This is a genomic window from Pseudanabaena sp. BC1403 (genome assembly GCF_002914585.1).
GTDB lineage: Bacteria > Cyanobacteriota > Cyanobacteriia > Pseudanabaenales > Pseudanabaenaceae > Pseudanabaena.
Genome location: NZ_PDDM01000011.1, coordinates 115,344 through 162,169, shown reverse-complemented (window position 1 = coordinate 162,169; position 46,826 = coordinate 115,344). Strand labels below are relative to the sequence as shown.

Sequence of the window (46,826 nt, the reverse complement as noted above, 5' to 3'; positions counted from 1 at the left end):
TCGCTGTAATAACCCAAAATTATTCCTTTTTTCTCTTTGTCTGAGCTTATCCTAATTTGCACAAGTTATTTATTTTTCATTCCTTACAACTCTCCCGACAAACACACTGGTGGCATAACCTACGGTGGATACTCCGAGAGTATTGTGGTGGACAAAGATTTTGTGCTGAAAATTCCAAAGAATTTGGATCTTGCGGCAACTGCTCCATTGCTGTGCGCTGGGATTACGACTTATTCGCCCTTACGCTATCACAATGTAACCAAGGGTCAGAAAGTAGGCATTGTGGGACTCGGTGGGCTAGGACATATCGGGGTGAAATTGGCGAAAGCTCTCGGTGCATACGTTGTGGTCTTCACTACCTCATCGAACAAAGTTGCAGATGCGCTGCGGCTCGGAGCAGATGAAGTCGTCAATTCTAAAAATGAAGACGAGATGCAGAAACACCTAAATAGTTTCCACTTCATTCTTGACACTGTTTCTGCAAAACATGATATTAACGCTTACCTCCTCCTGTTGAGACGGGACGGCAACCTCACTCAAGTCGGAGTACCACCCGATCCGCTTTTGCTTTCGGTGGGTAGCCTAATTTTCGGTCGGCGCAGTATGAGCGGCTCTCTAATTGGCGGCATTAAAGAAACGCAAGAGATGCTGGATTTTTGCGGTAAGCACAATGTTACTGCCGATATCGAACTTATTCCCATCCAAAATATCAATGAAGCCTACGATCGCCTCGTGAAAAGCGACGTGAAATATCGCTTCGTGATTGATATGGCTTCATTAAAACAGGCATGAATACTATCGTTTTGGAAATCAAAAAGCTTACTCGACGCTATGGATGTTGCAAGCTGTTTATTCAAGATAAGCAGAGAACATCATTGATAGCGCAAAACTCCCAATGAACACCAACATAGACCAGTTAGAATCTTGAGTTTGATGCGCTTCAGGAATGATTTCTTCCGCGATCGCTACCATCAAAGCGCCAGTTGTAAAAGCAAGTACAATCAATTTAGGAAGTTCTTCTTGTCCACGTAATCCCCAATAGCCAAGCGTTGTACCCAACCAAACAGGAATAATAAACGCCGCCAGTAATAAAAATCGCTCTCTTCTGGGTAAATTTTGACTCTTAAATCCTGCATTGGTTACAAATCCTTCGGGAATATGTGCCACGACTCGCGATGAGGCAACTACTACGCCCAAATGAGGTGCGATCGTTATGCCAGTGCCAATCATTAAGCCATCGCCAAACAAATCGATCGCTATGCTCAGAAAAATCACCCAACTTACAGTACTGCGATCGATGCCGCGCAGTCGATTCTTGCTTAAGTTGAGAAGCTGATTAACCCACACAAAAAAAGCGCCACCTAAAAACAACGATAAAATAGTTGTCCATACTGGTTTAGCAATAACGACTTTAGGGATTAGTTCTGTAGAGGCGATCGCCAGCAACACTCCCGCCGCCGCATGTAAGGCAAGCCCTAATGTTTGTTTGGATAATGGTAACGCTTCAGCAATCATTGCACCAATGAAGTTACTAATAACTGGCAAAGCTGACAATGTCAGAGCGAATAAAAATTCTGGCATTGTCAGACCCTACTAATTTGCTGATATCCCTTATGTTGTGGAACTGACAGCATTGCTTCAATTTGCGGATTTGCCCATGCTGCTAATATTTTCAGAAAATCAGGATCGTCATTGACACAGCCGAGTTTTGTGTAAGTCACTGTCGGGTATTGACGTTGCAAAGATTGAATCGCATCATCTACTTCAAGAATAGTTTCATAATTATCCGTCACCCAGCCGAGTGGTTTAAATAGAATTGTTTGAGCGCCTGCTGTAATCAAGCTTTTTGCCGCTTGTTTGAGATCGGGCTGTGACCATTGAATAAAAGGCATATCATGATTCACCCAACCGATGGAGATCAGTGGATATTGATGTTGTAATTGTGCTTGGACGCGATCGTACAGTTCTTGCCCATCAATCACCCCCGTTAATAGTCCCTGCGCCCTTTCAGGACCTCCATGAACCGTTAAAACAATTCCAATTCGGGACTCAAAAAAGAGACTGGGAGATTGATTTAAAGTTTCTCTAATCTGACGCACCATCAGATCGATGTAAGCAGGCTCCGTTGCAAAGGCAGGAATATAGCGAATTGCTTTAAAGATTGAATGATTTGGGTCATTCTCAGGTGCAGTTGAGGCAATAACTTCATTGACTTGCTCGATAGCGATTTTACCCGTAAAAGCAGAGTCAACCACTAATAAAGGATAGATGAGCAAGTTCTGAAAGCCTTGCTCAATTATATTTGTGACTACATCTTGCAAAAATGGCTGACAGAAATAGAAGCCTTTGAATACTTGCACAGAATCGCCCCATTGGGATGCTAACTGCTCGGCAAGTCCCAAACGTTGTTTCTCGAAAATCTTATTTTCGGGCGATATAAAATGATGATGCTTAACACCAAAACTATACAAATCTTGAAGAGCAAGAAGTTTGCCAGCAATAGGATATAGCCATTTGGGAATTGGCAAAAACTGTGATGCAATGTACTTAGTCGCAGCTTGATTATACAGACTCAGTTCGCGAAAAGATTCCACTTCGCCATATCCTGCAAGCAAAACTGCCACGCAATCGCGTGGTGTTGTCTCATTCAAATCACTATTATGGTTTTCGATGGCTTCGGCAGCTTCATAAATAATCATTGTTTTAAACTTATATAGGTCGCTAAGTAGCTGGTTTACTAGAAGTACGCCGCATCGTGCGCCACATTGAAATTCCCGTAAAAATCAATATAAGCAAACCAATGGCGGTCAAGAATGGATAAATGCTTTCTAGATTAATTACACCAAAGGCTCCTTTATGCCAACCTAAGATCCATTTAAAATTCTTTTGGTTACCTGTCAGCTCTAAGATTTGATAAGCTACGCCTGTAATGGTGGTTAGCAATAGCGGCAACAACATAATCGGAGCGAGAATGCGATGAAGATAGCGAATGTATTTAAAATATTGGCTACGTTTTTTGGTGGTTTCCATAAATAATTTCCTTAATTGTTTAAGAGTTGTGAGAGTTGCGCCCTGCGGGCGCAACTCTAGCTATATCTCATAATCCAGCAACGCAATGGAACATCTCATCGGACAACCATTCAATAGTTGCCTTAAAGTTGCGTGCAGGAGTTGGTAATAACTGAAGGTAGGCTGCCTGACGAATTAAATGACCGAGATTACCCTTCACCTCATAGCGATCGTATATTTCTGCGACACCATCGCTTAAGCCAAGTTTCATGAGAGTGCCTCGCATCCCTACCTCAAACGCAATTGGTGAGTGACCTTCAGAAAGTGCTTGCAAATTATGTGCGATCGCTGCTCCTTGTTGATAAGCTACTTGTGCGGTGGCTGGTAAAGGATGTTCCATTACAGTACAATCACCACCTGCAAATACTTCTGGAAAGTCGATAAGTTGTAAAGTATCGGTTAGTTTGAGTCGTCCCTGCTTGTCTCGACCGCCTTCAGGAAGAGATAAGGTATCTATGAGCGGATTTATGACAATTCCTGTCGTCCAAATAATTGTCGCGGCAGCAAGTTCTTCTATTTGGTCATTAATTCGGTTATTTCGTTTGAGAACGACTACATTTGGACGAATCTCAATTACCGAAGTTTCTAGCATCACATCTACAGATATTGTGCGTTTTTGCAAGGCTTCTTGAGCAGTCTGACGTAAGCGATCGCTGTCACCTTTGAGAATCTGTTTACCCCGTTGAATTACGACTATCCGAATATCGGCAATATCTCCACCTAATGGACTGTACCAATCTGGCAATAGATCAGCAAGAGTTGCCGCTAATTCCACACCTGTACATCCTGCGCCGAGGATGGCAATGGTTAATAAGCTTTTTTTCTGCTGTGGTTCTGAAGTTTGGGTAGCTTGTTGCAAACAATCGCGTAGTTTCCAAGCTAAGGCGATCGCATCCTCACTGGTACGAAATGCTAAAGCGTTTTCTCTAGCTCCTTTAACTCCGAAGTAACCCGCTACAGATCCGAGGGACAGCACTAAATTACTATAGGTGTAATGCAAGCCAGAGGCTAAGCTAACTTGACGCTTTTGTAAGTCAATCGATTGCACCTCATCGCGAATGAAGGCAATGCCACTTTTATGTAGAAGATCGTCATAGCGGTGACGGATAAATTGTATGTTCATCTCACCACTGAGAAACTCATACAATAGCGGCTTAAAGATAAAATTCCATTCGCGATCGATCAGAATTGTTGGAGTTGTGTATTGCTGATGACTCAAATGTAATGCGGTGAATAAACCTGTGAATCCGCCGCCTAAAATTAAAGTTGGCAGTGGTTCGGGAGCAATTAATCGTTGAGGGACTTCTGCTATTTTGTCTAAAGTATTCGACATATTCGTTATCTCGTATGGCGTTTTGCAAATGAGTGCTTACTCATTTGCAAAACAAAAAATCAATCCCAGTAAAGGTTTTGAGTTTTCATTTTGTCTACGGCAAAATGAAAACCGCTATATTAGCTGCGAACTAGCGGTGTATCAACTAGGTGTTCGGCTATAAACCATACCTGAGTTTCATTTGTTCGTAGAACATCACTAACTAGCAAGTCATTAGTTCCATGATCGTGATTTGCCGCAGTTTGAGCAATTCCTTCTCGGACTTCACGCAGGATTAACTCATGACCTTCTAGCAAGCGAGACAACATGACGGGAATTTCTTCCACACCATTAGGAGGACGCTCAATCCTTGTCACTTCGGCAACATGGCGCGGATCAGCGATCGCTACACCACCTAAAGTTTGCACTCGTTCGCCCAACATATCAATCAGCTTAAGTTGCTCATTTGCATGTTTATCGAGTAAAAGATGTAATTGATAAAATGTGTTGCCACGCATTAGCCAATGATGTTTTTTGTAGAGGCTATAGAGAATAATGCTATCAGCAAGAACTTGGTTGAGATGTCTACAACTCTCAAATCGAACCGTGCTAGCTAAAGCGATCGGTAAGTTGCGAATAGTTCCAAACGACTGAATTTCTTGTCCTTGCTGATGCAAAACAGGCTGACTGCAATCTATCGGAATATTTGAGAGGGAAGAATTGGTTGGCATAAAATTGTAAATTGTTTTCGAGGACTATATAGCAATCCGAAATGATTTATAGATTTTTAAGAGTTGTGAGAGTTGCGCCCTGCGGGCGCAACTCTCACAACTCTTTTGGGATTGCTATATCTCACGTGAAATAGTAATCTTCTCGCCTGAATGTAAAGTGAGCATCCAAATTCCATCAAACAAGAGATTTATTCCAATTAGAGTGCCAATGAACCAAACGGCGCGAAGCGGAGAGCTAGACCAAATAAAAATACCGAAAATGATGCCCATGAGTCCACTCGCAAGCATCCATCCCCAATTAAAAGAGATCCAACGCATTTGAAAAGCGAGCGATACCTGAATCATGCCTTGCAAGAAGATGGTAATGCCCAACACTATGGTGAAAGCAACAGCTCCTTCCAGAGGATTTAACATTACGAAAATTCCAGACAGGAGATACAATAAGCCTAAAATTATTTTCCAGACGAATTGACCTGTACCTCTGGATTGAAAGGCATAAGCTATTTGGGAAATTCCAGCAAGGATAAATAACCAACCGAATAGAACAGTTGAAGCGATGGTAGCGAAGAAGGGAAATACGATCGCAATAATACCTAACACAATCATCACGATCGCGATCGCCGTTACCCATTTAGAGCCAATAGCTTGCTCATCAGTATCGTCGTATTCAGTAACGCTCATGTTGATTCTCTCTCGACTAGGTTATTCTAAAATTTGGTAGTGCCAAAGAGGTTGGATTTTAGTGGCTATGGGTAGCGCTTTACTCTGCCCATAGCATTACTATTCAAAACTAAACCACTCCACCTTGAGCTGATTGTCCACAGAATGTACCCCTGATGCGCCCCAAGCAACTCGTTCGGCTTCGTCTAGTTCGGCATAGTTCCGAACCTTGCCATGAAGTGTCACTTTGTCCCCAGAGGTTTCAACACGGATCTTGTTCGCATCTAACAGCGCACTACGTTTGAATGCATCTCTAATATCGTTGTTAATATCGGTTGCCTTCAATCTGGGCTTGACCGTGATCAGATTAGACACTCCTTTAACGCCCAAAAGGTTATACAGGTAGTTCTCAGCAGAATTCTTTAGGTATTGCCACTCGACCTCGCCTTCAAGGGTGATCCAAGCATCACTAACCGTTACCTTAATAGTTCCTCTCGGAATTGAGGTGAACCAGTCGATGTGGTGCGCGGCAGTCGTAGCGATGTCTCCATCTGTATGGAGAGAAGAACCCGGCAGCTTGACTACGATGTCATCCGCGATCGCTTTTACGCCAGCAACTCGTCTAGTCGCTTGCACGGCTTGCCATTTCTCGTTGGAGCTATTTGCATAGCCATTGAGAGTTACCGTTCCATCTTTGACTAAAACACCAATGTCTGTGACCTTGATACTTGGCTCATATTTGAGTTCAGCAAGCACATCAGTCTTGAGATCTATGTCAGTTTTGTCTGCGATAAGAGTTGGCATATTGTTTTCCGTAACGTTTTAATCCGTTTACATTGACTAGCATCTCATTAGGCTGTTTGAGATCCTGTACGTTTAACGTATAAATTGAATGAATTGAAGGAAAAATCTAATGAATCTTTACAAGAATTACTTCCATTTGCTCAATCTGCTACTTTGACAGGCGATCGCTTGATTTCCTAAATGGATTAATTAAATAAGATACAAACCATCACCTACAGATATTAAGAAACCATTTAAGAATTACTTTCTGCGGTCAAAAGCTCTAAGAGATCCCCCTCAATCCCCCTTAAAAAGGGGGGAGAATTTAATTCTCCCCCCTTTTTAAGGGGGGCTGGGGGGGATCTAGACAATTCTTAAATGGTTTCTAAGATTGGCGGCGCAATGCACCGCCAATCTTGACTCTTAATCTAACTTCACCACCATCTTGCCAATGTTTTTACCTGCAAAAAGTCCGATGAATGCGCTTACCGCTTGCTCAATGCCTACCACTACGGTTTCTTTGTTCTTCAATTTGCCATCTCGGAAATAGCGACCCACTTCCTGCTCAAACTTGTACTGAAGATCAAGGAAGTCACTAACAATTAGTCCTTTCATCGTCAATCGCTTAGTAATCATGTTAAAGAGATTAGAAGGGCCTGCCTGTGGACTTTCTTCGTTGTAGCCAGAGATACCACCACAAGCAATGATCCTGCCATGTATGCTTAATGTGGAGAGGGCTGCTTCCAGAGTTTCACCGCCGACATTATCGAAATACACATCAATGCCATCGGGAACTGCTTCGTTTAATTGTTCGAGGATAGGAGCAGCTTTGTAATTTAAGGCGATATCAAAGCCACATTCTTCCTGTAGAAATTTAACCTTTTCCGCAGAGCCTGCTGCTCCAATTACCCGACATCCACGCAATTTTGCAAGTTGTCCAGCGACGCTGCCTACTGCACCTGCTGCTCCCGAAATAAAAATCACGTCGCCAGCTTTAACTTCTACTAAATTCAATCCAGCCCAAGCGGTCATACCCGTCATACCCAGTGCGCCAAGATAATTTGAAAGTGGTTGGATCTCGCGACTGACTAGATGCAACGTTTTTGGCGCAGCGATAAAGTATTCTCGCCAGCCAAAGCTAGAAATGACGATATCTCCCTGCTTAAATTCCTTAGCGCGAGACTCGATTACTACTCCAACTGCGCCACCATCGAGGGGTTGCCCTAACTCAAAAGGCGGAACATAGGACTTTCTATCGCTCATGCGACCACGCATATATGGATCGACTGACATATAGAGATTGCGAACCAAAACCTGTTGATCTTGAAGTGGTTCTAATTTGGTTTGCGCGATCGCAAAGTTAGCTGCGGTTGGCATCCCGTTGGGACGAGAAACTAGATGAATTTCGCGACTCATGATGTCTGTCATTATTTTCTCTTGATTATTCTAAAACGGTAATAATCGGCGGCGCGAAGCGCCGCCGATTATTTATTTAAAGGCTTTGAGTAAAGCCTCAAACTGCACTTTTAGTGACTTGTCATTGGGAGAGATTGGCGGAATCTGGCGATCAATCTTGAGGAATTCATAGACCACCATTTGTGCAACTCTTACTGAATACTCGACCGTGAAAACAGTATCATCAGGAATTTCGACAAACTGGCTGATAAAAGCGAGGTTCTTTGAGCTATGGGGAATCGGCAATGGTCGATCGCCATGCGATCGCGGCATAAACATACTCGTGATATATGGCATTCGGCAGGGAATACAGTTTGCAGATTCCATCACATCTAAATCAAATCGCAAATGACCGCACAACTCTCGCAGAATTTCTTCACCATTGCAATCGGACATTGGTTTGGGAACGAAATCACCCATGCGATCGGGAAAGAGTGCATATCCCCAGAAAACCTGTACATTTGCAGGCTGATTGTTGAAATGGGGCTGAGTTGCCAGCACAATCGACATCAGCCAATTGGAGTCTTTAAAGGTCACAAGTCCTCCAGTTCCCGCTTGATTGCCGCTAAATTCCAACATCTTATTGAAAAATGTAGGAGTTTTCAGGGTGACTGTAAAAGATTCCCAAAGAGATTCGGCAATACTACTATTAAAAACAGAAGGATTCCCAAATTCTGGGTTATTCATCGCCAGCTTTTCCCATAGGTTCCAACTAGTGCAGTCTTGTTTAATCAATTTCTGAGGCGCACTGGTCATCGAACCTAAACTGGAGGCATCGGTCATCGAGCCATTTTGGAGAAACACAAAATCGTTGCTGTTAACTTCAATAGTTTTGCGATCGCCCTGTTGCTGATAATGGATACTCGTTACCACAAATTTATTCTCTTCCGTGCGGTGTTCGAGATCTAATACTTTGGAATCTAGGACAAAGTTAACACCTTGGGATACCAGCCAACTCTGCAAAGGACAAATTAATGAATCATACTGATTGTAGATTGTCCGCTTCACTCCTGCGAGGGTTTCAATCCGCGAAAATTCGAGCATAAAGCGATGTAAATAACGCTTGAATTCAACAGCACTATGCCAAGGTTGAAAAGCAAAGGTAGTAGACCACATATACCAAAATTCAGTCTCGAAGAATTCTGGAGAGAGCCAATCTGTAATCCGACTAGCTGCCAGATCTTTTTCGTCAGCTTGGCTTAGCTTTAATAGCTCTTCACGATCTTGCATCGAAAAGCCCATTGAACTAACAGGCACTTTCCCACGACGACGATCAACGAGTCGCGCCATACAATTTGACTTGTGCTGCTCATTAAACTCCATCGTTTCGTCAAATACAGTTTTGTTTGGCGAATTTAGGGAAGGAATCGACTTATAAAGCTCCCAAGTACATTCATAATTGTCAGTCGTTAACATTCGACCTCCACGCATCGAATAGCCATCCACTGGGTTCCCAATTCCATCCATACTTCCGCCTAGAAGCGGCTTCACTTCTAAAATAGAAATATTTTCCCCTGAGAATCCGCCATCACGAATCATAAAAGCGGCGGCGGCTAATGAGCCAATTCCACCACCCAACATATATGCTTTAGATTCATTATTCATGCTAATAGAACTCCTAAAAAAGTTGGTTTATCTGGCTAAAGCCGCTTCTATCTCTCGAAAGTGTCGCCACACTTTCAAGAGATTAAAACTCAACTCCATTTACATTTTTGATAACCCAAAAATGTAAATGGAGTTGAGTTTTGAGAATTATTTGTCTCTAGGACTCTAATTTGACCAGTGTTTTTCTCCCCGTAGCATCAGCAATCCAAATTGCAACAATGTCACCATTAGCATTTTGTGCTGTTGAAATTTCCGTTGGTGAATCAACTGTGTGACCATAGTTCATCTTATCTTTGCCCACCTCGATCGACAAGTTATTACCTTTGCCAGGGCGATCGTAAATCATCGCCAACAAAGGTGCATGTTTAATCAATGATTCGTCACCAAGTTCTGAATCAATGATCTCAATCTCAATATGTCGTCCGAGATGATCACCTGAAAACTGGTCGAAAAATTTACCCCATTGCTCTTGAGGGATAGATTTGCTTAGGGCAATTGTATTAGTCATAGGATTCCTCGTAGTAAAAAATTAGTAAATCTGATGGGTTATATTGCTATACATTTTGACGGCTTATGCGGAAGAAATGTAGAGGCAATTCATGAATTACCCCTACGGTAAAATTGGGATTTCAAGAGATCTTTGCGTAAGTTCTAAATTTTGGCAGCAGCTTCAGCATCTAGTCGGGCAGCGATCGCAGCCAAAGTTGCTTCTTCAGCTTCTTCTATCGTCGCTACAGACAATGCGATCGCAGTGGCGGCATAGTCTTCAGCTTTGTCAGCCCGATGTTCAAGTTTTTTCACCTTTCGACTTGACTTCCATTCCTCAACATCCGATTTCAACTCAGACTCCTTTTCCTCAAATTGAGTTTTGAGCTTGGCTCGGTATTCGTCGAATTCATGCTTTTTGGAGTTGAGTGTTGCTTTCGCCTCGTCAAGCTTAGATTGAATCTCATGTTGAGTCTTTTTCGGCACAGCTTGAAGGCTGTCTCTTAGCGATTTCACGCGCTCTTCAACCACCTCCAAATTGTCATGAAGCTTTTTAGTGAAGTTGTCAACTGTAGTACTCATGGTCATTTCCTTATTGATTATTAATCGAGTTTTCCTAAGCTGGAAAGATGCCTAACTAGAATCAGCTATTCTCATTTTAAAAATCGGTTTCATAATCAGAATTGCTGAACTAGAATCGATAGAGCATCTTCCTTGTAGACCGATGAATAAGATGAATGGCACAAAGTAGCATTTATCTTATTCATCTCTAAGCATCGTAGCCAAACCACTGTACAGAGAGCTGATTATCTACTGTAAGTACACCCGATGCAGCCCAAACCGCTCGTTCAGCCTCTTCCAACTCGGCATAGTTGCGAACCTTACCCTTGAGAGTCACCTTGCTTCCAGTAACATCGATTTGAATCTTATTGGCATCGAGCATGGCACTACGCTTGAATGCTGATTTAATATCCGTGGCGACCTCTGTCACCGACAATCTAGGTTTGATCGAGATCTCGTTAGATACGCCCTTGACACCCGACAAGTGATGTAGGAAATGTCCAGCAGCAATCTTGAGATATTGCCACTCCACCTCACCATCAAGAGTAATCCAACCATTCCGAACAGTCACTTTTACAGAGCCTCTAGGAATAGTCGTGAACCAGTCAATGTGATGGATCGCGGCGGCAGCAATGTCCGAGTCGGTATTAATAAAGGATTCGGGAAGTTGGATTTCAATATCATCTGCGATCGCTTTCACGCCAACAACCCGTTTAGCTGCCAGAACAGCTTCCCACTTTTCAGCAGCGCTGGTCACATAACCATTGAGTGTCACGGTTCCATTTTTTACCAAGACACCAATATCAGTCGCCTTTACGCTCGGCTCATATTTGAACTCAGAAAGCACATCAGTTTTGATTTCAGTATCAGTCTTTTCTGCGATAAGAGTTGGCATATTGTTTTTCGTAACGTTTTAATCCGTTTACATTGATTAGCCTCTCATTAGACTGTTTGAGATCCTGTACATGTAACGTATAAACTGAATAGATTGTATGAAATGAATTCAATTCTTTACATACCCAAAATAGAGTAGCGGCGCTTCTCGCTGCCAATCTATTTTGATATATTTCTTTTTCCAACTTTTTTGCTATAGCAGATTTTAAAGGAGCGAAGTACGATATGTTTCCCGCCGCAAAAAACAAATAATTATCAAGCGCCCCCGCATCACATCACAAAACCCAAAATCTCAAAGCGATCGCCCCAAAATCTCACGCAACTAAATCAAGTCTCAATTTGACTCACTAATTTTGAAGGTCTTGCTGGATCAAGGCTGTGAGAGCGGCTAGAGTTTTTCACCACAGGGTTATTCTTGAGACGATCTTTCAATTCCGTCAATTGTTTATCTAAATCTTGGGTTTTTTGCTTAATTTGTTCGTTTTTATCTCTGAAAATATTGGATTCTTGTTGTGCAGGATCAAAAGTAATATGACCTAATGTGTTCTCTGCTTCGGCATAATATTTTATGAGTTATTCTTCACTCAAAGTTGGTGGATCTAAATCACGTCTCATCAATGCTACTTTCAATAATCTCCATGCTGTTCTTGAATTAGAGGCTTTTCGTTCAGGGCTAAATGCACCGATGAGAGCAGAATCAGGTGCTGCTTATTGTTGATTAGAAACTCAAGCATGGCTAAGACAAATTTGGGGGGTAATGTTTGCGTATTCTTTGAGTGAGGAGGGAGTATCTCAGTCAGATCACGCTAAAAACTCAAAAAAATTAAAACCTAAAATTATCGATTATCATCAAACTTGATATATCAATCTAGGAGCCTAACCAAATGACGGCTAGAGAGAAATTAATTCAAGAAATTTCTCAAGTTCCTGAAGAACTTGTTGAAGAAATGCTTGATTTTTTGCTGTTTGCGCGATCGCGTCGAAGTAAGATCCAAGCCCCAAAACTAACACAGCCTAGACCATATGCCCTTTGCAAAGGAGAATTTATCGTGCCTAAGAACTTTGACGATCCTTTGCCAGAAGATATTTTGCAAGACTTTGAAAATCCAAACTAGAATCCTATGAGATTACTCCTAGACACCCACATTTTTCTATGGTTTCTGAACGGCGATCCACAACTCTCGAACCAATTTCGCGATCGCATCCAAGATCCAAACAACGAGGTGTTTCTGAGTGTCGTATCAGTTTGGGAAGCAACAATTAAATATCAACTTGGGAAACTACCACTTCCTGAATCACCAGAGATCTACTTGCCAAGACAAAGAGTTATCCACCTGATTGAGAGCTTACCTATTGACGAAGCAACCATAGCGCAATTGATCGGTTTACCACCAATCCATCGTGATCCCTTTGATCGCCTTCTCATCTGTCAGGCAATCCAACACAATTTAGTGATCGTTTCAGTTGATAGCGCTATCTGCCAATATCCATCCGTCCAAATTTTGGCAGATAGCTAAAAGGCGATTGTAAATAAGCGATTGCATAATACTCATAAAAAATATTGAGGATACCTATGCCATTTTTGACAAGATGTGATAACGTATTTGCACTTTCGTGCTGTCAAAAATTGACATCCTAGAGACAGCAAGAAAATAGCTACGCTACTTTTTTGCTTAGTATGCCCCCCGATCGCTACTGCGTATATCGAATATGTACATTAAAAATGTAGAACTAACCAGATTTAAATCCTTTGGCTCGACCGTGTCAATCCCACTACTGACGGGGTTTACAGTGGTTTCGGGCCCCAATGGTTCGGGTAAGTCGAATATTCTCGATGCACTGCTATTTGCGCTGGGGTTAGCAGGCTCTAAGGGGATGCGCGCCGATCGCTTGCCAGATTTGGTTAACCAAGCCCATAGTAAAAAGGGGCGGATGGTCGAAGCGATCGTCACCGTGACCTTTGCCCTTGAAGAGGCAGAAATGGCAGCATTACAAAGTGAAGGGGTAGAGATTCCTACTGCGGAAGGGCAGACAATTGGCGAATGGACGGTGATGCGCAAGTTGCGCGTTACTACGCAGGGGACTTATACATCCACTTATTACATTAATGGAACTCCATGTAATTTAAGCGAATTGCATGAGCAATTAGCTAAGTTCCGTATTTATCCTGAAGGTTATAACGTCGTATTGCAAGGGGATGTTACGGGCATCATCTCGATGAATTCGCGAGAACGTCGGGAGATCATTGACGAATTGGCGGGCGTGGGTGAGTTCGATCGCAAAATTTCGACCGCCAAAGATAAATTAGATGACGTTAAGGCGCAAGAAGAGCGATTTCGGATTGTTGAGCAGGAACTGATTGCCAATAAAGAGAAGCTCAAGAGCGATCGCGTTAAGGCAGAGAAATATAAGGCGCTGCGGTTGGAATATGAGCGCATGGAGGCATCGGAGGCGGTGCTGCAACAGCGGGAGATTACTTATCAGCAATCACTGCGTAATGTTGAATTAGTTAATAATCGCGAACAATGCGGCAATATTGAGAAGTCATTAGCAGAACTCTCGCAGGTAATCGAGACGGGGACAGTGCAGCTTAATGAACTTAGCGATCGCGTCCATACTCTCGGTGAAGAAGAATATCTCTCGGTTTCTAGTAACTTGTCTGGACAACAGGCGGAACTGCGTGGATTGCAGCGTCAGCAGCAGTCACTAACTAGTTCCTATCAAAACAATCAAAATCATATTGTCAGTACCCAAGAGGAAATCGATCAACTCTTACGCGAGTCTGAAGAATTAGAATCACAGAAAAAATTTAAAGAAGAATCAGCGGCTACCACTGAAAAAGCTCGTGATCAACAATCATCGATTGTTTCGCAATATCGTAAGGAAGTGCAAGCGATCGCATCGGCTTCATCGGAATGGGTAAGGCAGCAAACACAATTGCGCCAAGATGTTGATAATGCTCAAGCATCGCTTGATCCACAAAAGCAAGAGCAAACAAGACTTAGAGAAGTCCTCAATCAGCGATCGCTCCAATTAGAATCGCAAGAAAAGGAACTCAAAGAAATTCTGGCAGGAGAAGGGCGTTATGCAGTTGATATGCTCTCCAATCAGTCCTTGGAAGATGCTCTGCGTTTGCAAGAGGCGGAAGTCAGTGGCGCTGAGGCTTTGGTACAAACCTTAGCCAAAAATCTTGCAGAAGCACAGTTAGAAGTACAGCTTCAGAACGAAACTATTGATCGCATTTCACAAGAGCAGCGAGTGAAAACGAGACAACTTGACAAACTGGAAGCCCAAGTCCAAGCCAATCGAGAAGTCCAAGGAACTAGAGCTTCACAAGTCGTGATCGAAGCGGACTTGTCAGGCGTGTACGGCTTGGTCGCTCAGCTAGGATTAGTTGAACCTCGTTATCAATTAGCTCTAGAAATCTGCGCAGGCGGACGCTTAGGTAATCTAGTTGTGGATAATGATGAAGTTGCATCGGAAGCGATCGCTTTGCTCAAACGCGAGAGAGCAGGACGCGCTACATTCTTACCGTTGAACAAACTAAATCCTGCTAAGTTTCCTTCGCGCACAGAAGCCCAGAGACTAGGCGCGATCGACTATGCCTTTAATCTCGTCACCTACGAAGACCGCTATCAAGATGTCTTCTCTTTTGTGTTTGGCAATACTCTTGTATTCGAGAACCTTAATCAAGCGAGGTTCCACATTGGCAAGCATCGCATGGTGACATTGGAAGGCGAAATTTTGGAAACTTCTGGTGCAATGACTGGTGGAAGCGCTCCTCTACATAGCAGTCTGCATTTTGGTAATGCTAAGCCTGCCGAATCTTCGGAAACCAAACAACTGCGCGATCGCCTCTTAGAAATCGACCAGATGTTAGCTAGCCTAAATCACCGTTTGCGTGGTGCATTAACGGGCATTGCTAAGTATGAAGAGCAACTACAATCAGCAAGAACTACTCATCGGGAATCCCAACTCAAGCGTGATCGCATCTACGAACAAATCGAACGCAATAGCCGCGATCGTACTCGTCTGCAAGATCAAATTCAACAAACTCGCGCTGCGATCGAAATCGGGCAATCACAACTGAGTACACTCGATGGCAATATTGCCGAACTGGAAGCTAAGCTACTAGTCAAACGCGCCGAACTGACAGAACTAGAAAAATCGGGAACCCACACCCGTTGGCTACAAGCTCAAGATGCAATGCAAGGTCAAGAAGCGCTACTTAATAGTGCGGAAATCGAACTGCGCACCGCCAAGCAACAACTAGGCGAATTGGAGAACAAGCATAAGCTCGCCTTAGAGAAAATGGCACAGCGTCAAATTCGCCTGCAAGAGTTACGAGGCACTCAAGCAGAGCTGATGAATAGCACATCGCAAATTCAGCATCAAATCAAACAATCTGAAGCAGCGATCGTCTCCTATCAAGCTCGTCTTGATGTGCTCGAACAAACCATCGGCGCGGCAAAACAAGAACGTGATGCCTGTGAGCGATCGCTGCGTGCTCAACAACAACAACTACAACAACAAGAATGGCAGCTACAAAAAAATCGCGAACGCCAAACCGAACTGGAACAGCAAATAGCTCAATTTACAGAGCAACTTGCCCAAATTGAGCTTCCTGACATTGTCCCTGAAGTTCCCGAAACCATGACCCTTGAGCAGTTGCAACTAGAGCAACGCCGTTTACTCAAGCGCATTCAGTCAATGGAACCCGTCAATATGATGGCGATCGCTGAGTACGAAGCCACATCGCAACGCCTCGAAGAACTCAGTAGTCGTCTGGAAACCCTCAATCAAGAACGTACTGAACTCTTAATTCGCATTGAGAATTTCACGACCCTGCGTCAACGTGCCTTCATGCAAGCCTTTGATGCCGTCAACGGACATTTTAAAGAAATCTTTAGCGAACTTTCCGACGGTGACGGTTATTTACAACTCGAAAATCCTAATGCGCCTCTCAGTGGTGGATTAACCCTTGTTGCTCACCCCAAGGGCAAACAAGTACAGAATCTCTCATCGATGTCTGGAGGAGAAAAATCTCTTACTGCGCTTAGCTTTATCTTCGCGCTGCAACGCTATCGCCCTTCGCCTTTCTACGCTTTCGATGAAGTCGATATGTTCCTCGATGGTTCCAACGTGGAGCGCCTTTCAAAAATGGTTCGTAAGCAAGCAAACCTTGCTCAATTTATCGTCGTCAGTCTCCGCCGCCCGATGATCGAAGCATCAGAACGCACTATTGGCGTAACTCAAGCCCGTGGAGAACATACTCAAGTTTTGGGCTTAGAACTGCGATCGAGTTGATAAACACGAGAGGCGGCGCTTCGCGCTGTCACTCGTCTGTATTAGCAGATTTACTGTAGGGTGCGTTAGCCATAGCGTAACGCACCCTCTAATTTTGTTGATAATGGTGCGTTACGCTGCTCTAACGCACCCTACTAATGCTATAGCTATATAAAAAATCTAAAATATGCAAAATCCACAAGTTAGTATCATCATGGGCAGTGACTCTGACCTACCCACCATGCAAGGCGCGATCGCAATTTGCCAAAAATTTGAAATCTCCCATGAAGTTGCGATTATCTCTGCTCACCGCACACCCGAAAGAATGGTGGAATTTGCCAAAACAGCCCATACTCGTGGCATTAAGGTAATTATTGCAGGAGCAGGTGGTGCAGCTCATTTACCAGGTATGGTGGCGGCGCTGTCACCTTTACCTGTAATCGGTGTACCAGTTTCTACCAGACAACTTAGTGGTGTTGACTCTCTCTATTCGATTGTGCAAATGCCGAAAGGAATCCCTGTAGCGACTGTTGCGATCGGTAATGCTGACAATGCAGGGCTACTAGCAGTGCAGATTCTAGCTAGTCACAACCCTGATCTTCTCCAACAGGTAATTACATATCGTCAATCTTTGGCGGAAATGGTGATGGAGAAGCAAGATAAGCTAGACGAATTAGGAAGCGAAAAATATTTGCTGCAAATGTGATTTATTTGCGTGGCTTGCAATTTTGAGCGCAAACCAGTCTTGGGTTTTCACCGCCTGCGGCGGTGAAAACCCTGCACAATGAGAATTGCTGTCAAGACCTGAATCTAGAGGATTTTCGACACGATCGCTGATAGGATAAAAGGCTAAAGTGTTATTGCCTAGTACAGCATGGATTTTCAGTCGGTTATTTTGGCGTTGCAAAAATATTGGAGCGATCGCGGATGTTTGATTGCTCAACCCTACGACATCGAGAAGGGCGCTGGCACGATGAGTCCGCATACATTTTTGAGAGCGATCGGCCCAGAGCCTTGGAGCGTAGCCTATGTTGAGCCATGCCGCCGCCCCACTGATGGACGCTATGGACAAAATCCTAATCGCTTGCAACATTATTATCAATTTCAGGTAATTCTTAAGCCATCGCCCGATGACGTGCTGGATCTATATCTAAACAGCCTTAAGCATCTCGGCATCGATCCCGACGATCATGATGTACGTTTTGTCGAAGATGATTGGGAATCACCGACCCTCGGCGCATGGGGTGTTGGTTGGGAAGTTTGGCTAGATGGAATGGAAGTCACCCAATTCACCTACTTTCAGCAGGTTGGGGGCTTAGACTGTCGCCCTGTTTCTGCGGAAATCACCTATGGGCTAGAGCGTCTAGTCATGTACTTGCAAGGGGTGGATTCGGTTTATGACATTGTGTGGCGATCGCACCCACAGTTAGGCGACATCAAATATGGACAAGTACATCACCAAGGCGAAGTCGAGCATAGTGGCTATAACTTTGGTAACTTTGGCGGCAAGCCACAGGATTCAGATTTGCTCTTTGAATTGTTCTTACAATACGAGAAAGAAGCAGGGCATTTATTAGAAGCTGAACTTGTATTACCAGCCTTTGATTATGTTCTGAAATGTTCACATTCCTTTAATTTGTTAGATGCGCGGGGTGTAATTTCGGTAACAGAGCGGGTGCGCTATATTGGCCGAATTCGCAACTTAGCACGTCAAGTTGCCAAGCTTTATTACGCTCAGAGGGAAGCACTAGGATTTCCTTTAGTTTCTGAAGCTGCGCTAACCATCTAAAAAAATCGGCTCAGTAAAGCATATCTAGGGTAAATCAAATCCCAAATAAATAAAGGCGGCGCGAAGCGCCGCCTTTATTTATTTGGTTCGTAATGTCTATATTAAGGATTATTAACTAGTTTCTCATATCCACCTTGGACAAAGAACCGATCTCGTATTGTGATGAATTAAGACTTAAAAAGCAACTTTTATAAATTTGTAGTTTTATCTAAAATTCATGTATAAACCTTTTCTTGACTATCTAGAGCAGTCGCTATTTCAAAGGTTTGACTTGCAAAGCCGCTTGATACCAGAAGGTTTAGAGTCTTGTGTTAGCGATCGCGGTCGTAGCCCTGCAACGATTCGGAGTTGGTGCTATCAATGTCCAGAATTTCGCAAAATTCGCTATACATACATTGATGCAGGTGCAAGCGCCCAAATTTTTAATAGCGTCATTTATCCAAGCCATAACTATGACTTGCCACTATTGGGAATTGATTTTTTGTCATTTGGATCGGTAAAAAACTTGATTGTGATGGACTTTCAGCCATTATTTCAAGATCGGGCATATTTGGAAAAATACATTTATCCGCTCAAAACTTTGCATGACAAGTATCCAGACTTGGCACAAAATCTGGAAATGAAGTTTTACGATGCTAATCAATATTTCTCAAAATATTTATTGTTTGCAAAGACCGATCCTGAAACTGTTAGAACTAGGGTGCTAGAAGCATTCAAGGACTATTTGAATCTTTATTGGACAATGCTTGCCGATGCACAGCCTCTAATCGATCAGTCGGATATTCAACGGATCGTTAAGGCGCAAAAGGACTATGACCAATACAGCGCCGATCGCGATCCTGCCTCTGGGCTATTCAGCAGTTATTTTGGACATGCATGGTCTGAGAAATTTTTGTACGGATTTTTATTTGAAGATGCAAAGCCTTTGGCAGTGACGGTTTAAATGACTTTATATCAACCTTTTTTAGATCACGCGATCGCCTCTTTAAAAGAGCGATTCCCTGATTTGCAGCCATACCCAATTCCTGACGGATTCGAGTCCAAATCTGCGATCGTTGGCAAGGGAAGTCACCAGAATGAAGTCTTAACAACTAGTTTTGGCTACCAGTCATCTAAGCTTCGTCAAATCCGTGCTGCCCATGTCCAAGGCGGAAGCTCACTTCAGGTTTTAAATTTTGTCATTTTTCCACATTTGAATTATGACTTGCCATTTTTTGGCGGCGACTTAGTCACTCTACCTGGGGGACATCTGATTGCATTGGATATGCAACCATTGTTTCGGGACGATCCAAACTATCAAGATAAATATACAAAGCCAATTTTGCCGATCTTTGAGTCCTATCAACAACATTTAACTTGGGGTGGCGATTTTCCTGAAGAAGCAAGTCAGTTTTTCTCTCCTGCTTTCTTATGGACTAGACCAAAAGAAAATGAAGTGGTGGAAACCCATGTTTTCCATGCTTTCAAAGATTATCTTCAGGCTTATTTAGACTTTTGCGATCGCGCTGAGCCGATAACTGATGAACTGAGATTAGCTGAAATCAAAGAAGCACATCTGAGATATTTACGTTATCGCGCTGAAAAAGATCCTGCAAGAGGTATGTTTAATCGATTCTACGGTTCGGAATGGACAGAAGAGTATATTCACGGTTTTCTATTTGACTTAGAGCGCAAATTGAAACAAGTCTAATCTGTTACGATTTATGTCATTCATCTTTGCCTCAAACCCAATCCCCAAAATGATTTGAACCGATTCGGTTATTCCTGCCGAAGACGTGAAAATTGATTGGGGAGATTTAATACCGCTAAACTGGGTTTAGGTATTTGATTGAGGATAGATACTTGTACTATGTTTGAATCTGCTGAAATCGGACACAAGCTAAGTAAAGTAGAGTATGAGGCTCAAGAACCAATTCTGCGAATAAAACTCTTGGAAGTTCAGGAAGAACTCAAAAATGCTTCCTTTCCAGTGATTATTCTCATTGGTGGTGTAGATGGTGCTGGCAAGGGGGAAACTGTTAATTTGATCCATGAGTGGATAGACCCACATTATCTGGAAACCCATGCTTTTGGATCTGCTTCTGACGAAGAGCGCGAACGCCCAGAAGCTTGGCGATTTTGGCGAGTTCTACCACCGAAAGGACGCATCGGCATTTTATTTGGGTCATGGTATACCCGCCCCATCATTGATCGTGTCTATGGGAAGACCAAAAATACGGATCTTGATGTGGATTTGATGCGAATTAATGCCTTTGAGAAAGCGTTGGTGGATGACGGGGCACTGATTATCAAATTTTGGTTTCATCTCAGTAAAGAAGCCCAATCTGCTCGCCTAAAATTACTGATGAAGAATCCCGAAACTCGTTGGCGAGTTACAGATTTGGATTGGCAGCACTTCAAGCTTTACGATAAGTTTCGGCTTATTTCAGAACGCGCACTCCGAACGACAAGTACAGGTGAAGCGCCTTGGCTGGTTATTGAGGGGCAAGATAAGAGATATCGCAGCATTACGGTAGGGAACTATATTCTAGATTTGATTTCCAAGCGTCTTGCCACAGAACACTCACGGACAGTCAAAATATCGACATCTCCAGTTAAAGCTGAAAACCCTTACACAATTCTGGATACGCTTAATCTTGAGCAGAGTCTAAGTGAAGAAGACTACAAGAGATTGTTGGAAAAGTATCAAGGTCGGCTTAATTTACTTTATCGTCAAGCTAAGCAATTAGGGCGATCGGTGATTCTCGTTTTTGAGGGTTGGGATGCCGCAGGTAAAGGAGGAATTATCCGCCGTGTTACTTCTGCTCTAGATGCCCGTGACTATCAGGTTATTCCCATCGCGGCTCCTACGGATGAGGAGCGATCGCATCATTATCTGTGGCGATTTTGGCGGCATATTCCACGGGCTGGGCGAGTCACGATTTTCGATCGCAGTTGGTATGGACGTGTGCTTGTAGAAAGGGGCGAGGGTTTTGCCTCTGAAGCCGAATGGATGCGAGCCTATGCTGAAATCGTCAATTTTGAGCAGCAACTTCACGAACATAGTACTTTGATACTCAAGTTTTGGATTCATATTGATGCTGACGAGCAATTGCGAAGATTCCAATTGAGACAGGAAACACCCTATAAGCACTATAAAATCACCGATGAAGATTTTCGCAATCGGGCAAAATGGAATGACTACGAACTAGCGGCTAACGAGATGATCGAACGCACGGGAACAGAGTTTGCTCCTTGGTATACGATCGCAGCGAATGACAAGAAATTTGCACGGATTGAAGTAGTCAAGACGCTTTGCGATCGCTTGAAAAAATCTCTCTAAAATTGCAATTCTCAATCCATTTATGCTTTGAGGCAGTCGTTACAATTTCCCTAAACTACTAAATTTATTCAGTATTTGTTATTAGCTTAGGTTATACTCTAGAAATAGGTTGGACGTGCTTAATCTTGTATATAAAACTTTTAATTAATATTTAAAAATAGGCATAAAAAGGTTAAAAGCTTTGTAGTGAAAAGGGGTCGGGGGATTTAAGACTTTTCACGCAAGCCTTAAATTACAATAGCTTTGTATGAGTTTAGATTTAGATTAGCCTCGCAAAATAATCTTTCTTCGCATTTGTTTTAATCGCTTTTAAAAATCAGTCATTATTTTTGAAATTAATATAGATATTTACTTGAATATGAACAAAAAAATTGAGTCTCCAGAAAATATTAGTACGCAGACATCTAATCTAACTCAACAGATGCTGCTTAATAGAATCACTAATAATATTCGTCAATCTCTAGAATTACAGGAAATCCTGTCAGCAACTGTTGCTGAGGTGCGTTCATTTCTAGGAACAGATCGGCTCAAAATTTATCGGTTTCAGCCTGAAGGTCATGGATTAGTCATTGCCGAATCAATAAGTGAAAACCGTCTACCCTCCCTTTTAGGTTTGAATTTTCCTGCTGATGATATTCCCGCCTATGCTCGCGAACTGTTTTTGCTAGCTCGCCAGCGCACAATTATCGATCTCAATAATCATCAAATAGGGATTAGTCCCTTGGACTGTATCGAAACAGGAGAACCTGTAAAAGATCCAGATATTCGTTATCGTCCGCTCGATCCATGCCACATGGAATATATGACCTCTATGGGGGTGAGGTCTTCAATTGTTGTGCCAATCGTTATCGAAAGTCCACTGACTAAAGACTCTAACTTACCGCTGATTGTCGAAAGTCCACCGACTAAAGAATCCCAATTACCTTCACTCAAGCCCAACCAGCACCTTTGGGGATTGCTGATCTCGCATCATTCAGAACCGCGCAATGTGACTGAAGAAGAATTAAATTTTATTCAAGCCGTTGTCGATCAAGTATCTGTGGCGATCGCCCAATCGGTTTTATTAGAACAGGTGCGAGCACAGGCTAAACAGGAAGCTAATGTCAATCAGGTTACGACTTTGCTCTATTCCCGAACTGTAGCGCAATTGCAGGAAGCGCTAGAAAAAACAGTGGAGTTATTTCAAGGCTCAGGTGGGCGCTTGTATTTGCCCATCAATGGTACGAACCTTACATCTGATTTGTATACCTGTGGTGAACAGCCCGATCACATTAGCGGCAACGATCGCAATATTGAAGAAAATTTACTCTGGCAAAACTTTCTGCACTCAGCCGAGAACACCACTAATCGAGATTCTGAAAATAATACCAACGAAAAGCCTTGGTCAGTAGCTTGGATGCGGGCTGTTTATACACTCTCCTCAGTGCCCCAAGAGTCAATCACGGACTTGAATATTTGGGCGATCGCCGACATCTATCAAGAACCATTATTTCGGACATTGGCGATCTCTTTTCAAGCAACCAAAATTCGTGGGATTTTAATCGTTCCGATCTGTTTTGGATATGAAGTAGTGGGCTGTCTCAGTATTTTTCGCAATGATACCAATCACGAAGTGTTGTGGGCAGGCGAACATGATCCTGATAAGCGGCAGCTTGCACCACGCCAATCCTTTGAAGCATGGAAGCAAATCAAGAAGGGCAATGCACAATCTTGGGCAGATTCAGATATCCGCTTAGCTCAGTCTCTTTCCGAGCGCTTTGCTACGGCGATCAAACAGGACAAACTCTACAAGCAGATCCAAATTTTAAATGCCAGTTTAGAAAAACAGGTACAAATTCGCACGATGGAGTTGCACTACTCCACGATGATCGCTAACCAACAACGTGCTTTAGCCAGAATCCTCGCCAAATTACAACAAGCCCTAGATGTAGACACATTTTTCTGCACGGCTACCGAAGAAGTCCGCCAATTATTAGCCGTAGATCGAGTTGGCATTTATCAATTCGATCCTGACTGGGGCGGTGGATTTATCAACCGTCTCGGATCACTTAGTCCTGAATGGGCGCATATTTTAGCCGCTTCAAGAACTATATGGAATGACACATATTTGCAGGAAACTCAAGGCGGTCGCTACCAAAACCACGAAGTTTCTAATGTCAGTGACATTTATAACGCCCAACTGTCTCCATGTCATATTGAAATTCTTGAGCATTACCTGATCAAAGCCTTTTTGGTGATTCCGATTTTTGTTGGGCGGAAACTATGGGGACTATTAGGGATTTATAAGCATAGTAAAACTCGTGTATGGGAAGAATCGGAGGTGGAATTTGGCAAACAGGTTGCTGCTTACTTAGGAGCAGCTTTGCAGCAAGCAGAAGTGCTAGAACAAAACCAAACCCAAGCCCGACAATTACCAGCGATAGAAGAGCAACAGCAAACCTTAGCGATTGTAATCAGCAAAATTCGGCAATCTCTAGATCTATCTACGATTTTTACGACTACCACTCAAGAAGTCCGCCGATTGCTTCATGCCGATCGCGTCATAATTTTTCGATTTAAATCCGATCGTCAACAAGGACAAATAATTTCTGAAGATATCCGCATAAACTATCTATCTATCTTAGGGACTCCGATTCCCAAGCATCCTCTAGTCAAAGAAATCAAAGCAAGTCCTACCCAAAAGTACTATGCAATTGATGATATACACAATGCCGATTTAGAAGCTGATTACCTGAAAATGCTCTCTGACTTTCAGGTTAAAGCGATCTTAACTGTACCGCTATTTAGAAATGAAGAACTTTGGGGGCTACTATGCATTCATCAATGCTCTGGAGCGCGGCAATGGCAACCGAGAGAAAAAGAATTTGCCACACAAATCGCTTCACAATTAGGGGTAGCTCTGCAACAGTCTGAATTATTAGTTCAGGCTCAAACCATGAGAGAAGCTGCTGATGCGGCGAATGCGGCTAAGAGCGAATTTCTTGCCAATATGAGTCACGAACTGCGAACACCGCTCAATGCCATTTTGGGTTTATCAGAAAGCTTACAAGAAAACGTTTATGGTGAATTGAACGAGAAACAAACAAATGCGATCGTTACCATCGAGCAAAGTGGTCAACATTTACTCAATTTAATTAGCGACATTTTAGATCTCACTCAAATTGAAGCTGGCAAACTAAAGCTACAGATTGCACCGACCTCATTACCAAAACTTTGTGAGAACAGTCTGAGCTTTGTCAAGCAAGCAGCAGCAGCAAAGAAAATCGTTATGGAGGTAAACATTACTCCAATCGCGATCAGAGTTGCTGTAGATGAATTACGGATGCGCCAAGTGCTCATCAATCTGCTTAACAATGCCGTCAAATTCACGCCAGTAGGTGGCAAAGTTACTTTATCCGTTGATATTGACAACAAAAACGTTAACAAACAGACAATTCAGTTTCATGTTAGCGATACTGGTATCGGCATTGCACCAGAAAATATCAGCAAGCTTTTTCAGTCCTTTGTGCAGATTGATAGCAAGCTCAATCGTCAATATGAAGGTACAGGGTTAGGTCTAGCATTAGTCAAATATCTAGTCGAATTACAAAATGGCAGAGTAGATGTCGAGAGTAACATTGGCTTAGGCAGTTGCTTTACAGTTACTTTACCTTATATCTCTATTCCCACCTCCTTACCAACTCCAACTCCTCCCAATAGCCAACCCCTAACTCTTCAAACCAAGCCAGAGAGATTAAATAACAAGCAGTTTCTATCCACTGCACCCATTCCGCAATCTACCAAGCCAGCATTAATCCTGTTAGCAGAAGATAGCGAAGCAAATACGATGACGATTGTGGACTTCCTTGAGCAACAAGGCTATGAGATTATCCAAGCCCAAAATGGACAGGAGGCTGTCGATATGGCAAATGCTTCACATCCCAATCTAATTTTGATGGATATTCAAATGCCAATCATGGATGGGTTGGATGCCACTCGTCAAATTCGATCTTTACCTGCAATTGCAGATATACCCGTGATTGCTCTTACAGCCTTAGCGATGCCTAACGATCGCGAAAAATGTCTAGAAGCAGGTGCTAATTCCTATCTCAGCAAGCCTGTCAAGCTCAAGCAATTGTTGCTGACAATACAGCAAATTTTAAAAGAAGTATAAAAAAGGTAGTTCTAAAACTGCTAGAACCGCCTTTTCCCGTAGAATCAATAGCGATCGCGAGTCCAAAAACGACATCTTGAAACAACCCGTTATAAATTGTGACAATCTGTAATAAAAAATGATCCAACGACATAGTATAAACAAATAGGTAGGAAATTGAACTGCGCGAGATTGAAGAAACCACAAGTGTTTATCTAAATCGAGTAAGTTTTTCCAACTATTTAAAACAAAGGTTTTTCTAAGGTTTTCTGAAATAAACATCAGATAACGCTTAGATCGGTCAATCATCCATCAGACTTTAATCAGTTTGAAGATGACATAAAAACAAAAGATAATTACAAAACTGGAGATAACAGTATTATGTACGACGCATTTGCAAAGGTAGTATCCCAAGCTGATTCCAGAGGCGCTTATATCAGTGCTTCTCAAATTGATGCTCTAAGCGCAATGGTTGCTGATGGCAGCAAACGCTTGGACGCTGTAAACCGCATCACCAGCAACTCTTCTGCAATCGTTGCTAATGCTGCTCGCGCTTTGTTCGCTGAACAGCCTGCTTTGATCGCTCCTGGTGGAAATGCTTACACCAGCCGTCGTATGGCAGCTTGCTTGCGCGACATGGAAATCGTATTGCGCTATGTTACCTATGCTATCTATTCTGGCGATGCAAGCATCTTGGAAGATCGTTGCCTCAATGGTTTGAAAGAAACCTACTTGGCACTTGGTACTCCTGGTTCTTCAGTTGCTGTTGGTATCGGCAAAATGAAGGATGCTGCGATCGCGATCGCTAACGATCCTAACGGCGTAACCCGTGGCGATTGTTCCGCTCTTATGAGTGAAATCGGTAGCTACTTCGATAAGGCTGCTGCTGCTGTTGCTTAGTCTGGTCTTGTCCAGTCTTCAGTCAGACAGTATTTTGCGACATATCATTTGGTCAATAGACCACATTTCACTTAAAAAAACTATTTTGGAGAACATCTCACAATGAAAACCCCTTTAACCGAAGCAGTATCCGCCGCCGATTCTCAAGGTCGTTTCCTAAGCACCACCGAAACCCAAGTTGCTTTCGGTCGTTTCCGTCAAGCTACCTCTGGTCTAGCTGCTGCTAAGGCTTTGAGCGAAAAGGCTGAATCTTTGGCTTCTGGCGCAGCTAACGCTGTATACAGCAAGTTCCCTTACACCACCTCGATGACTGGTGCTAACTACGCTTCCACCCAAACTGGCAAAGACAAGTGTGTACGTGACATCGGCTACTACATCCGTATGGTTACATACTGCTGCGTAGTTGGTGGAACAGGCCCAATGGATGATTACTTGGTTGCTGGTATTGCAGAAATCAACCGCACCTTTGATCTTTCTCCTAGCTGGTATGTTGAAGCTCTTAAGTATGTTAAGGCTAATCATGGCTTGTCTGGAGACTCAGCTGTTGAAGCTAACTCCTACATTGACTATGCAATCAATGCTCTTAGCTAATTCTTCGCTTTAAAATAAAAAGCACCTCTTCGGGGGTGCTTTTTGCTTTTTAGGTACAGCGTTTTGCGCTAACCTTTACAAGCAAGTTATTCTATTTACGTTTTAGGGTATAGATCCCCCCCCAGCCCCCCTTATAAAGGGGGGAGAATCAAAATTATATTCTTCCCCCTTTATAAGGGGGATTGAGGGGGATCTTTAGTGACTAACGATAGCTGTCAAAATAAAACTATGAATGAAGAATCTGGCATTCCAGATGATAATCAATTAACAATCGAACAAGCGCTCATCAATCTCCAGAGTGAAGATTTGGGATTGAGAGTTTATGCAGCTTGGTGGTTAGGTCGTTTTCGGGTAAATTTGCCAGAAGCCATCGATCTGTTGATTTTAGCTTTGGCTGATGAAGCCGATCGCACCGAGGCAGGGGGCTATCCATTACGGCGCAATGCGGCAAGAGCATTGGGAAAATTAGGCGATCGCAGGGCAGTACCAGCATTAATCAAGTCGTTAGAATGTGATGATTTTTATGTGCGCGAGGCGGCTGCTCAATCCTTAGAAATGTTGGGTGATGACTCCTGCGTACCATATATATTTGAGTTAATCAAAAAACCCAATTTCCAAGTTAGCGCTGACGCAGAACCAGAACATCCCTATGACGCTTTTTTAGAAGCATTGGGAACATTACGGGCTGTAGAAGCCACTCCTCAGATTTTGCCATTTTTGGAACATCCGATTCCTAAGGTGCAATATGCGGCGGCAAGGGCGATGTATCAACTTTCGGAACCAGAGGTTGCTAATCAATATGGCGATCGCCTTATCACGGCTCTATCCAATGACGACTTACAATTGCGTCGAACAGTTCTGTCAGATTTGGGTGCAATCGGTTATTTGTCAGCGGCTGAAGCGATCGGTAATACGATGGCAGAGAATAGCCTCAAACTAATTTGTCTGAAAGGATTATTGGAAAAACAAATTCCTCTTGCGATACCTCCTGAACTTACAGAAGGAGCAGTTCGAGTCATGGCACTGATGGATGATTTATTGTAAAGTAGAGAAGCGCAAAGCGCTTCTCTACTTTTTAAACCTATGACTGATCGTCTTTCTCAACTAATACAGGCTGTAGAAGATGCAGATTCTTCTAAGCTTTTACTTGAAGCCGTCCAAAATCTCGCGGATGCTCAATTAGAAGGAGCTATCCCCATTTTGGTTGAGGCTTTGAGTTACAACAATCCTGGAGCTGCTGTTGCTTCCGTTGATGGATTGATCAAGTTAGGAGATCCTGCGGTTCCTGCTTTGCTAGAGCTTTTGGATACGCATAACTACACAGCGCGATCGTGGGCGATCCGCGCTTTAGCTGGCATCGGCGATCCGAGAGGTTTGATAACTTTGCTTGGTGTCGCAACTGCTGACTTTGCGATGAGTGTTCGCCGCGCTGCCGTCAAGGGTCTGGGGATGATGAAGTGGCATTGGTTTCCTGATGAAGTCCGAGAGATGGCACAGGAAGAAGCTTTAGATGCATTATTGTTTGTCGCTCAGCAGGATGAAGAATGGGTCGTGCGCTATGCGGCTGTGGTAGGTTTAGAGTCTTTGGCAATTACGATCGCCAATAGGCTTCCCACATGGCGATCGGAAATTCAAGTGCAATTTAATTTGATGGGATGTAATGACGAGGTCTTGGCGATTCGTGGTCGCGCTTGGCTAGCTCAACAAAGGCTACAACAAAGTCTCATTTATATAAATAATTTAGATGTTGTTAAAAAAGGCTCGGCAGTTCAAGGAAAAGGATCTCCTCTAACATCTGATGATTGGCAAAATATTCTCAATCACCTCTATGAAATCAAGCGTGAAGAACGGCTTAGTTCTGTCGGCGAAGGTGATCCACGCCGTTTTCAGGACCTAGCCGCAGTGATCGGGCAAACATCCTCTAAAAATAGTCCACACACTTAAGGATCGTAAATTAAATAAAGCGCAATATTTAGTGAGGTGGGCTTCGCCCACCTCACTAAATATTGCGCTTTATCTTAGTATTGAAGTTGTTTGATCACGAGTAAAGTTATATCGTCATAAACTCGACTTAAACCGATAAAATTCTTAAGATTCTGAATAATAACTTCACAAATAAACTGAGCAGACTCTTGACGATGATTTTGAACAAGCTGACATAAACGGTCTAGCCCATAGAACTGGCGATTTGGATTTTCTGCTTCTGTAATACCATCTGTATAGAGTACAACAATATCTTCTGGATTAAGATTGATTTGAGCTTGCATGATAAATGAACTAATATCTGCCTCTAATCCAAGGGGAAAACCCAAATCATTTGTATCGATGCGCTCTACTGTCCCGTCCGCTCTGACGACAATTACCTCTTCATGTTGTCCGACTAAACTCAGTTGTCCTTGAAAATAATCAAGCAACAGAAGCGTCATATTTTTATCGGAATTCATTCGCGTAACATTTTCATACAATACGGTGTTCAATGCGCCAAGAACTCGAATGGGATCTTTCTCCTGTAAAACGCTCATAGTCAGCACTGCCGTTTGAGCCATGATCATTAAAACGCCACTTTCCAAACCATGACCAGTAACATCGCCAATCCCAATTTTGACTCGCCCATTGTGATGTAAAACATCATAATAATCCCCACCAACTTCATTTGATGGCTCCATAAATCCTGCAATATCAAGCTCCTTGATAGTTTCCAGTTCCTCATCTAGAGGTAGCATCATTCGTTGTAAGCGGCGTGTCACATCCAGTTCAGAACTCATTCGCAGGTTGTCTTCCTGCAACCTCTCGTTCAAATAGGTGATTTCAGAGTTAGCTGATTTTAAATCTTGGGTTCTTTTTTCTACTCGACTCTCAAGTTGTTGATTTAACTCTTGTAAAGAAAGTTGGGCTTGGCTGCGTTCCTTTACAAAACCCTTAACCCGCAAAATAATGATCGTGGCTGTTACTAATAAAATAGGAAAACTCAATCCTGCAAGCAACAACGATTGAAACAAAAATTGGCGATAGCGATCGAGACTGTTCTCAGTTTCCAGCGATATCGCATTTCGAGTCGTTAATATCCCATCGGCATAGATTTGTTTTAGAGATTCATACTCAGTCCCCGATAAAATCTGCATTGCCTCTGAAGCTTTGCCTTGACGTACTAATTCAAATGATTTGGCTTCCAAATCAACAAGCTTGAGATTAGCCTCATCAGTCTTTTTGGCATTGGCATTATAAGTATTTGGAGTTTGTTCGATAATTTGCTTGATTGTAATTTCTAACTGCGGCACAACCTGATTGTAACGAGATTCCCATTTCGGCTCGCCTGTCCCAGCGTACATTCGCGCTGACATAGTAAGCACTTCATCGAAATAGATGATTTGGCTGCTCAAATTTTGTAATTTAAATTGGTTAGCGATCGCTTTGTCAAAAGCTTGATAGGTTGACAAGACATTCCAAGCTGAGGCTCCAAATAATAGTCCACTAAATCCCAAGGAAAGACTGATAAAAGTGATGAGATGAGAGCCTGAAGCCACTTTTGACTTTATTGGACTATTCATGTTGGGGCTACTCTTGAGCTTTAATATCTGCATATTAGTATATAAAAAACACACGAAATTACTATTCGCCAATCATCTTTGTCACTAAACCTAAAAAGCAGAGTTGGAGCGAAGCTCCAACTCTGCTTTTTAAAAAATCTCTTCGCGCTTTTCTCGAAAACCTAACTCGATTAAAGCTTTGCGAATTTTCGCTTTAGAAGGCTGAGCTTTTGGCATAGCAAGATTGAGCTCGCGAGATGTTTCTAACATTTGCCTGATTAAAATATCTAGTAAGTTGTCATCGACATCTTCAGGAACCTGCTCGATTCTGCCCTGATATGCCAAGGTGTACAGCTCTAAATGATGCTTACCCATTATTTTTGCCAACTTCCTTAAAGTTTCAGGAGTTGGACAAGTTCCTTTAAAGCAAGCTCCTCGGAGTCTTGGTTGTGGTACACCTGTTAATTCAGCAAGGTGGTTCATACTAATGTCTTGCTCTTCTAAATATTGAAGAACATATAACCCTAGGGGAGAGCAATCATCAGTTTTGACTTGTAACCTTGGTGGCATCGCTTAATATAAAAAAATTTTGTTAGATTTTTAATTAGATTTTTAATTAGCTGGTTAATCTAACAGCAATGATTTTATACCAAATTATAGCGATCGCCTTTTCTCTTAGGACAGGCAAGAGACTTAGTACCTTGTTCAATTTTCTCTGACACAGAATCTGGGCTTTTCAAACCGATTCGTTCATATTGTGGAGTGAAAAACAAAGTTCATCATGTTCTCAATGTGACTCAGGGGAAAGATATGTCAAGAATTCAGGATATACCACTAATCAATACTTGGGTAGTCGCACGCAACTTTGCTCTAAATTTTTACTTTTCTAACCTCTTTGACAATATGGCTCAATCTCTACGTAAATGAGCTTTTGGGCTTGACAAGCTAATACATCTTTAAAACCCGAAAACAGTTTACGGCGCGGAGCGCCATGCAACTGTTTTCGGGTTTTAAAGATGTATTTTAAAAGAAGATTAGCTAACCCTCAAACTTATTTTCGGAATAAAATAATTCTGCTTTTATATATTTTTTATATATACATATATTTTACATATAGATATCTTTTAAATATAAGTAGCAATGCACAGTTAAATAGAAAATCCTAAAACCTGTGCTGCCATCTCAGTAAGCATTACGGGTATTAGTTCTGGACTTTAATTATGTCGAGATACTTACAATTTTTTGCAGTCAACTTGGTTCTTCAATAAGGTAGAAAGTTTTTAATTTAATTGATGCTATTGAAAATTTAACGGGTACACTTAATAATGAATATGAAAATAAGTAAGTTATATTTGATGAAATACAACTTACTTATTGACTGACAAAGGTTGGATTTAATCAAATCAAACTTTGACTGGTACTGTCTTTTAGGCTTTTTAGTCGGATCTGGTCTTAAAAGCTTGATTTGACTTGATTTGCGGGAGGTGTTACCAGAGCTTTGTCAGTTAAAAAGGGGTGGATAGTTCGTGATTTTATTTATAAGGAAGTAATTCTAATGATTACAACAACCAACCATAGACGATTGGGTAGTGTCGTAGGGATGATGACCCTACTAGCTAGCTCTGTCGTATTTTCTCCGAGTACGGCTCAGTCCATCACGTTTAGCCCACCACCAGGCAATACGGTTCCAAGCCAAACAACTGGTGGCGCATCTCGTGGCGGTTTTATACCTCCTGCTGACAATTCTGCACCTCAGCAGACAACTGGTGGCGCATCTCGCGGTACTTTTGTACCTCCTTCTAACAGCTCAGCGCCTCAGCAGACAACTGGTGGTGCATCTCGCAGTACTTTTGTACCTCCTTCTGCCAGCTCAGCGCCTCAGCAGACAACTGGTGGTGCATCTCGCGGTACTTTTATACCTCCTTCTGCCAGCTCTGCGCCTCAACAGGCAACTGGTGGCGCAGCTAGAAGCGCTTTTACGCCTCCTCCTAGCAGCTCAGCACCCATTGACGCAGTAGGTGGTTCATCTCGCACCAATGCCTACGGCTCTTATTTGAGTGGCGATCGCCCTGTTTTCATGGCAGCCCTTCTACCACAAACCTTCTACGGCACAACCTTATCTGCACATCCTACGGTTTTGGTCTACCTACCAGCTAGCTCTGCTCAAGAAGCAGTTTTTAGCCTCAAGGATGAGTCAAAGCAAATGGTTTATCAGATGACTGTACCAGTGTCTGGGAAGGAAGGGATTGTGTCAATCCAGTTGCCTGAGAATGCACCTGCTTTAGAAGTGGGCAAAAACTACCAGTGGTTTTTTGCGCTCAAGCTTGAAGGTAGCTTAAATCCTAACAGTCCCTTTGTTGACGGCTGGATCAAGCGGATTACGCCTAGTGCAGACCTCGCTAAAGCTCTAGAAGGCAAAACATCTCTACAGAAATCATCGATTTTGGCGACTAATGGAGTTTGGTACGATAGTGCCTCAATCCTGTCCTCTTTGCGGACAGCACAGCCAAATGATCAATTGCTTGCCAAGGAATGGAAAGAGCTGTTGGAATCGGTTCAACTGCCTCTACTAACCAGTATGGCTATTACCAAGTAAGATCAAACTTTTGGTGAAGTGAAGATTTCTAGATATAAATGTGGATAAGATGGTTATAAATTACTATCTTATCCATATTATGATTATGAAACTCAAAATCTAAACACGGATACTATGCGATTAGGACTCAAAGCATTGTTCGGACGCTCTAAAATAGTCTTAATTATTGGTTCTAGTATTTCGTCGATTGTAATTATTGGCAACTTGTTCGGTGTTTTTAATTTATTAGAGTGGGCGATTAGGGATAAGTTTTTTCAATGGCGACCTACGGAGGTTGTCGAAAATAATATTGTGATCGTCACGATCGACGAAGCCGATATCAAAGCAGCAGGCAATTGGCCAGTACCAGATCGTGTATTAGCGAAGGTGATCGAGAATTTGCGATCGCAAAATCCTCGAGTCATTGGTATGGATATCTATCGCAATTTGCCAGAGGAACCAGGGCATAAAGAGCTACTTCAAGTTTTTCAAACCACTCCGAACCTAATTGGGGTCGAGAAAATTACTGGCGATCGTGTTGATCCGCCAGCAGTGTTAAAAAAGAAAGAACAGGTGGCGCTTGCTGACTTGGTTTTAGATAGTGATCAGAAAGTGCGGCGAGCTCTGCTCACGGCTGAAGACGTACGGGACAATAAGACGATTAAGTCTGGGCTAGCTACTCAAGTGGCTCTGAAGTACCTAGAATCCGAGAAAATCACCTTAGAGTCTATTGATGCGGCTCAGCAAAAGTTTCGATTAGGGAAAACGGTTTTCCTACCGATGAAAGATAGGGAAGCAGGATATGGCAATGAAGACTTGGGTGGATACCAAATCCTCCTGAACTGGAGAGGTTCGACATCTTCATTTCCTACTATTCCTATGCGAGAAGTATTTGCAGGAAATATCCCAGACAATCTGATTCGCGATCGGATTGTGCTAATTGGTTCCATTGCCCCTAGCACTAATGATTTCTTCGCAACTCCCTTTGATAATGCTAATTTCTCAAAAACTAAAACTCCAGGAGTGGTAGTTCACGCAAATATAGCCAGCCAACTGATTCGTTCGGCAAAGGATGGTCGGTCAGGGCTGCATGGTTGGTCTAATATTGGGCAGGGAATTTGGATCGTAGTTTGGTCTATGTTAGGTACAGGGGGGATCTGGTTTTTGATTAGTTTTGGCGAAGGTAAACGTCAAATTTTTGGTGAACGAGCTGTCTGGGGGACTATTGCGGCTATTAGCCTTTTGTTTGGATTTAGCTACTTGTCTTTTCTAAATGGGCTTTTAGTGCCGATCATGCCGCCTCTAAGCGCTTTTATTATGAGTGCGATCACGATCACCAATGCCTACAAGCAACAAAAGTTGGAATTAAGCAATCAACAATTGGAACTCGTTAACAATCAACTCCTAGATTACTCCAAAAATCTAGAAGTTAAAGTTGAAGAACGTACTCACGACCTTGAAATAGCAAAACAAGCCGCTGATAAGGCAAATCGCGCTAAGAGTGAATTTTTGGCTAATATGAGCCATGAGTTGCGAACTCCGCTGAATGGCATCCTTGGTTATGCTCAGATTTTGCAGAGATCTAAACATCTTGACGAAGATGGGCAGAAAGGGGTTAGGGTAATCCAGCGATGCGGCGATCACTTACTAACATTAATCGATGATGTTCTGAATCTGGCTAAGGTTGAGGCGGGGAAGATTGAACTGGTGATTTCAGAGGTGCATCTGTCTGCCTTCTTAGAAGACGTGACGGAAATTTTCACAGTCAGAGCGGCTCAGAAAGACATTAGCTTTTTGGTGCAGATTAGCCCAAACCTACCTGTGGGCATTCGTTCTGACGAGAAACGACTGCGGCAGGTCCTCCTCAATTTACTCAGCAATGCCATGAAGTTCACCGATGTGGGGGGGGTAACCATGAAGGTGACTCTAGTTTCAACTAGGTCAGAAGCTCCAAGCCGTGAAGCTTCTCAATCTGCAAGGGGAGAATCCTTTGCAACCGTACGTTTCCAAATCGAAGATACGGGGTCTGGTATCAGTCCAGAAAATTTAGACAGGCTCTTTTCTCCATTCCAGCAAGTGGGAGACGAAAAGAAGAAAGCCGAAGGTACTGGGCTAGGCTTGGCAATCAGCCAAAAAATCGTTCAACTAATGGGCGGTGTCATTCAGATCAGTAGTCGTCTAGGTGAGGGAAGTATCTTCTGGACTGATCTAGAATTTCCCCTAGCATCAGGTTGGGAGAATAATCGGTCTATTTCCAATCAGGTAATAACAGGTTATCAGGGACATCCGCTGAAAATTTTAGTTGTAGATGATCGCTCAGACAATCGATCATTTTTGATTAAGCTACTCAAAGACATTGGGTTTGAATTGTTTGAGGCTAAGGATGGGCAGGAAGGATTGGATCAGGCGATCGCTAATCATCCAGATTTGATCTTGCTGGATCTGGTCATGCCAGTTTTAGATGGCTTTGAGATGGCTCGTCAACTCCGCCGTCAAGAAGGATTTGAAACTGTTCCGATCATTGCTTGTTCGGCAAGCACCTTTGACAACGATCTGCAAGAAAGTTTGACTGCTGGCTGTACAGACTTCACTCCCAAACCAATTCAGTCAAAACACCTGTTTTTAAAGTTAAAGCAACATTTGAATTTGGAGTGGATTTACGAAGGGCCTAAAAATTCCTCAGCCTTTGTTGCCACTTCGGTCATGAATCCTGCTACTAACGATATGTCCATCAATGCTACTGAGCCTTCATTAGATTCTAATCCTGCGATCGTCTTACCGCAGACCGAAGAGCTGGCTATTTTACTGGATTTAGCTCGAAAAGGTGTGCTCAAAAATTTAGTTAAAAATCTGGACAGATTGGAGCAGCAGGATGAGAATCTTATCCCATTTACTCGTCAACTTCGTCAGCTTGCCAGTGGTTTTCAAATAAAGAAATTGCAAGAATTACTTCAGCAATATACAGATCAATCCTTATAAACTTATGAATTTCAATCAACCTTTGCCATTACAGCCAAGCACGATTTTGATTGTGGATGATAATCCCACCAATTTGGAAGTGCTTTCTACTACTCTAGAAGATCATGGCTTTACGGTCTCAGTAGCGATCGATGGCGAAAATGCCCTATCCCAAGCCGAATATCTAGAGCCTGATTTAATCCTTTTGGATGTGATGATGCCAGGGATTGATGGCTTTGAAGCTTGTCGGCTTCTGCTGTCCAATCCTAAAACCCAAAATATTCCAGTGATCTTTATGACTGCCCTTGCTGATCCCACAGAAAAGGTAAAGGGCTTTGAACTTGGGGCGGTAGATTACATCACCAAACCTTTCCAACAAGAAGAAGTGATTGCTAGGGTCAATCTACATTTGAAGTTGAGTTCTCTCAATAAGACAATTGCCGAACAAAATCAACATTTGGAACAGCAGGTGGTAGAACGCACGGCAGAATTGACTCAAGCTTTAGAAACCCTACAAAAGTCTCAACTTCAACTCGTGCAGAGTGAGAAGATGTCTAGTATTGGTCAGTTGATGGCTGGAATAGCCCATGAAATTAATAACCCTCTAGGATTTATTAACGGTAACCTGTCTTTAGCTCAGGAAGCATTTGCAAATCTACTAAATCATCTGCAACTTTATCAAGCGGAGTTTCCCAAGGTTAGCGATAAGATCATTGACCACGCTGAATTAATTGATCTAGAATTTCTATTAACAGACTTACCTGCTCTCACTAAATCTCTGCGTGTAGGATGCGATCGCATCAAGGCGATTTCTAATTCTCTAGGCATATTCTCTAGATCTGATACTGAACATCGCGTGAGCTTTAAAATTGAAGAGGGGCTTGAAATTACGTTGATGCTGCTACGTCATCGCCTCAAATCCGTGGATCAAATTCCTGAAATTCATATCATCAAGGATTATGCAGATCTACCCAAAGTAGCTTGTTATGCGGGACAGTTGAATCAAGTATTTATGAACCTGCTAGCCAATGCGATCGATGCGTTGCACGCTTCTGGCTACACAGTTTCAATGGTAAAACGGGGTGAAGCGAAACAACCGACAATTTGGGTGAAAACCGAATTGCTCCAATGTGAGACTCGATTAGATGACAAGGTGCGAATTACCATTCGAGATAATGGACTCGGAATTCCACCCAATTTACAAACCAAAATATTTGAATCGCTGTTTACAACTAAGCCTGTGGGGAAAGGAACTGGGCTGGGTCTTTCCATTAGTCGCGAGATTGTCGAAGAAATTCATGGAGGTAAATTGACGCTCACTTCTACCTCATCAGAAGGAACAGAGTTTACGATTGAAATACCTGTTTATGATCCCAGCGAGAAAGATTAAATAACTCGCTATCCAGCAATTTCCAAATGACCGATGTACAAAAAAAATTTAAAAAATGGAGGGGCAATTCATGAATTGCCCCTCCATTTTTTAAAAGCCAGATCAAAAAGCTGTAGCGCAAGCTGCGCGTGCGCTACAGCTTTTTGGGTTTTGTATTTAATTTCGCTTAGCTACTTAACATCAATTAAAAACGTGCAGTAGCAGAAAAATATAAGCCTCTTTCTTGTGAGCTATTGCCCTGTGATGGCACATTAACTAGAGGAACGCCCCAATCAAGTCTGATAGATAAATTTTCCCCCTGTTGCCACAATAGTCCAACACCCAGCCCCACCAAAGTATTAGGATTAGGATTTCTGCCATTGCTATTCCAACCAGTTCCTGCATCAACAAATGGGGTTAGTTGCAAAACCTCTTTAGATGCAACATCTTTAAAGATTGGCAAACGAACTTCGGCAGAAATTTGTGCGCCATTATCTGTTAGAAGGGCTTCTTGGCGATAGCCGCGAACAGTACTGACTCCCCCCAATCCAAATTGCTCCAAAGTTAGCAACGTGCGATTGGCAATTTGAATATCTCCCCGCAATAGAAAAAGCGTATCGGGCGCAAGTAGCTGTACCCATTGACCTTGTCCTCGCCATGACAAAAAGTTGCTATCAGGCACTTCTTGCTGGTTGACGGTGGCATTGAATAGACCACCAAGCCCAAGACTAAATTGAGAGCGAAAAGCCATTACAGATTGCTCATTTCGCCTAGTCCATTCTTGGAAGAATCGCAATGCGGAGACACGGGTACTACCTTGGCTGTCGGAACCAGAAGAAATGGGGAAAGGCCCAATATTGTCAATTCCTAGTGAAGTTTGGCTTTCTTGCCTAGAGAATGTTAGCCCCACAGCTAGTTCTTCTTGAGGGCGTAAAATCAGTGGTTGGCGATAGGTGGCTTCGTAATATTTCGAGACAGCCGAAATTTTGAGTACATCAAATGGGGATTCAATTACATTGCTAGTCGTAGTGCCAGCCGCCAATTGGATCGTACCGTTGCTGGGATTAATCGGCAAAGTGTAGCTAAAATCAAAGCCATTACTCCCATCGGTGTTGGTATATCCCAATTTCAATCCATCACCAAGTCCAAACAAATTAGCATGAGATAGTTGGATTTGACGGCGGAAACTACCGACACTAGGCGATCGCCCATTATCAATAGTAGGAATAACACTGAAATTCTTGGCTTCCTTAGCTTCCACTAACAAAATCCGAGTTTCAGGGCGATCGCCTGTTTGCAACTCAGCAGAAATGTTTTCAATTAAGGGATTTAGCTTTAGTAATTGTAGTCCTTCAAGTAATTGATTGATATTTAAAGGTTTAGCCCCCGCTAATTGCAAACGACTACGAATATAATCGGGATTAAGGTGTTGTAACCCTGTAACTTTAATCTCTTCCAAACTGCCTTCGATCGCTTGCATTTTGATCACCCCATTCGACAAAGTTTGGGGAGGAATAATTACACCTGAAGAAATATAACCGCGACTTGTATAGAGCTGAGTAATAGCCGATCGCACCTGTAATAACTCAGCAAATGTCAACTCCCTGCCTATAAAAGGCTTAGTCACTACAGCCAGTTCTTCGGTACTAAATACCGTGCTATCAGTTACCTCAATTTGTTTGACAAAAAATTTAGCTGGAAATGTATTTGGACGTGTCTCTGTATCTTCAGGGACTTTAGGTATTGATTGATCTAAAGTTGGTGCTGGAGGCAGCGTCTCTGGGGGTAGAACAGGTTGACTAGGAGAGGGATTAATCCGTTGTAAAGGATTAGAAATATTAGGCTCAACCCTCTGCGCCGTGAGCAATGGCTGTTCAAGGGGGCTTTGCTCAATCGGAAATCGTGAAGTGTCGAGCTTTGTACTTACAGGTCGTGATAATAAGCCTTGTTCATTAAATTTAGATTTAGCCTCACTTACCTCGACGGCAGATAATTCTGAGGACAAACTTACAAATATTAAAATAATCGTAAATCTCATGAATGGCAAAGTACGAGCTAGATAATTACACAACAAAAGATTGCAAAAATTCATATATTCAAGAGTAATTTCTATGCTTTTTCAAGATGATTTCAATCGGGCAATATTAATAAACCATAAGTGAAGTAAAATCAGGTAATATTAACTAATCGATAAAATTATATCAGTTTTTTATTTTTCTACGATAAAATAAAAAACTTAAAACTTTAACTGTGATTAGTTTTTTTGTTTTACAAATTAGGGGGAAATTCATTTGTAAAACGCTATAAGTATCATATCGTAATTAAATATAAAACCTAAAGCTTATGGTTTATGCGCAGCTTACACCAAAGGCTTTGAATCTAGTTTTTAATTATGCTCAGCTACTTAGTATTGGCTTGCTTATATTACGCTCTTTATTTTCCTTTAATATTCTCAAAAAGATTTTGCTAAAGATGTTTGTCTGTTAATTTTATTTATTTTGTGTGAGATGGGGAGCGGTATCTATGACTTCTATTTTTCGTTTATCTTGTTTAGGTGGCTGTCTATTTCTGGGGCATTTATCCCTAACTTATTCTGTCTCAGCACAATCTGTGACAGCCGATGGCACACTTTCTACAACAGTCACCAGTCCTGACAATCTTAACTTTACGATTACCAATGGTAATCAGCCCAATAGTGGAGCAAATCTATTCCATAGTTTTAGTCAGTTCTCAGTGCCCACGGGTGGTTCTGCTACTTTTAATCTGGTTAGCACACCGAATATTTCGACGATTTTTAGTCGGGTGACGGGAGGCAATGTTTCCAACATTGATGGCTTGATTCAGACCACAAATAACAGCAATCCTGTGAGTTTGTTTCTAATCAATCCCAGTGGGATTATTTTTGGTCCCAATGCCAGTCTAAATATCGGTGGATCGTTTGTAGGAACTACAGCAAATAGCGTCATTTTTAGTGATGGAGTTAAGTTTAGTGCCAACGATCTCACATCTAATCCTCTGTTGACTGTGAATGCTCCCATTGGGCTAAACCTTGAGGCAAATGCGGGAGCAATTAGTTTACAGAAAATGGCTACCCTGCAAGTGGCTCAGGGAAATACCTTGGCTTTAGTAGGCAGTCAAATCAATATGACAGGCGCAAACCTGATCGCTCCAGATGGACAAGTGGAACTATGGGCAGCACAGAATGCCCAAATCGCCATAAACAATCAAGCGAAATGGCAACTTACTTCTGCCCCTAGTATTGTGAATTGGGGAAATATTTCACTCAGTCAAACCTCCTTAGTTGATGCAAGTGGAATCAATGGCGGAGCAATCAACATCCGTGGACGCGGGCTGACCTTGCAAGATGGCTCAAATATTCGTTCTATTACTTCGGCTGGGCAAGGTAAGGGGATCACCGTCCAAACTACAGAATTTGTTGATCTGCTGGGAGCTTCCCAAGCAGGTCAATTTGCTCCTGGCATTTCGACTTCTGTGGGTATATTGTTTGGCGCTCCTGCAACTGGGCGAGCTGGAGATGTGACCGTTGAGACAGGGAGTTTACGGTTGAGTAATGGCGCTTGGCTTCAGTCCTCCTCTACTGGTGACAATTCGCGATCGGGAGATGTGACCGTTAAAGCTGCGGATGTGGATGTATTGGGATCTAATCCATTTCTTGAAACGCCTACCGCTATAAACGCCAACCTCTTTGTTGGCACTAATAATGAGAGTGGCAAGATTACCATCGATGCAGATCGAATTCGCGTGCAAGATGGTGGAATTATCAGTACGGCTTTGGTTGTCGTAAGTCCTGTTCTTCCTACAGGTAAGGCTGGAGACATCTCGATCCGAGCAACTGAGAGCCTTGTAATATCGGGATTCACACCCGCTAAACTGCTATCTGGAGTGAGTTCGAGAATTGGAGCAACAACGGGGGAAGCAGGAAACATCTCGATTGATGTTGGCAGTTTGCAAATCTTTAACGGGGGGACTGTTCGGAGTACGCTATCGGGAACAGGAAAAGCGGGGAATATCACCATTAGGGCTAAGGATGTGACAGTGAGCGAGCCAGAACTTGATGGTCTCAGCAGCTTACCTGGCGGTATTACGGTTTCTCTGGGGGCTAATGCGGTTGGCTCAGGGGGAAATATTACCTTAACGGCTGATACGTTACGGCTTTTTGATGGTGGGCAAATCACCTCTTCAACCAATGGAAATGGTAATGCGGGTAGTATCAATCTGCAAGTCAAAAACATTGCGGTAGATGGTGTCTCTAAAACCTTGTCCAATGGTCAAACTCTGCCCAGCACGATCGCGGCAACTTCTTCTACAAAATCTGATGCGGGTTCAGTCAATATAGTTAGCGATCGGCTTGATGTTCTTAATCGTGGAGAAATTTCTGTTAGTAATACTGGTGGTGGAAATGCAGGTAACTTAAGCGTTAGCGCTTCTCGCGTTCAACTTGATTATGGGGGAAGTCTGCGATCGGAAGTTTCCGCAGGCGATCGCGGCAATATCTCGATTAACTCTGATGTGTTGCTGCTGAGGCACGGCAGCCAAATTAACACCAATGCCACAGGTAATGCTACAGGAGGTAATATCAACATCAATTCAGCATTTATCGTAGCGGTTCTATCGGAAAACAGTGACATCACGGCTAATGCTGTACTAGGAGCAGGTGGGAAGATCAACATCACTACGCAAGGTTTATTTGGGCTAAAATTCCGTCCGCAATTGACCTCAGAAAGTGACATCACGGCAAGTTCGCAATTTGGGCTAAGCGGCACGGTGAATATTAATAACCTTGCTTTTACTCCCACCGCAGGGTTAATCGAGCTACCTAGCAATATCGATGATCCGAGTCAGCGAATTGTCCAAGGTTGTAGAACCTATGGCAATAGTCGGTTTGTTGCCACAGGCAGAGGAGGGTTGCCTGAAGATCCTAGCGATCGCCGCAATAGCTCCCATCCTTGGACAGATATCCGTGATCCATCTGCTTTCCGCAATCCCGTCGCTTTAGCAACTGTCAAGCAATCCGAAAAGCAATCGGAGAATTCAGCACCGCCCATTGTAGAAGCTACGGGTTGGCAATTAAATGCGAAGGGTGAGGTAAATATCTATGCTGCCAATAATGCAGCTATAGGAACGCCTATAACTGATTGCGCAGGATTCTTGGCGATTACAAGCAAAACTTTTTAAAGAGGTATTGTCCAATGAGTTTTAGTCAAAGACTATTGTGGTGTGGTTCTAGCTTTCTTTTCTTGGGAATGCTTTTACCCATAAATGTCTCAGCACAATCTGTGACAGCCGATGGCACGCTGTCTACTACAGTCACTAGTCCCGACAATCTTAATTTTACGATTACCAATGGTAATCAGCCCAATAGTGGAGCAAATCTATTCCATAGTTTTAGTCAATTCTCAGTACCGACGGGTGGTTCTGCTACTTTTAATCTAGTTAGCACACCGAATATTACAACGATTTTCAGTCGGGTGACGGGAGGTAGTGTCTCCAACATTGATGGCTTGATTCAGACCTCAAATAGCAGCAATCCTGTGAGTTTGTTTCTGCTCAATCCCAGTGGGATTATTTTTAGTCCCAATGCAAGGCTCAATATCGGTGGATCATTTGTTGGAACTACAGCAAATAGCGTCATTTTTAGTGATGGAGTAAAGTTTAGTGCTAGCGATATCACAGCTAATCCTCTGTTAACTGTGAATGCTCCTGTAGGGCTAATTCTCGGAACCAATGCTGCACCAATTGAAGTACAGGGAACACCTGCGCCTAATTTCTTTTTGCGATCGCCCCAACTATTCAAAGCTCAGACCATCGCGTTAGTAGGTGGAGAGATTAGTTTGACTAACGCTAGTCTATCGAATCCAGATGGACGAGTGGAACTGTGGGCAGTACAAAATGCTGAAGTTAAGTTCACAAATGCCACTCAACTGCAATTAACTAGTGCCTCAACTACTGCTGACTGGGGTCAAATTACACTGAGTAAATCCTCTCTAATTGATACGAGTGGACTCAACGGCGGCGCGATCGTAATTCGTGGGCGAGGGCTAACACTTCAGAATGGCTCAAATATTTCTTCTGACACTGGAGCGGGAGGTCAAGGGCAAGGTATTAATGTCAAAACCACAGAATTTGTGGATTTGCTGGGGGCAACGGATGCACTGCAATATGAGACTCCTGGTCTATCTACTACAGTATTGGGGAATGGCGCTAGAGCAGGTGATATTACTGTAGAAACCGAGTCTTTACGAATTGCGAATGGATCTTGGTTGCAATCAGTTAATAATGGCGTTTATTCTTTCGCGACTAATTCTTTCGTAACTTTCAATGACTCCTCCACTGGCAATATTTCCATTCTTGCTAAAGATGTCAAATTAAGTGGCTACAATCCATTTCCTAATCCTTTTTTTGGTATTCCTTTTTTCCGTCCTAGTTCGATTACCACTCTGATTACCAGTGGTAATCGCAATATTGGTGGGAATATTTCTGTTCAGGCGGATCGAATACAGATGCTGGATGGTGCACATATCAGCACAGATCTGGTAGGTCTCAATTTTCCAGGTGTTTTGCAACCAAGTACTACTGGGTCGGCTGGGGATATCTCCATCCGAGCTACTCAGAGTCTAGAAATTCGAGGCGCAAATCCATCAAGCTTTACAAGTGCTGTGACTAGTTCAATCCAACCTTTTGCGGAAGGAAATAGTGGAAATGTATCGATCTCAACTGGGAAATTGGTACTCGCTAATGGTGGCACAATTTCTAGTGCGCTTGTTGGCAATGGTGTGGCAGGAAGTATAAATATCCAAGCCACAGAAGTGAGTGTGAGCGATCCCGTCATTGATAGTTTTAGTCAGACTGTCAGTGGAATCACTGTGGCTGTTGGGGCAAATGCGATCGGACAGGGTGGCAATATTAATATCAAAAGCGATCTCTTAAATATATTCAACGGTGGACAAATCACCTCATCTACTGATGGTAACGGTGCTGCTGGCAGCATTAACCTGATCGTTAAAAATGTTGACGTACAGGGCATCTCTCAATCGCTAATTAACGGTCGGCAACTCCCCAGTAGTATTAATGCAATTTCTTCTACAAAATCTGATGCTGGTTCGATAAGTATAAATAGTAATCGGCTTGACGTACGCAATGGGGCGGAAATTTCTGTTAGTAATACAGGTGGTGGCGATGCGGGTAACTTAAGCATTAGGGCTTCTCGCGTTCAACTTGATTACGGGGGCAGTCTGCGATCGGAAGTTTCCGCAGGCGATCGCGGCAATATCTCGATTGACTCTGATGTGCTGCTGCTGCGGCACGGCAGTCAAATTAACACTAATGCAACAGGTAATGCTACAGGAGGTAATATCAACATCAATTCAGCATTTATCGTAGCGGTTCTATCGGAAAACAGTGACATCACTGCTAATGCTGTACAAGGAGCAGGTGGGAAGATCAACATCACTACGCAAGGTTTATTTGGACTGAAATTTCGTCCGCAATTGACATCAGAGAGCGACATCACGGCAAGTTCGCAATTTGGGCTAAGCGGCACGGTAAATATTAGCAACCTTGCTTTTACTCCCACCGCAGGGTTAATCGAGCTACCTAGCAATATCGATGATCCGAGCCAAAGAATTGTCCAAGGTTGTAGAACCTATGGCAATAGTCGATTTGTCGCCACAGGTCGAGGAGGGTTGCCTGACGATCCTAGTAATCGCCGTAATAGCTCCCATCCTTGGACAGATATCCGCGATCCCTCTGCTTTCCGCAATCCCAATGCTTTAGCAACTACACCGCAATCTGAGAATGCGAAAACACCCATTGTGGAAGCTACGGGTTGGCAACTAAATGCGAAGGGTGAGGTAGATATCTATGCTGCTAATAACTTAGCTAGAGAAACAACCGTAAATGATTGTGCGGGATTCTTAGCGATCGCAAGCAAAGCTTTTTAAAGAGGTATTATTCAATGAGTTTTAGTCAAAGACTATGGTGGTGCGGTTCTAGCTTCCTATTCTTGGGAATGCTTTTACCCACAAATGTTTCTGCGCAGAGCGTGACAGCTGATGGCACACTATCTACAACAGTCACCAGTCCCGACAATCTTAACTTTACGATTACCAATGGCAATCAGCCCAATAGTGGAGGCAATCTATTCCATAGCTTTAATCAATTCTCAGTGCCGACGGGAGGTTCAGCAACCTTTGATTTAGTCAACACACCGAATATTTCAACAATTTTTAGTCGGGTGACGGGAGGGAATATTTCTAATATAGATGGCTTGATTCAGACTACAAATAGCAGCAATCCTGTAAGTTTGTTTCTACTCAATCCCAGTGGGATTATTTTTGGTCCCAATGCCAGTCTAAATATCGGTGGATCGTTTGTAGGCACGACAGCAAATAGCGTCAAATTTGTTGATGGAACAGAGTTTAGTGCGGTGAACACCAATAGCCAACCATTGTTAACGATTAATTCGCCAATTGGGTTACACATGGGAGCAAATGCAGCACCGATAACAATACGGAGCAATCTCACCACAGGAGTGGATCTAATACTGGAAGGTGGTAGCCTAGATCTGCAAGGACAATTGATAGCAGGGAGAGATATTACCTTAAAAGCACAGGATACCGTGAAGATTCGAGATACTGTCATAACTCCATTCCTCGCCCAAGCAGGAAGGAACTTGACGATTCAAGGAAATCAGAGTGTTGATATCCTAGCCTTGAACCATGCTGGAGGAGCCTTGCGGAGTGGGGGAGATCTGAGATTGATAAGCAATGGGAATATTTCTGGAGATGCCCATTTTGTCAGT

At 42.9% G+C, this 46,826-nt stretch carries 35 protein-coding genes and 1 pseudogene (1 of these 36 only partly in view); 21 read left to right on the top strand and 15 right to left on the bottom strand.

The window, feature by feature from the left end:
* Positions 1-78: 78 nt before the first annotated feature.
* Positions 79-792, top strand: a pseudogene (locus CQ839_RS12115) (NAD(P)-dependent alcohol dehydrogenase); the annotation flags it as partial.
* Between the two features lie 57 nt (positions 793-849).
* Here CQ839_RS12115 and CQ839_RS12110 read toward each other — a convergent pair.
* From CQ839_RS12110 to CQ839_RS12055, 12 genes are all read right to left on the bottom strand, one after another.
* Positions 850-1,581 carry a ZIP family metal transporter gene (locus CQ839_RS12110; RefSeq protein WP_103668533.1) on the bottom strand — a complete coding sequence of 244 codons (732 nt, stop codon included), beginning with the start codon at positions 1,579-1,581 and terminating at the stop codon, positions 850-852.
* 2 nt (positions 1,582-1,583) lie between these two features.
* Positions 1,584-2,699 carry a ferrochelatase gene (locus CQ839_RS12105; protein ID WP_103668532.1) on the bottom strand — a complete coding sequence of 372 codons (1,116 nt, stop codon included), beginning with the start codon at positions 2,697-2,699 and terminating at the stop codon, positions 1,584-1,586.
* A 22-nt stretch (positions 2,700-2,721) separates the two neighbouring features.
* Positions 2,722-3,030, bottom strand: a complete 309-nt coding sequence (locus CQ839_RS12100; protein WP_103668531.1) for a hypothetical protein — start codon at positions 3,028-3,030, stop codon at positions 2,722-2,724.
* Positions 3,031-3,097: 67 nt separating this feature from the next.
* Entirely contained in the window at positions 3,098-4,402 is a 1,305-nt protein-coding gene (locus tag CQ839_RS12095) for an NAD(P)/FAD-dependent oxidoreductase (RefSeq protein ID WP_103668530.1), read from the bottom strand.
* Positions 4,403-4,521: 119 nt separating this feature from the next.
* Positions 4,522-5,112 (bottom strand): Dps family protein, encoded by a 591-nt coding sequence (locus CQ839_RS12090; protein ID WP_103668529.1) that lies wholly within the window; start codon positions 5,110-5,112, stop codon positions 4,522-4,524.
* Between the two features lie 114 nt (positions 5,113-5,226).
* Positions 5,227-5,793 (bottom strand): HdeD family acid-resistance protein, encoded by a 567-nt coding sequence (locus CQ839_RS12085; RefSeq protein WP_103668528.1) that lies wholly within the window; start codon positions 5,791-5,793, stop codon positions 5,227-5,229.
* A gap of 99 nt (positions 5,794-5,892) precedes the next feature.
* The gene (locus tag CQ839_RS12080; RefSeq protein ID WP_103668527.1) at positions 5,893-6,576 is read right to left on the bottom strand and encodes a BON domain-containing protein; all 684 of its coding nucleotides are present in this window, start codon (positions 6,574-6,576) and stop codon (positions 5,893-5,895) included.
* A gap of 402 nt (positions 6,577-6,978) precedes the next feature.
* Positions 6,979-7,983, bottom strand: a complete 1,005-nt coding sequence (locus CQ839_RS12075) for an NADP-dependent oxidoreductase (protein ID WP_103668526.1) — start codon at positions 7,981-7,983, stop codon at positions 6,979-6,981.
* 60 nt (positions 7,984-8,043) lie between these two features.
* Positions 8,044-9,615 carry an oleate hydratase gene (locus tag CQ839_RS12070; protein WP_103668525.1) on the bottom strand — a complete coding sequence of 524 codons (1,572 nt, stop codon included), beginning with the start codon at positions 9,613-9,615 and terminating at the stop codon, positions 8,044-8,046.
* Between the two features lie 157 nt (positions 9,616-9,772).
* Positions 9,773-10,123 (bottom strand): DUF5335 family protein, encoded by a 351-nt coding sequence (locus tag CQ839_RS12065; RefSeq protein ID WP_103668524.1) that lies wholly within the window; start codon positions 10,121-10,123, stop codon positions 9,773-9,775.
* 143 nt (positions 10,124-10,266) lie between these two features.
* Positions 10,267-10,683, bottom strand: coding sequence for a hypothetical protein (locus tag CQ839_RS12060; protein WP_103668523.1), 417 nt, complete (start codon positions 10,681-10,683; stop codon positions 10,267-10,269).
* Positions 10,684-10,870: 187 nt separating this feature from the next.
* Positions 10,871-11,557 (bottom strand): BON domain-containing protein, encoded by a 687-nt coding sequence (locus CQ839_RS12055; protein ID WP_103668522.1) that lies wholly within the window; start codon positions 11,555-11,557, stop codon positions 10,871-10,873.
* Between the two features lie 567 nt (positions 11,558-12,124).
* Between CQ839_RS12055 and CQ839_RS25130 the strand changes: the two genes are divergently transcribed.
* From CQ839_RS25130 to CQ839_RS11990, 14 genes are all read left to right on the top strand, one after another.
* Positions 12,125-12,274: a hypothetical protein gene (locus CQ839_RS25130; RefSeq protein ID WP_181016185.1), complete on the top strand. Its 150-nt coding sequence runs from the start codon at positions 12,125-12,127 to the stop codon at positions 12,272-12,274.
* A 166-nt stretch (positions 12,275-12,440) separates the two neighbouring features.
* Positions 12,441-12,671 (top strand): DUF2281 domain-containing protein, encoded by a 231-nt coding sequence (locus CQ839_RS12050; RefSeq protein WP_103668521.1) that lies wholly within the window; start codon positions 12,441-12,443, stop codon positions 12,669-12,671.
* Positions 12,672-12,677: 6 nt separating this feature from the next.
* Positions 12,678-13,073 (top strand): type II toxin-antitoxin system VapC family toxin, encoded by a 396-nt coding sequence (locus CQ839_RS12045; RefSeq protein WP_103668520.1) that lies wholly within the window; start codon positions 12,678-12,680, stop codon positions 13,071-13,073.
* Between the two features lie 193 nt (positions 13,074-13,266).
* Positions 13,267-16,863 carry a chromosome segregation protein SMC gene (smc, locus tag CQ839_RS12040; protein ID WP_103668519.1) on the top strand — a complete coding sequence of 1,199 codons (3,597 nt, stop codon included), beginning with the start codon at positions 13,267-13,269 and terminating at the stop codon, positions 16,861-16,863.
* Positions 16,864-17,029: 166 nt separating this feature from the next.
* Positions 17,030-17,548, top strand: coding sequence for a 5-(carboxyamino)imidazole ribonucleotide mutase (gene purE, locus CQ839_RS12035; protein ID WP_103668518.1), 519 nt, complete (start codon positions 17,030-17,032; stop codon positions 17,546-17,548).
* Between the two features lie 168 nt (positions 17,549-17,716).
* Positions 17,717-18,631: a glycine--tRNA ligase subunit alpha gene (gene glyQ, locus CQ839_RS12030; RefSeq protein ID WP_103668517.1), complete on the top strand. Its 915-nt coding sequence runs from the start codon at positions 17,717-17,719 to the stop codon at positions 18,629-18,631.
* A 217-nt stretch (positions 18,632-18,848) separates the two neighbouring features.
* A complete protein-coding gene (locus tag CQ839_RS12025; RefSeq protein ID WP_103668516.1) occupies positions 18,849-19,574 on the top strand; it encodes a 15,16-dihydrobiliverdin:ferredoxin oxidoreductase in 726 nt (241 codons plus the stop codon).
* Positions 19,575-20,321, top strand: a complete 747-nt coding sequence (locus CQ839_RS12020; RefSeq protein ID WP_103668515.1) for a phycoerythrobilin:ferredoxin oxidoreductase — start codon at positions 19,575-19,577, stop codon at positions 20,319-20,321.
* 159 nt (positions 20,322-20,480) lie between these two features.
* On the top strand, positions 20,481-21,953 hold the full coding sequence (pap, locus tag CQ839_RS12015) for a polyphosphate:AMP phosphotransferase (protein ID WP_103668514.1): 1,473 nt from the start codon (positions 20,481-20,483) through the stop codon (positions 21,951-21,953).
* Between the two features lie 358 nt (positions 21,954-22,311).
* Positions 22,312-26,106 carry a GAF domain-containing protein gene (locus tag CQ839_RS12010; protein ID WP_103668513.1) on the top strand — a complete coding sequence of 1,265 codons (3,795 nt, stop codon included), beginning with the start codon at positions 22,312-22,314 and terminating at the stop codon, positions 26,104-26,106.
* Between the two features lie 360 nt (positions 26,107-26,466).
* The gene (locus CQ839_RS12005) at positions 26,467-26,985 is read left to right on the top strand and encodes a phycocyanin subunit beta (protein WP_103668512.1); all 519 of its coding nucleotides are present in this window, start codon (positions 26,467-26,469) and stop codon (positions 26,983-26,985) included.
* A gap of 102 nt (positions 26,986-27,087) precedes the next feature.
* Complete coding sequence (cpcA, locus tag CQ839_RS12000; RefSeq protein WP_103668511.1) at positions 27,088-27,576, top strand: phycocyanin subunit alpha; 489 nt, start codon at positions 27,088-27,090, stop codon at positions 27,574-27,576.
* A gap of 228 nt (positions 27,577-27,804) precedes the next feature.
* Positions 27,805-28,620, top strand: a complete 816-nt coding sequence (locus tag CQ839_RS11995; RefSeq protein WP_103668510.1) for a HEAT repeat domain-containing protein — start codon at positions 27,805-27,807, stop codon at positions 28,618-28,620.
* Between the two features lie 39 nt (positions 28,621-28,659).
* Positions 28,660-29,520: a HEAT repeat domain-containing protein gene (locus CQ839_RS11990; protein ID WP_103668509.1), complete on the top strand. Its 861-nt coding sequence runs from the start codon at positions 28,660-28,662 to the stop codon at positions 29,518-29,520.
* Positions 29,521-29,594: 74 nt separating this feature from the next.
* On the opposite strand, the gene CQ839_RS11985 is transcribed toward CQ839_RS11990, so the two are convergent.
* Together CQ839_RS11985 and CQ839_RS11980 are read right to left on the bottom strand one after the other, a co-directional pair.
* The gene (locus CQ839_RS11985) at positions 29,595-31,124 is read right to left on the bottom strand and encodes a PP2C family protein-serine/threonine phosphatase (RefSeq protein WP_258040709.1); all 1,530 of its coding nucleotides are present in this window, start codon (positions 31,122-31,124) and stop codon (positions 29,595-29,597) included.
* A gap of 129 nt (positions 31,125-31,253) precedes the next feature.
* Positions 31,254-31,673 (bottom strand): helix-turn-helix transcriptional regulator, encoded by a 420-nt coding sequence (locus tag CQ839_RS11980; protein ID WP_103668507.1) that lies wholly within the window; start codon positions 31,671-31,673, stop codon positions 31,254-31,256.
* Positions 31,674-32,658: 985 nt separating this feature from the next.
* On the opposite strand from CQ839_RS11980, the gene CQ839_RS25700 reads away from it, so the two are divergent.
* The 3 genes from CQ839_RS25700 to CQ839_RS11965 all read left to right on the top strand — a co-directional run bounded on the left by CQ839_RS25700 (position 32,659) and on the right by CQ839_RS11965 (position 38,026).
* Positions 32,659-33,699 carry a DUF928 domain-containing protein gene (locus CQ839_RS25700; RefSeq protein ID WP_103668506.1) on the top strand — a complete coding sequence of 347 codons (1,041 nt, stop codon included), beginning with the start codon at positions 32,659-32,661 and terminating at the stop codon, positions 33,697-33,699.
* A gap of 114 nt (positions 33,700-33,813) precedes the next feature.
* Positions 33,814-36,657, top strand: coding sequence for a CHASE2 domain-containing protein (locus tag CQ839_RS11970; RefSeq protein WP_103668505.1), 2,844 nt, complete (start codon positions 33,814-33,816; stop codon positions 36,655-36,657).
* Positions 36,658-36,661: 4 nt separating this feature from the next.
* Positions 36,662-38,026, top strand: coding sequence for a sensor histidine kinase (locus tag CQ839_RS11965; RefSeq protein WP_103668504.1), 1,365 nt, complete (start codon positions 36,662-36,664; stop codon positions 38,024-38,026).
* A 184-nt stretch (positions 38,027-38,210) separates the two neighbouring features.
* Here CQ839_RS11965 and CQ839_RS11960 read toward each other — a convergent pair whose 3' ends face one another.
* A complete protein-coding gene (locus CQ839_RS11960; RefSeq protein ID WP_103668503.1) occupies positions 38,211-40,097 on the bottom strand; it encodes a ShlB/FhaC/HecB family hemolysin secretion/activation protein in 1,887 nt (628 codons plus the stop codon).
* A gap of 431 nt (positions 40,098-40,528) precedes the next feature.
* Between CQ839_RS11960 and CQ839_RS11955 the strand changes: the two genes are divergently transcribed.
* The 3 genes in view from CQ839_RS11955 to CQ839_RS11945 are tightly spaced (at most 14 nt apart) and all read left to right on the top strand, a layout consistent with a single transcriptional unit that may run on beyond the window.
* Positions 40,529-43,201: an S-layer family protein gene (locus tag CQ839_RS11955; protein ID WP_103668502.1), complete on the top strand. Its 2,673-nt coding sequence runs from the start codon at positions 40,529-40,531 to the stop codon at positions 43,199-43,201.
* A 14-nt stretch (positions 43,202-43,215) separates the two neighbouring features.
* Positions 43,216-45,966: an S-layer family protein gene (locus CQ839_RS11950; protein WP_103668501.1), complete on the top strand. Its 2,751-nt coding sequence runs from the start codon at positions 43,216-43,218 to the stop codon at positions 45,964-45,966.
* Between the two features lie 14 nt (positions 45,967-45,980).
* A protein-coding gene (locus CQ839_RS11945; RefSeq protein WP_103668500.1) for a filamentous hemagglutinin N-terminal domain-containing protein crosses the window boundary here: on the top strand, positions 45,981-46,826 show its start. The gene runs 3,126 nt beyond the window's last position; the window shows 846 of its 3,972 coding nt (coding positions 1-846); its start codon is at positions 45,981-45,983; the stop codon falls past the right edge of the window.

Excerpts from the sequence above, each read along its gene's own strand:
- CQ839_RS12065 (WP_103668524.1), bottom strand. The coding sequence starts at position 10,123 with ATGACTAATACAATTGCCCTAAGCAAATCTATCCCTCAAGAGCAATGG.
- CQ839_RS12075 (WP_103668526.1), bottom strand. The coding sequence starts at position 7,983 with ATGACAGACATCATGAGTCGCGAAATTCATCTAGTTTCTCGTCCCAAC.
- CQ839_RS12105 (WP_103668532.1), bottom strand. The coding sequence starts at position 2,699 with ATGATTATTTATGAAGCTGCCGAAGCCATCGAAAACCATAATAGTGAT.
- CQ839_RS12005 (WP_103668512.1), top strand. The coding sequence starts at position 26,467 with ATGTACGACGCATTTGCAAAGGTAGTATCCCAAGCTGATTCCAGAGGC.
- CQ839_RS12080 (WP_103668527.1), bottom strand. The coding sequence starts at position 6,576 with ATGCCAACTCTTATCGCAGACAAAACTGACATAGATCTCAAGACTGAT.
- CQ839_RS12050 (WP_103668521.1), top strand. The coding sequence starts at position 12,441 with ATGACGGCTAGAGAGAAATTAATTCAAGAAATTTCTCAAGTTCCTGAA.
- CQ839_RS12010 (WP_103668513.1), top strand. The coding sequence starts at position 22,312 with ATGAACAAAAAAATTGAGTCTCCAGAAAATATTAGTACGCAGACATCT.
- CQ839_RS11985 (WP_258040709.1), bottom strand. The coding sequence starts at position 31,124 with ATGAATAGTCCAATAAAGTCAAAAGTGGCTTCAGGCTCTCATCTCATC.
- CQ839_RS25130 (WP_181016185.1), top strand. The coding sequence starts at position 12,125 with ATGAGTTATTCTTCACTCAAAGTTGGTGGATCTAAATCACGTCTCATC.
- CQ839_RS12025 (WP_103668516.1), top strand. The coding sequence starts at position 18,849 with ATGTATAAACCTTTTCTTGACTATCTAGAGCAGTCGCTATTTCAAAGG.
- CQ839_RS12095 (WP_103668530.1), bottom strand. The coding sequence starts at position 4,402 with ATGTCGAATACTTTAGACAAAATAGCAGAAGTCCCTCAACGATTAATT.
- CQ839_RS12070 (WP_103668525.1), bottom strand. The coding sequence starts at position 9,615 with ATGAATAATGAATCTAAAGCATATATGTTGGGTGGTGGAATTGGCTCA.
- CQ839_RS11960 (WP_103668503.1), bottom strand. The coding sequence starts at position 40,097 with ATGAATTTTTGCAATCTTTTGTTGTGTAATTATCTAGCTCGTACTTTG.
- CQ839_RS11995 (WP_103668510.1), top strand. The coding sequence starts at position 27,805 with ATGAATGAAGAATCTGGCATTCCAGATGATAATCAATTAACAATCGAA.
- CQ839_RS11955 (WP_103668502.1), top strand. The coding sequence starts at position 40,529 with ATGACTTCTATTTTTCGTTTATCTTGTTTAGGTGGCTGTCTATTTCTG.
- CQ839_RS11950 (WP_103668501.1), top strand. The coding sequence starts at position 43,216 with ATGAGTTTTAGTCAAAGACTATTGTGGTGTGGTTCTAGCTTTCTTTTC.
- CQ839_RS11965 (WP_103668504.1), top strand. The coding sequence starts at position 36,662 with ATGAATTTCAATCAACCTTTGCCATTACAGCCAAGCACGATTTTGATT.
- CQ839_RS11980 (WP_103668507.1), bottom strand. The coding sequence starts at position 31,673 with ATGCCACCAAGGTTACAAGTCAAAACTGATGATTGCTCTCCCCTAGGG.
- CQ839_RS11990 (WP_103668509.1), top strand. The coding sequence starts at position 28,660 with ATGACTGATCGTCTTTCTCAACTAATACAGGCTGTAGAAGATGCAGAT.
- pap (WP_103668514.1), top strand. The coding sequence starts at position 20,481 with ATGTTTGAATCTGCTGAAATCGGACACAAGCTAAGTAAAGTAGAGTAT.
- glyQ (WP_103668517.1), top strand. The coding sequence starts at position 17,717 with ATGGATTTTCAGTCGGTTATTTTGGCGTTGCAAAAATATTGGAGCGAT.
- cpcA (WP_103668511.1), top strand. The coding sequence starts at position 27,088 with ATGAAAACCCCTTTAACCGAAGCAGTATCCGCCGCCGATTCTCAAGGT.
- CQ839_RS12090 (WP_103668529.1), bottom strand. The coding sequence starts at position 5,112 with ATGCCAACCAATTCTTCCCTCTCAAATATTCCGATAGATTGCAGTCAG.
- CQ839_RS12055 (WP_103668522.1), bottom strand. The coding sequence starts at position 11,557 with ATGCCAACTCTTATCGCAGAAAAGACTGATACTGAAATCAAAACTGAT.
- CQ839_RS12045 (WP_103668520.1), top strand. The coding sequence starts at position 12,678 with ATGAGATTACTCCTAGACACCCACATTTTTCTATGGTTTCTGAACGGC.
- CQ839_RS12020 (WP_103668515.1), top strand. The coding sequence starts at position 19,575 with ATGACTTTATATCAACCTTTTTTAGATCACGCGATCGCCTCTTTAAAA.
- smc (WP_103668519.1), top strand. The coding sequence starts at position 13,267 with ATGTACATTAAAAATGTAGAACTAACCAGATTTAAATCCTTTGGCTCG.
- CQ839_RS12110 (WP_103668533.1), bottom strand. The coding sequence starts at position 1,581 with ATGCCAGAATTTTTATTCGCTCTGACATTGTCAGCTTTGCCAGTTATT.
- CQ839_RS12100 (WP_103668531.1), bottom strand. The coding sequence starts at position 3,030 with ATGGAAACCACCAAAAAACGTAGCCAATATTTTAAATACATTCGCTAT.
- purE (WP_103668518.1), top strand. The coding sequence starts at position 17,030 with ATGCAAAATCCACAAGTTAGTATCATCATGGGCAGTGACTCTGACCTA.
- CQ839_RS11970 (WP_103668505.1), top strand. The coding sequence starts at position 33,814 with ATGCGATTAGGACTCAAAGCATTGTTCGGACGCTCTAAAATAGTCTTA.
- CQ839_RS25700 (WP_103668506.1), top strand. The coding sequence starts at position 32,659 with ATGATTACAACAACCAACCATAGACGATTGGGTAGTGTCGTAGGGATG.
- CQ839_RS12085 (WP_103668528.1), bottom strand. The coding sequence starts at position 5,793 with ATGAGCGTTACTGAATACGACGATACTGATGAGCAAGCTATTGGCTCT.
- CQ839_RS12060 (WP_103668523.1), bottom strand. The coding sequence starts at position 10,683 with ATGAGTACTACAGTTGACAACTTCACTAAAAAGCTTCATGACAATTTG.